Origin of the sequence: Actinacidiphila glaucinigra (assembly GCF_900188405.1) — a bacterium.
Taxonomy (GTDB): domain Bacteria; phylum Actinomycetota; class Actinomycetes; order Streptomycetales; family Streptomycetaceae; genus Actinacidiphila; species Actinacidiphila glaucinigra.
Genome location: NZ_FZOF01000038.1, coordinates 1 through 57,671 on the forward strand (window position 1 = coordinate 1; position 57,671 = coordinate 57,671).

The 57,671-nt window shown below is 72.7% G+C and carries 50 protein-coding genes and 1 pseudogene; 35 read left to right on the forward strand and 16 right to left on the reverse strand.

The window, feature by feature from the left end; all coding sequences use genetic code 11:
* The 4 genes from CHF15_RS39795 to CHF15_RS39810 form a co-directional block, all read left to right on the forward strand.
* Positions 1-300, forward strand: a 300-nt coding sequence (locus CHF15_RS39795) for a flavodoxin-dependent (E)-4-hydroxy-3-methylbut-2-enyl-diphosphate synthase (RefSeq protein ID WP_179280188.1), incomplete at its 5' end; no start/stop codon positions are given.
* Positions 301-432: 132 nt separating this feature from the next.
* Positions 433-1,278: a GNAT family N-acetyltransferase gene (locus tag CHF15_RS39800; RefSeq protein ID WP_089228824.1), complete on the forward strand. Its 846-nt coding sequence runs from the start codon at positions 433-435 to the stop codon at positions 1,276-1,278.
* 14 nt (positions 1,279-1,292) lie between these two features.
* A complete protein-coding gene (locus CHF15_RS39805; RefSeq protein ID WP_089228825.1) occupies positions 1,293-1,826 on the forward strand; it encodes a GNAT family N-acetyltransferase in 534 nt (177 codons plus the stop codon).
* Positions 1,827-1,896: 70 nt separating this feature from the next.
* Entirely contained in the window at positions 1,897-3,585 is a 1,689-nt protein-coding gene (locus CHF15_RS39810; protein WP_245939313.1) for a proline--tRNA ligase, read from the forward strand.
* A 769-nt stretch (positions 3,586-4,354) separates the two neighbouring features.
* On the opposite strand, the gene CHF15_RS39815 is transcribed toward CHF15_RS39810, so the two are convergent.
* Genes CHF15_RS39815 through CHF15_RS39825 form a run of 3 tightly spaced genes read right to left on the reverse strand, consistent with a single transcriptional unit; the run spans position 4,355 to position 6,326 of the window.
* Complete coding sequence (locus tag CHF15_RS39815; protein ID WP_089228826.1) at positions 4,355-5,290, reverse strand: aminoglycoside phosphotransferase family protein; 936 nt, start codon at positions 5,288-5,290, stop codon at positions 4,355-4,357.
* A 23-nt stretch (positions 5,291-5,313) separates the two neighbouring features.
* Positions 5,314-5,760 (reverse strand): ferritin-like domain-containing protein, encoded by a 447-nt coding sequence (locus CHF15_RS39820; RefSeq protein WP_089228827.1) that lies wholly within the window; start codon positions 5,758-5,760, stop codon positions 5,314-5,316.
* 8 nt (positions 5,761-5,768) lie between these two features.
* Positions 5,769-6,326: a hypothetical protein gene (locus CHF15_RS39825; protein ID WP_245939314.1), complete on the reverse strand. Its 558-nt coding sequence runs from the start codon at positions 6,324-6,326 to the stop codon at positions 5,769-5,771.
* 148 nt (positions 6,327-6,474) lie between these two features.
* Here CHF15_RS39825 and rimP point away from each other — a divergent pair, with 148 nt between their 5' ends.
* The 10 genes and pseudogenes from rimP (at position 6,475) to CHF15_RS39875 (ending at position 19,640) form a co-directional block, all read left to right on the forward strand.
* Positions 6,475-6,999 carry a ribosome maturation factor RimP gene (gene rimP, locus CHF15_RS39830; RefSeq protein ID WP_089228829.1) on the forward strand — a complete coding sequence of 175 codons (525 nt, stop codon included), beginning with the start codon at positions 6,475-6,477 and terminating at the stop codon, positions 6,997-6,999.
* A 2-nt stretch (positions 7,000-7,001) separates the two neighbouring features.
* Positions 7,002-7,988 carry a transcription termination factor NusA gene (gene nusA, locus CHF15_RS39835; RefSeq protein ID WP_089228830.1) on the forward strand — a complete coding sequence of 329 codons (987 nt, stop codon included), beginning with the start codon at positions 7,002-7,004 and terminating at the stop codon, positions 7,986-7,988.
* 78 nt (positions 7,989-8,066) lie between these two features.
* Positions 8,067-8,348 (forward strand): YlxR family protein, encoded by a 282-nt coding sequence (locus CHF15_RS39840; protein WP_089228831.1) that lies wholly within the window; start codon positions 8,067-8,069, stop codon positions 8,346-8,348.
* A 154-nt stretch (positions 8,349-8,502) separates the two neighbouring features.
* Entirely contained in the window at positions 8,503-11,646 is a 3,144-nt protein-coding gene (gene infB, locus CHF15_RS39845) for a translation initiation factor IF-2 (RefSeq protein ID WP_089228832.1), read from the forward strand.
* 144 nt (positions 11,647-11,790) lie between these two features.
* The gene (locus CHF15_RS39850; protein WP_089228833.1) at positions 11,791-12,084 is read left to right on the forward strand and encodes a DUF503 domain-containing protein; all 294 of its coding nucleotides are present in this window, start codon (positions 11,791-11,793) and stop codon (positions 12,082-12,084) included.
* Positions 12,085-12,126: 42 nt separating this feature from the next.
* The gene (gene rbfA, locus CHF15_RS39855; RefSeq protein ID WP_089228834.1) at positions 12,127-12,627 is read left to right on the forward strand and encodes a 30S ribosome-binding factor RbfA; all 501 of its coding nucleotides are present in this window, start codon (positions 12,127-12,129) and stop codon (positions 12,625-12,627) included.
* Positions 12,624-13,505, forward strand: coding sequence for a tRNA pseudouridine(55) synthase TruB (gene truB, locus CHF15_RS39860; RefSeq protein ID WP_089228835.1), 882 nt, complete (start codon positions 12,624-12,626; stop codon positions 13,503-13,505). Before rbfA ends, truB begins: the two co-directional genes overlap by 4 nt.
* Positions 13,506-13,677: 172 nt before the next feature.
* Positions 13,678-13,878, forward strand: a pseudogene (locus tag CHF15_RS39865) (galactokinase); the annotation flags it as partial.
* Between the two features lie 1,013 nt (positions 13,879-14,891).
* On the forward strand, positions 14,892-18,527 hold the full coding sequence (locus tag CHF15_RS39870) for a serine protease (RefSeq protein ID WP_089228836.1): 3,636 nt from the start codon (positions 14,892-14,894) through the stop codon (positions 18,525-18,527).
* A 156-nt stretch (positions 18,528-18,683) separates the two neighbouring features.
* Entirely contained in the window at positions 18,684-19,640 is a 957-nt protein-coding gene (locus tag CHF15_RS39875) for a bifunctional riboflavin kinase/FAD synthetase (RefSeq protein WP_089228837.1), read from the forward strand.
* Between the two features lie 77 nt (positions 19,641-19,717).
* Here the strand turns inward: CHF15_RS39875 and CHF15_RS39880 are convergent, their stop codons facing one another.
* From CHF15_RS39880 to eccE, 3 genes are all read right to left on the reverse strand, one after another.
* Entirely contained in the window at positions 19,718-22,237 is a 2,520-nt protein-coding gene (locus CHF15_RS39880; RefSeq protein WP_089228838.1) for an SCO5717 family growth-regulating ATPase, read from the reverse strand.
* Between the two features lie 318 nt (positions 22,238-22,555).
* A complete protein-coding gene (locus CHF15_RS39885) occupies positions 22,556-23,401 on the reverse strand; it encodes a hypothetical protein (RefSeq protein ID WP_089228839.1) in 846 nt (281 codons plus the stop codon).
* Entirely contained in the window at positions 23,401-24,738 is a 1,338-nt protein-coding gene (gene eccE / locus CHF15_RS39890; RefSeq protein ID WP_179280189.1) for a type VII secretion protein EccE, read from the reverse strand. The genes CHF15_RS39885 and eccE overlap by 1 nt, the downstream gene beginning before the upstream one ends.
* A 265-nt stretch (positions 24,739-25,003) precedes the next feature.
* On the opposite strand from eccE, the gene eccB reads away from it, so the two are divergent.
* The 7 genes from eccB (at position 25,004) to CHF15_RS39925 (ending at position 32,162) form a co-directional block, all read left to right on the forward strand.
* The gene (gene eccB / locus CHF15_RS39895) at positions 25,004-26,536 is read left to right on the forward strand and encodes a type VII secretion protein EccB (RefSeq protein ID WP_089228840.1); all 1,533 of its coding nucleotides are present in this window, start codon (positions 25,004-25,006) and stop codon (positions 26,534-26,536) included.
* 229 nt (positions 26,537-26,765) lie between these two features.
* Positions 26,766-27,092 carry a WXG100 family type VII secretion target gene (locus tag CHF15_RS39900; protein WP_026251651.1) on the forward strand — a complete coding sequence of 109 codons (327 nt, stop codon included), beginning with the start codon at positions 26,766-26,768 and terminating at the stop codon, positions 27,090-27,092.
* A gap of 74 nt (positions 27,093-27,166) precedes the next feature.
* A complete protein-coding gene (locus tag CHF15_RS39905) occupies positions 27,167-27,457 on the forward strand; it encodes a WXG100 family type VII secretion target (protein WP_018562629.1) in 291 nt (96 codons plus the stop codon).
* Between the two features lie 130 nt (positions 27,458-27,587).
* Positions 27,588-28,838: a type VII secretion-associated serine protease mycosin gene (gene mycP, locus CHF15_RS39910; protein ID WP_245939315.1), complete on the forward strand. Its 1,251-nt coding sequence runs from the start codon at positions 27,588-27,590 to the stop codon at positions 28,836-28,838.
* Between the two features lie 22 nt (positions 28,839-28,860).
* A complete protein-coding gene (locus CHF15_RS39915; protein WP_089228842.1) occupies positions 28,861-29,181 on the forward strand; it encodes a hypothetical protein in 321 nt (106 codons plus the stop codon).
* 81 nt (positions 29,182-29,262) lie between these two features.
* Complete coding sequence (locus tag CHF15_RS46515; RefSeq protein WP_089228843.1) at positions 29,263-30,726, forward strand: hypothetical protein; 1,464 nt, start codon at positions 29,263-29,265, stop codon at positions 30,724-30,726.
* A gap of 83 nt (positions 30,727-30,809) precedes the next feature.
* Complete coding sequence (locus tag CHF15_RS39925) at positions 30,810-32,162, forward strand: S8 family serine peptidase (RefSeq protein ID WP_089228844.1); 1,353 nt, start codon at positions 30,810-30,812, stop codon at positions 32,160-32,162.
* An 85-nt stretch (positions 32,163-32,247) separates the two neighbouring features.
* Here CHF15_RS39925 and CHF15_RS39930 read toward each other — a convergent pair whose 3' ends face one another.
* From CHF15_RS39930 to CHF15_RS39945, 4 genes are all read right to left on the reverse strand, one after another.
* On the reverse strand, positions 32,248-32,790 hold the full coding sequence (locus CHF15_RS39930; RefSeq protein ID WP_179280190.1) for a hypothetical protein: 543 nt from the start codon (positions 32,788-32,790) through the stop codon (positions 32,248-32,250).
* A 79-nt stretch (positions 32,791-32,869) separates the two neighbouring features.
* Positions 32,870-33,499, reverse strand: coding sequence for a hypothetical protein (locus CHF15_RS39935; RefSeq protein WP_089228845.1), 630 nt, complete (start codon positions 33,497-33,499; stop codon positions 32,870-32,872).
* Between the two features lie 80 nt (positions 33,500-33,579).
* On the reverse strand, positions 33,580-35,844 hold the full coding sequence (locus CHF15_RS39940; RefSeq protein ID WP_089228846.1) for a WXG100 family type VII secretion target: 2,265 nt from the start codon (positions 35,842-35,844) through the stop codon (positions 33,580-33,582).
* Positions 35,845-35,948: 104 nt separating this feature from the next.
* A complete protein-coding gene (locus tag CHF15_RS39945; RefSeq protein WP_089228847.1) occupies positions 35,949-36,386 on the reverse strand; it encodes a hypothetical protein in 438 nt (145 codons plus the stop codon).
* A 334-nt stretch (positions 36,387-36,720) separates the two neighbouring features.
* Between CHF15_RS39945 and CHF15_RS39950 the strand changes: the two genes are divergently transcribed.
* The 5 genes from CHF15_RS39950 to CHF15_RS39970 are packed head-to-tail and all read left to right on the forward strand — an operon-like array spanning position 36,721 to position 40,320.
* A complete protein-coding gene (locus tag CHF15_RS39950; protein ID WP_089228848.1) occupies positions 36,721-37,071 on the forward strand; it encodes a WXG100 family type VII secretion target in 351 nt (116 codons plus the stop codon).
* A complete protein-coding gene (locus tag CHF15_RS39955) occupies positions 37,068-38,501 on the forward strand; it encodes a putative T7SS-secreted protein (RefSeq protein ID WP_089228849.1) in 1,434 nt (477 codons plus the stop codon). The genes CHF15_RS39950 and CHF15_RS39955 overlap by 4 nt, the downstream gene beginning before the upstream one ends.
* Entirely contained in the window at positions 38,501-39,181 is a 681-nt protein-coding gene (locus tag CHF15_RS39960) for a hypothetical protein (RefSeq protein ID WP_089228850.1), read from the forward strand. Before CHF15_RS39955 ends, CHF15_RS39960 begins: the two co-directional genes overlap by 1 nt.
* 21 nt (positions 39,182-39,202) lie before the next feature.
* Positions 39,203-39,829, forward strand: a complete 627-nt coding sequence (locus tag CHF15_RS39965; RefSeq protein WP_089228851.1) for a hypothetical protein — start codon at positions 39,203-39,205, stop codon at positions 39,827-39,829.
* Between the two features lie 44 nt (positions 39,830-39,873).
* The gene (locus CHF15_RS39970) at positions 39,874-40,320 is read left to right on the forward strand and encodes a hypothetical protein (RefSeq protein WP_089228852.1); all 447 of its coding nucleotides are present in this window, start codon (positions 39,874-39,876) and stop codon (positions 40,318-40,320) included.
* Here the strand turns inward: CHF15_RS39970 and CHF15_RS39975 are convergent.
* The gene (locus tag CHF15_RS39975) at positions 40,305-41,000 is read right to left on the reverse strand and encodes an alpha/beta fold hydrolase (protein ID WP_089228853.1); all 696 of its coding nucleotides are present in this window, start codon (positions 40,998-41,000) and stop codon (positions 40,305-40,307) included. The two genes, CHF15_RS39970 and CHF15_RS39975, sit on opposite strands and share 16 nt — an antisense overlap.
* A 17-nt stretch (positions 41,001-41,017) precedes the next feature.
* Entirely contained in the window at positions 41,018-41,422 is a 405-nt protein-coding gene (locus CHF15_RS39980; RefSeq protein ID WP_089228854.1) for an SRPBCC family protein, read from the reverse strand.
* A gap of 134 nt (positions 41,423-41,556) precedes the next feature.
* Here CHF15_RS39980 and CHF15_RS39985 point away from each other — a divergent pair, with 134 nt between their 5' ends.
* The gene (locus CHF15_RS39985) at positions 41,557-42,063 is read left to right on the forward strand and encodes a GNAT family N-acetyltransferase (RefSeq protein WP_089228855.1); all 507 of its coding nucleotides are present in this window, start codon (positions 41,557-41,559) and stop codon (positions 42,061-42,063) included.
* A 165-nt stretch (positions 42,064-42,228) separates the two neighbouring features.
* On the opposite strand, the gene CHF15_RS39990 is transcribed toward CHF15_RS39985, so the two are convergent.
* Complete coding sequence (locus CHF15_RS39990) at positions 42,229-42,738, reverse strand: cupin domain-containing protein (protein WP_089228856.1); 510 nt, start codon at positions 42,736-42,738, stop codon at positions 42,229-42,231.
* Positions 42,739-42,979: 241 nt separating this feature from the next.
* On the opposite strand from CHF15_RS39990, the gene CHF15_RS39995 reads away from it, so the two are divergent.
* The gene (locus CHF15_RS39995; RefSeq protein WP_089228857.1) at positions 42,980-43,411 is read left to right on the forward strand and encodes a hypothetical protein; all 432 of its coding nucleotides are present in this window, start codon (positions 42,980-42,982) and stop codon (positions 43,409-43,411) included.
* Positions 43,412-43,496: 85 nt separating this feature from the next.
* Here CHF15_RS39995 and eccCa read toward each other — a convergent pair whose 3' ends face one another.
* A complete protein-coding gene (eccCa, locus tag CHF15_RS40000; RefSeq protein ID WP_089228858.1) occupies positions 43,497-47,447 on the reverse strand; it encodes a type VII secretion protein EccCa in 3,951 nt (1,316 codons plus the stop codon).
* 294 nt (positions 47,448-47,741) lie between these two features.
* On the opposite strand from eccCa, the gene eccD reads away from it, so the two are divergent.
* The 6 genes from eccD (at position 47,742) to CHF15_RS40030 (ending at position 54,891) form a co-directional block, all read left to right on the forward strand.
* Entirely contained in the window at positions 47,742-49,211 is a 1,470-nt protein-coding gene (gene eccD, locus CHF15_RS40005) for a type VII secretion integral membrane protein EccD (protein ID WP_179280191.1), read from the forward strand.
* Positions 49,212-49,416: 205 nt separating this feature from the next.
* On the forward strand, positions 49,417-49,704 hold the full coding sequence (gene rpsO / locus CHF15_RS40010; protein WP_018562610.1) for a 30S ribosomal protein S15: 288 nt from the start codon (positions 49,417-49,419) through the stop codon (positions 49,702-49,704).
* A gap of 291 nt (positions 49,705-49,995) precedes the next feature.
* The gene (locus CHF15_RS40015; RefSeq protein ID WP_089228860.1) at positions 49,996-52,221 is read left to right on the forward strand and encodes a polyribonucleotide nucleotidyltransferase; all 2,226 of its coding nucleotides are present in this window, start codon (positions 49,996-49,998) and stop codon (positions 52,219-52,221) included.
* Complete coding sequence (locus CHF15_RS40020; RefSeq protein WP_089228861.1) at positions 52,218-53,594, forward strand: M16 family metallopeptidase; 1,377 nt, start codon at positions 52,218-52,220, stop codon at positions 53,592-53,594. The genes CHF15_RS40015 and CHF15_RS40020 overlap by 4 nt, the downstream gene beginning before the upstream one ends.
* 51 nt (positions 53,595-53,645) lie before the next feature.
* Entirely contained in the window at positions 53,646-54,398 is a 753-nt protein-coding gene (gene dapB / locus CHF15_RS40025; RefSeq protein WP_089228862.1) for a 4-hydroxy-tetrahydrodipicolinate reductase, read from the forward strand.
* 40 nt (positions 54,399-54,438) lie between these two features.
* Positions 54,439-54,891, forward strand: coding sequence for a tetratricopeptide repeat protein (locus tag CHF15_RS40030; protein WP_089228863.1), 453 nt, complete (start codon positions 54,439-54,441; stop codon positions 54,889-54,891).
* 18 nt (positions 54,892-54,909) lie between these two features.
* Here the strand turns inward: CHF15_RS40030 and argB are convergent, their stop codons facing one another.
* Positions 54,910-55,794 carry an acetylglutamate kinase gene (argB, locus tag CHF15_RS40035; RefSeq protein ID WP_179280192.1) on the reverse strand — a complete coding sequence of 295 codons (885 nt, stop codon included), beginning with the start codon at positions 55,792-55,794 and terminating at the stop codon, positions 54,910-54,912.
* 274 nt (positions 55,795-56,068) lie between these two features.
* Entirely contained in the window at positions 56,069-56,617 is a 549-nt protein-coding gene (locus CHF15_RS40040) for a hypothetical protein (protein WP_089228864.1), read from the reverse strand.
* Positions 56,618-56,784: 167 nt separating this feature from the next.
* On the opposite strand from CHF15_RS40040, the gene thyX reads away from it, so the two are divergent.
* Positions 56,785-57,522 carry an FAD-dependent thymidylate synthase gene (gene thyX / locus CHF15_RS40045; protein ID WP_089228865.1) on the forward strand — a complete coding sequence of 246 codons (738 nt, stop codon included), beginning with the start codon at positions 56,785-56,787 and terminating at the stop codon, positions 57,520-57,522.
* The last annotated feature ends 149 nt before the right edge of the window (positions 57,523-57,671 follow it).

A 57,671-nucleotide genomic window follows, 5' to 3' on the forward strand; every position in this document is an offset into this window, starting at 1 on the left:
GCGCAGGTGGATGTGTACAAGCTGGCGGACCAGGTGACGGCGGGGCTGGAGGGCATGGAGGTTCCGCTGCGGGTCGCGGTGATGGGCTGTGTCGTCAACGGCCCGGGTGAGGCGCGCGAGGCGGACCTGGGGGTGGCCTCGGGCAACGGCAAGGGGCAGATCTTCGTCAAGGGCGAGGTCATCAAGACCGTGCCGGAGTCGAAGATCGTGGAGACCCTCATCGAGGAAGCCATGAAGCTCGCCGAGCAGATGGAGGCCGACGGCATCACCTCCGGCGAGCCCTCCGTCTCCGTGAGCTGACTCACAGGCCCTCCCCGCGTCCCGGACCCCCGCGGTCCGGGATACGGGCGGGCCCGGGCGGAACACGCGTTCGCGAGGTAAGGTTCGGGGACTTCCCCCGACCGCTGCGGCCCGTACGGTGAGGCGCCCCACGTGTTGACGACCACGACGACCAAGGTCATGGAGCCCGGCGAACTCGACGCCGCCCTCGCGGTGCTCGACCGCGACCCGGTGGCCAACGCGTTCGTGGCGTCCCGGGTCGCCGTCGCCGGACTCGACCCCTGGCGCCTCGGCGGCGAGATGTGGGGCTGGTACTCCGGGGGCCGCCTCGAGGCACTCTGCTACGCCGGCGCCAACCTCGTCCCGATCTGCGCCGGCCCCGAGGCCGTCCGCGCCTTCGCCGAGCGGGCACTGCGCTCCGGGCGCCGCTGCTCCTCCATCGTCGGCCCCTCCGCCGCCACCTCCGCCCTGTGGTCGCTGCTCGAACCCAACTGGGGACCGGCCCGCGAGGTCCGCGCCCACCAGCCGCTGATGGTCACCCGCGCGCTGCCCGCCACGGTCGAACCCGACCCCTGCGTACGGCGGGTCCGCCGCGACGAGATGGACGTGATCATGCCGGCCTGCGTCGCCATGTTCACCGAGGAGGTCGGCGTCTCCCCGCTCGCCGGTGACGGCGGGCTGATCTACCAGGCCCGTGTCGCCGAACTCGTCGGCGCGGGCCGCGCGTTCGCCCGGATCGAGGACGGCAAGGTCGTCTTCAAGGCGGAGATCGGCGCCGTCACCCGGCACGCCTGCCAGATCCAGGGTGTCTGGGTCGCCCCCGAACACCGCGGCCGCCGCCTGTCCGAGACCGGAATGGCCGCCGTCCTGCACTACGCGCTGCGCGACGTGGCCCCCGTGGCCAGCCTCTACGTCAACGACTTCAACGCACCGGCGCGGGCGGCCTACCGCCGCGTCGGCTTCACCGAGGTCGGCGCCTTCATGAGCGTCCTGTTCTAGTAGTGTCGCCGCCCATGGAGGACGTGGCGGTCGAGCCGATCGACCTGGCGGCACGGGTGGACGAGGCACTGGCCGTTCAGGCGGTGGCCTTCGGACTGGGCGCGGAGGAGGTCGCCATCCGGCGGCAGATCGTGCTGCGGCACCTCTGCTTCCCCGGCGTCCGCGCGCTCGGCGCCCTCACCCCCGACGGACGGCTCACCGGGTTCGTCTACGGCATGCCCAACAGCCGCACCCACTGGTGGTCCACGGTCGTCGAGCCCTACCTGCGGCGCACCGGAACCGACGAGTGGCTCGACGACTCCTTCACCATCACCGAGCTGCACGTCCACCCGGACTTCCAGGGCCGCGGCATCGGCCGCGCCCTCATCACCACCATCACCGACGGCGCGGACGAGCCCCGCAGCATCCTGTCCGCCATCGACACCGAGAGCCGGGCCCGGCGGCTCTACCGCGCCCTCGGCTACACCGACCTGGCCCGCCCCGTGCACTTCCCCAGCGCGGCCAGCCCCTACGCGGTCATGGGCGCCCCGCTCCCGCTCGCGCGGTAAACGCGTTTCCGGCAGCGCGCCACGGCTCGATATCCTCGGCGGAACGGTACGAAACCCCCTGGAGAGCCCCATGGTCCTGCGCATGTCCCGGCTGATGCTCAAGACGCTGCGCGACGACCCGGCCGATGCCGAGACCGCGAGCCACAAGCTCCTGGTCCGGGCCGGATACGTCCGCCGCTCCTCGGCGGGGGTGTGGACCTGGCTGCCGCTCGGCAAGCGCGTGCTGGAGAACGTCGCCCGCGTCGTCCGCGAGGAGATGGACGCCATCGGCGGCCAGGAGGTCCTGCTGCCCGCGCTGCTCCCGCGGGAGAACTACGAGGTCACCGGGCGCGCCGGCGAGTACGGAGACCTGCTCTTCCAGCTCCGCGACCGCAAGGGCGCCGACTATGTGCTCGGGCCCACGCACGAGGAGATCTTCACCCAGGTGGTGAAGGACCAGTGCACGTCCTACAAGGACCTGCCGGTGATCCTCTACCAGATCCAGACCAAGTACCGCGACGAGGCCCGGCCCCGGTCCGGCGTGCTGCGCGGCCGCGAGTTCCAGATGAAGGACTCGTACTCCTTCGACACCACCGACGAGGGGCTCGCCGAGGCCTACCGGCTGCACCGCGAGGCCTACATCAAGATCTTCTCGCGGCTCGGCTTCGACTACCGCATCGTCTCCGCCGTCTCCGGCGCGATGGGCGGCTCGGCCTCCGAGGAGTTCCTCGCCCCCGCCGCGGCCGGTGAGGACACCTTCGTGGACTGCCCCGCGTGCGACTACGCGGCCAACACCGAGGCCGTCACCACCGTGGTGCCCCCGGTCGAGGGCGCCGCGCACCCGCCGCTGGAGGAGGTCGACACCCCCGACACCCCCACCATCGAGACCCTCGCGGCCCACCTCGGCGTGCCGGCCTCGGCCACCCTGAAGAACCTGCTCGTCAAGGTCGACGGCGAGATCGTCGCCGTCGGCGTCCCCGGCGACCGCGAGGTCGACCTCGGCAAGCTCGCCGAGCACCTCGCCCCCGCCGAGGTCGAACTCGTCACCGCCGAGGACTTCACCGGCCGCCCCGACCTCGTCCGCGGCTACGTCGGCCCGCAGGGCCTCACCGGGGTCCGCTACCTCGCCGACCCGCGCGTCGCGCTCGGCACGGCCTGGGTCACCGGCGCCAACAAGCCCGACACGCACGCCCGCAACGTCGTCTGCGGCCGCGACTTCGAGGTCGACGAGTACCTCGACGTCGTCACCGTCGAGCCCGGCGACCCCTGCCCGCGCTGCGGCGCCGGGCTCAAGCTGGACCGGGCCATCGAGATCGGCCACATCTTCCAGCTGGGCCGCAAGTACGCCGACGCCTTCGGGCTCGACGTCCTCGGCCAGAACGGCAAGCCGGCCCGGGTCACCATGGGCTCCTACGGCATCGGCGTCTCCCGCGCCGTCGCCGCGCTCGCCGAGCAGACCGCCGACGGCCAGGGCCTGTGCTGGCCGCGCGAGGTCGCCCCGGCGGACGTCCACGTGGTGGCGGCGGGCAAGGCGCTGCAGACGGAGCTGGCCCTCGAGGTCGCGGAGAAGCTGCACGCCGCCGGGGTCCGGGTCATCGTCGACGACCGTGCGGGCGTCTCGCCGGGTGTGAAGTTCACCGACGCGGAACTGCTCGGGGTGCCGACGATCCTCGTCGTGGGGCGGGGTGCGGCGGATGGGGTCGTCGAGGTGAAGGACCGCCGGACCGGGGAGCGGGAGGAGCTTTCGGTGGCGGAGGCGGTTTCCCGCGTTTCCGCGTAGCGGGTGCGGGTGGGTTGTGGTTGCGGCCGGTTGTTGTGTGCGGGTTGTTTGCGCCTGCGGCGGGCGGTTTCCCCGCCCGCCCTCCCGATTGCCCGGCGCGGTCAGTGCGGGCCTGCGCTCCATTCGTTTGTGGGTCGGTGCCGCGCCGGCGCACGTCCTCAACGCTCGCGGTTTACCCCAACATCATTCCGCGCCGGGTGCACCGCTCGTCGTTTCCGGGCGCACCCCGCCACACCCCCTCCGGTTTGTTGGGGCGCATGACGGCCGGAGGGGGGTGATGGGGTGCGCCCCTCCCCACACCGCTGGATGCTGCCCTCAGCGGGGGATGCCCCGGCCGCAGGTCGAGTGAAGGTGCGCGCACCAGTGGCGGGGGGCACTTCCCCCACAGGGGTGCCTGCGTACGGCAAGCGCCGGGATGGTGGGGCGCCCCTGGCCTCCGGCGAGCGGCCGTCCGTAACCGGGTTCGGTCTTGGGACCCCACTGACCGGGCCGGGTGGGGCCGGCCCCCCTCGCCGAAGGCTGAGGGAGGGCGCTAACGCGCACACGGGCGACGGGCTGCTCAGCAGGGCGATCAGCGCCCGCGTGCCCCGATAGCCCCGCCGGTCCGATCCGCTCCGTTCCCTTATGGAGGGCCTGACGGCCGCAGGGGTTCTGTAAGGCGTGTGCGGCAACCCCGGACCGCCCCCCTCCGGTTGTCGGTCGCCCAGCGATACGGAGGGGCGGGGGAGTTGGGGGCACCCCCGGCCGAAGGCAGCGCAGGCCGGTTGAGCTACAGCCAGGTCGCGAACTCCAGGTGGAGTTCGCCCGATTCGCGGTCGCCGACCGCCAGCGCCCACACGCCCGCCTCGACCGCGCGGAACAGGGCCCATCCGCGGACCCGGTCCCGGTCGACGTCGAGGGAGTCGGAGAGCTTCGCGACCCTGCGCCGGGCCGCGGACTGCGACCCGGGCGTGGCGACCAGCGTCTCGAGGCGGTCGCGGACGAGCCACGCCAGGTCGTACGCGGGCTCGCCCGCGACCGGTTTGGGGTCGATGGCCAGCCACGGCACGCGGTCCGCGGCGAGCACGTTGCCGTGGTGGTAGTCGCCGTGCAGCAGCACGGCCTCGCCGGGGGCGGTCGCGCACAGCTCGTCGCGGACCGCTAGGGCCTCGTCGACCAGGGCCCGGGCCTCGTCCGGGACGTACGGCTGCCCGCGCCGCTCCCGCAGTGCCGCCGCCAGGCGCGCCGTGTGCTCGGCGACGGACACGAACGGGTGCCCCTCGCCCGGGGGCACCCAGAGGCGCTGCAGGGTGGCGCACGCCTCGAGCATCGCCTTCTGCTCGGGCAGCGAGCGCAGCGACACGTCGCTGTGCAGGCGTTCCAACAGGAGTGCCCCCGCGTCGGGTTCGGCCCGCAGCAGGCGGACCGCGCCGCGGCCGTCCCAGCGGGCGAGCGCGGCGTGCTCGTGCCGGGTCTCGTCCGTGACGAGGCCGACCTTGAGGGTCGCGGGGGTGTCGTCGGCCTGCCGTACGAGGACGACCATGCTGATCTGGCCGCCGGGGGAGAGCACCCGCTCGGGCCGCAGCTCCCAGCGCGCGAGGAGGTCCGCGACGCGCTCGGGGAGGCCGGCGAGCCAGGCGCGGCCGGCCTCGCCCTCCCAGGCGCTGACCGTGCGGACCAGCCGCTCGGGCGGTTCCAGGTGCTGGGGCTGTGGTGCCGAGGCCATGCGTGGGTACGTCCCTCCGGGTGCTAAACCTTCTCCGCGGCCGTCCGCGTGCGTTCGGCCAGCCCCGGGAAGGCTACGCTCCCCCCGCGCCAGCGCACGGCGCGGACCGCCGCCTCACGCAGCGCGTCGGCCGCCTCGCGGCGCAGATCGGCGTCGGCGGCGCGCACGAGGTCCGCGTAGACCCCGGCGACCCGGTCCTCCAGTTCCGCGGCGAGCCGCACGGCCGCCGGACCGTCCGGCACCTCGAACGGCAAGGCGTACGCGGGCTCGGCGGCGACGGGTTCGCCGCCGAGGTCGCCGACGGTGCGGCGCAGCGCGTCGCGGCGGGCGCGGTGCGCGTCGTACGCCTGCTGGGCCTGCCCGCCCAGTTCGCCGCCGACGCGGGCGCCGACGATGCCGTAGCCGTACACCGCGGCGTGCTCGGCGGAGAGTGCGGCCTGGACGGCCTTGAGCAGCGCTTGCTGTGCCATGGGTCGGGTCAGTGCTCCTTGAGCAGCAGGACGTGCCCGGCGCCGCAGGCGGCCACCGAGGCGAGCAGGCGGGCGAGTTCGGGCGGCGCGTCCAGGAGCGCGGCGGCCCTGGCGTCGGCGAGCGTGCGCTCGGCCGCCGCCAGCGCGGACAGCGCATCCCCGGCCCGCGCGGGGACGGACGGCGGGGCCGACGGCGACGCCGAGAGCGACGGTTGCGACGACGAAGGCGCGGCGGACGGCGACGCGGCCCGTCCGGTCGTGGCGAACGCCTCGGCGTGGCCCGCCACTTCGGCCCGCAGCGGCCGCAGCCGCGTACCCAGGTCCGGGTGCGCCGCGAGCGTGGCGTCGTACCGCGCGAGCAGTGCCGCGCTGTCCCGGGCGGCCCGCCTGCGCAGCGCCACGCTCGCGTCGGCGGACGGCGAGCCCTTCGCGGAGGTCCCCTCCGGCCGTGTCCCGTCGGAGCATCCGCCGAGCAGTCCGGCCGCGGCCGGCAGGACGAGGGCGGCGCGGACCGCGCGCCGGCGGGGAATGTTGCTGAGCGGCACAGTGCCCCTTCCCGTGATCACCTGACGTGAGGGTACCCGCGCGGCGCCCGGCGGCCGTGACGGCGCCCTCCGCGGCGCCGAATCGTCGTTCCGGGACCTGAACCGATAGGCTTTGGCCCGACACGCGACCTTCCATCACAACAGCACACGCGGCCGAGGAGTCACCCGGATGAGCACCACCCAGAGCGAGAGGCTGCGCGCGCTGCTCGAGCCGCTCGTCGTGAAGACGGGGCTCGAACTGGAAGAGGTCAAGGTGACGGCCGCGGGCAGCCGCCGGCAGCTCCAGGTGATCGTGGACTCCGACGAGGGTGCCCCGCTGGACACGATCGCCGAGCTGAGCCGGGAGATCTCGCAGGTACTCGACGACGCCGACGCCATGGGCGGGGCGGCGTACCTGCTGGAGGTCTCCTCGCCGGGCCTGGACCGTCCGCTCACCGAGCCGCGTCACTTCCGGCGCAACGAGGGCCGGCTGGTCAAGTTGACGACGGCCGGCGGCGAGCAGTTGGTCGCGCGGATCCTCGCGGTGGACGAGGAAGGGCTCGACCTGGAGGTCCCGGGTGTCAAGGGACGCAAGCCCAAGCCCGCCCGTGTCGCCTTCGGCGAGATCGCCAAGGCGCGGGTGGAGATCGAATTCAGTCGCAAGGACCCGGCCGGTGCCGATACTGACGGCGACGAGAGCACTGAGGAGGCGTAGCCGTGGACATCGACATGAGTGCCCTGCGGGGTCTGGTCCGGGAGAAGGAGATCTCCTTCGACCTGCTGGTCGAGGCGATCGAGTCGGCGCTCCTCATCGCGTACCACCGCGAGCCGGGGAGCCGCCGCAACGCGCGTGTGCAGCTTGACCGTACGAACGGTCACGTCACCGTGTGGGCCAAGGAGGACCCGTCGGAGACCCCCGAGGGCTCCGAGCCCCGGGAGTTCGACGACACGCCCAGCGGCTTCGGGCGGATCGCCGCGACCACGGCCAAGCAGGTCATCCTGCAGCGGCTGCGGGACGCGGAGGAGGAGATCACCTTCGGCGAGTACGCCGGCCGCGAGGGCGACATCGTCACCGGTGTGGTCCAGCAGGGCAAGGACCCCAAGAACGTGCTGGTGGACATCGGCAAGCTCGAGGCGATCCTGCCCGTGCAGGAGCAGGTGCCGGGCGAGGACTACAAGCACGGCACGCGCCTGCGCTCGTACGTCGTCCGGGTGGCCAAGGGTGTGCGCGGCCCGTCCGTGACGCTCTCGCGCACCCACCCCAACCTGGTGAAGAAGCTCTTCGCGCTGGAGGTCCCGGAGATCGCGGACGGTTCCGTCGAGATCTCCGCGATCGCCCGCGAGGCCGGACACCGCACGAAGATCGCCGTCCGTTCCGGTCGTTCGGGGCTGAACGCCAAGGGCGCCTGCATCGGCCCGATGGGCGCCCGGGTGCGCGCCGTGATGGCCGAGCTGAACGGCGAGAAGATCGACATCGTCGACTGGTCGGACGACCCGGCGGAGATGGTCGCCAACGCCCTGTCACCCGCTCGGGTGAGCAAGGTGGAGATCGTCGACATGGGCGCCCGCTCCGCGCGGGTGACCGTGCCGGACTACCAGCTGTCGCTGGCGATCGGCAAGGAAGGGCAGAACGCCCGCCTGGCCGCACGGCTCACGGGCTGGCGGATCGACATCCGGCCCGACACCGAGCAGGTGGAGCAGTAGCACCCGCGGGTGACCGAGGAACAACCGTGCGTCGAATAACCCGGAGGGGTGAGGTCGGCGCGGGGAGGTAGACTAAGGATGTCTGGCCGGACGCATGGCCCAGCACGCCCGGAGCGCACGTGCATCGGGTGCAGGGAGCGAGCGGCCAAGCGCGATCTGCTGCGTGTGGCGGTGGTCGGGGAGTCATGTGTTCCCGATCTTCGCGGTACGCTGCCCGGTCGGGGTGCCTATGTGCACCCCGACACCGTCTGTCTCGACCTGGCGGTCCGCCGCCGGGCGTTTCCGCGGGCCTTCCGGGCCAGGGAAACGCTGGACACCGCGGATCTTCGCGGTTACGTCGAGCAGGCACACCGTGAGTAGGCAGGAAGACCGTGCGGGCGACCGTGCGGTCAGTACCCCGCGAGTTGGAAGTAGGTCGAGATTGCGATGAGCACTCGATGAGCACGCGATGAGTACGCCCATGAAGTAGCGACGGTCCGGCGGACGACCACCCCGGACCTCATGAAGGAGCGAAGTGGCTAAGGTCCGGGTATACGAACTCGCCAAGGAGTTCGGAGTTGAGAGCAAGGTCGTCATGGCCAAGCTCCAAGAACTTGGTGAATTCGTCCGTTCGGCGTCCTCGACGATCGAGGCGCCGGTTGTTCGCAAGCTGACTGACGCACTGCAGGGTTCCGGCGGCGGTTCCGCCTCGAAGCCCTCGGCTGCCAGGCCCGCGGCGCCGCGCAAGGCTGCGCCCGCAAAGCCGGCCACCCCCACTCCGGGTGCGCCGGCCCGTCCCGCTGCCCCGGCCCCGAAGCCGGCCACGGGATCTGCCCCCACTCCCAAGCCCGCCGGTGGCGCGCCCGCTCCGGGCCCGCGCCCGACCCCGGGTCCCAAGCCGGCCCCGGCCAAGCCCGCGCCGGTCACCCCGGTGCCGCAGGCGGAGTTCTCCGCCCCGCCGGCCCCCGCCCCGGCCCAGGAGCGCCCGGCTCAGGAGCGTCCGGCTCAGGAGCGTCCGGCCCAGGAGCGTCCGGCCCAGGCCGAGCGCCCCGCCGCCGGCCGTCCCGGTGCCCCGGGCCCGCGTCCCGGCGCGCGTCCGGCCGGTCCCGGCCAGCGCGACGGCGGCCGTGGCCAGGGTGGCCCCGGCGGTGCCCCGCGCCCCGGCGGCGAGCGTGCGCCCCGTCCCGGTGGTGACCGCGCGGCCCGTCCGGCCGGTCCCCGTCCGGGCAACAACCCCTTCACCTCCGGTTCCACCGGCATGCCGCGCCCGCAGGCGCCGCGTCCCGCCGGCGGCCCCGGTCAGTCCGGTCCGCGCCCCGGTGGCGCGCCGGGTGCGGCCGGTCCGCGTCCCGGTGGCGCTCCCCGTCCCGGCGGCGGCGCTCCCGGCGGTCCGCGTCCCACTCCGGGCGGCATGCCCCGTCCGCAGGGCGGCGGCCCCCGTCCGAACCCCGGCATGATGCCGCAGCGTCCCGCTGCCGGCGGTGCCCCGGGTCGTCCGGGTGGTCCCGGTCGTCCCGGCGGCGGCCCCGGCGCGCGTCCCGGCGGCGGTGCAGGCCGTCCCGGCGGCGGCGGTGGCTTCGCCGGTCGTCCCGGCGGCGGTGGCGGTGCAGGCCGTCCCGGTGGCGGCGGCGGCTTCGGCGGCCCGCGTCCCGGTGGCGGTGCCGGCGGTGGCGGCGGCGGTGGCTTCGCCGGTCGTCCCGGTGGCGGCGGCTTCGGCGGTCGTCCCGGTGGTCCGGGTGGACGCGGTGGCACACAGGGTGCCTTCGGCCGTGGCCCCGGTGGCCGTCCGGCCCGTGGCCGCAAGTCGAAGCGCGCGAAGCGCCAGGAGTACGAGGCCATGCAGGCCCCGTCCGTGGGCGGCGTGCTGCTGCCCCGCGGCAACGGCGACACCGTGCGCCTCTCCCGTGGCGCCTCGCTGACCGACTTCGCCGAGAAGATCGGCGCCAACCCGGCGTCGCTCGTCCAGGTGATGCTCAACCTCGGCGAGATGGTCACCGCGACCCAGTCCGTCTCCGACGACACGCTGCAGCTGCTCGCCGACGAGATGAACTACACCCTCCAGATCGTCAGCCCGGAGGAGGAGGACCGCGAGCTGCTCGAGTCCTTCGACATCGAGTTCGGCGAGAACGAGGGCGGCGAGGAAGCGCTCGTCGCGCGTCCGCCGGTCGTGACCGTCATGGGTCACGTCGACCACGGCAAGACCCGCCTCCTCGACGCGATCCGCAAGACCAACGTGGTCGCGGGCGAGGCCGGCGGCATCACCCAGCACATCGGTGCCTACCAGGTGGCCACCGAGGTCAACGGCGAGCACCGGGCCATCACCTTCATCGACACCCCCGGTCACGAGGCGTTCACCGCCATGCGTGCCCGTGGTGCCAAGTCCACCGACATCGCGATCCTCGTGGTGGCGGCGAACGACGGCGTCATGCCCCAGACGATCGAGGCGCTGAACCACGCCAAGGCGGCCGACGTGCCGATCGTGGTCGCGGTCAACAAGATCGACGTCGAGGGCGCCGACCCGACGAAGGTGCGCGGTCAGCTGACCGAGTTCGGCCTGGTGGCCGAGGAGTACGGCGGCGAGACGATGTTCGTCGACATCTCCGCCAAGCAGGGCCTGAACATCGACAGCCTCCTGGAGGCCGTCGTCCTGACCGCGGACGCCGCGCTCGACCTGCGCGCCAACCCGGAGCAGGACGCCCAGGGCATCGCGATCGAGGCCCACCTCGACCGCGGCCGCGGCGCCGTGGCGACCGTCCTGGTCCAGCGCGGCACCCTGCGGGTCGGCGACACCATGGTGGTCGGCGACGCGTACGGCCGTGTCCGGGCGATGCTCGACGACACCGGCAACACCGTCGACGAGGCGGGCCCCTCGACCCCGGTCCTGGTGCTCGGTCTGACGAACGTGCCGGGTGCCGGCGACAACTTCCTGGTGGTCGACGAGGACCGTACGGCCCGGCAGATCGCCGAGAAGCGTGCCGCCCGCGAGCGGAACGCGGCCTTCGCCAAGTCCCGCCGCCGGGTCAGCCTGGAGGACCTGGACAAGGTGCTCAAGGCCGGCGAGGTCCAGCAGCTCAACCTCATCATCAAGGGCGACGCGTCCGGTTCGGTCGAGGCCCTGGAGTCCTCGCTGCTCCAGCTCGACGTCGGCGAGGACGTGGACCTGCGCATCCTCCACCGGGGTGTCGGTGCGGTCACCGAGACCGACGTCACCCTGGCGGCGGGCTCCGACGCGATCATCATCGGCTTCAACGTGCGGGCCGAGGGCCGTGCCACGTCGCTGGCCGAGCGTGAGGGCGTCGACGTCCGCTACTACTCGGTGATCTACCAGGTCATCGACGAGATCGAGGCCGCGCTCAAGGGCATGCTCAAGCCCGAGTACGAGGAGGTGGAGCTCGGCACCGCCGAGATCCGCGAGGTCTTCCGCTCCTCCAAGCTCGGCAACATCGCCGGTGTGCTCATCCGCTCCGGCGAGGTCAAGCGCAACACCAAGGCGCGCCTGCTGCGCGACGGCAAGGTCGTCGCGGAGAACCTCAACATCGAGGGTCTGCGGCGCTTCAAGGACGACGTCACCGAGATTCGTGAAGGTTTCGAGGGCGGTATCAACCTCGGCAACTACAACGACATCAAGATCGACGATGTCATCGCGACCTACGAGATGCGCGAGAAGCCTCGCGTCTGATCGAGGTACACGTGACCGGGGCCGGTTGGCGGAGCGTAAATTCCGTCGATCGGCCCCGGCCGTTGCCTTTACTGTGGTGATTGCTGTTCACGGTGTTCGCACCGTTCACGACGAGGCCCCACAGGTCGGCTTGACCTGATGCCCATGTATGTAGGGACGCTGTCCTTCGACCTGCTTCTCGGCGACGTCCGCTCGCTGAAGGAGAAGCGGTCCGTCATCCGGCCGATCGTGGCCGAGCTCCACCGCAAGTTCGCGGTGAGCGTCGCCGAGGTCGACCACCACGACCTCTACCGCAGAGCCGAGATCGGCGTGGCGGTCGTGTCCGGGGACCCCGGGCACATCACGGACGTCCTCGGACGCTGCGAGCGCTGGATGGCCTCGCGTCCCGAGGTGGACCTGCTGTCGGCGCGGCAGCGGGTGCACGGGGACGACGACTGACACTCACGTACCGAAGCGTGATGAGAAGAGAGAAGAGCACGCATGACCGACACCGCGCGGGCGCGCAAGCTGGCGGACCGCATCCGGGTCGTGGTCGCGGAGACGCTCCAGAGGCGGATCAAGGACCCGCGGCTGGGCTATGTGACGATCACGGACACCCGGGTCACCGGTGACCTGCGGGAGGCGACCGTCTTCTACACGGTCTTCGGCGACGACGAGGAGCGGGCCGCCTCGGCGGCGGCGCTGGAGAGCGCCAAGGGCGTCCTCCGCTCGGAGGTCGGACGGCAGACCGGCGTGCGCTTCACGCCCACCCTGACGTTCGTCGCGGACGCGATCCCGGAGAACGCGCGCACGATCGAGGACCTGCTCGCCAAGGCCCGCGCGGCCGACGAGGAGGTCCGCAAGACCGCCACCGACGCCTCCTACGCCGGCGAAGCCGACCCCTACCGCAAGCCTGCGGAGGACGAGGACGAGGACCAGCACGAGGGCGACGACAAGGGCGACGCCGAGGGCGGCACCGAGGCGGAGGACGGCGCCCGATGAAGGACGGGCTTGTCATCGTCGACAAGCCGGGCGGGATGACCTCGCACGACGTCGTGGCCCGGCTGCGCAGGCTGGCCGGGACACGGCGCGTGGGGCACGCCGGCACGCTCGACCCCATGGCCACCGGCGTCCTCGTCATCGGCGTCGAGAAGGCCACCCGGCTGCTCGGGCACCTCGCGCTCACGCGCAAGGAGTACGAGGCGACCATCCGGCTCGGCCAGAGCACGATCACCGACGACGCGGAGGGCGAGGTCACGGCCTCGGTCTCCGCGGACGGGGTCACCCGCGAGGCCATCGACGCTGGCATCGTGCCGCTGACCGGGGACATCATGCAGGTGCCCTCCAAGGTGAGCGCGATCAAGGTCAACGGCGTCCGGTCGTACGCCCGCGTGCGTGGCGGCGAGGACTTCGAGCTTCCGGCGCGGCCGGTGACGGTGTCGGCGTTCGCGGTGCGGGACGTCCGGCACGTGCGGCACGACGGCGGTGACGTGGTCGACGTCGACGTCACCGTCGAGTGCTCCTCCGGCACGTACATCCGGGCTCTCGCCCGGGACCTGGGGGCCGGGCTGGGCGTCGGCGGCCACCTCACCGCGTTGCGGCGCACCCGCGTCGGGCCCTACGGGGCCGACCTCGCGCGCACGCTGGAGCAGCTCACGGAGGCGTTCGCGGTGCTGCCCATCGCGGAGGCCGCGGCGGCGGCGTTCCCCCGGTGGGACGTGGACGACCGCCAGGCGCGGCTGCTCGGCAACGGGGTGCGGCTGGACGCGCCCCCGTCGCTGGGGGCGGTGCCGACGGCGGTGTTCGGGCCGGAGGGGGAGTTTCTGGCGCTGGTGGAGGCGCGGGAGGGGCAGGCGAGGATTCTCGCCAACCTGGGCTGAGCGCGGGGTGCCCCTTGCGGCGCGTTGTTGTGTGCGGGTGCGTTGCGCCTGCGGCGGGCATCCCCCGCCCTCCCTCCCTCCCTCCCCCAGCCTTCGGCTGGGGGGACCCCCATGGGCGCACCCCGCCACACCCCCTCCCCTCGTACAGGCGACTAACGGCCGGAGCGGTCCGGTGTCGGCCGGTGTGGAGGCGGGCGCCCTCGGTGCGCGTATGACGGGCGGCGGCTTCGGTGGTTCGGCGATCGTGCTGGTGGAGGAGTCCGCGGCGGAGAAGACTGCCGAGGCGATCGTCGGCGCCTTCGCCACGGCCGGTCACCGCGAGCCGCGGGTCTTCACCGCGGTGCCGTCGGCGGGAGCCCGCCGGCTGGTGTAGGCGCACGACCGGGTCGACAGGGTGCGGTGCGGGTGTCCGTGTCCGGCTGTAGCGCCGTCTCGCGCCCTGCGGGCGCAAAGGCGCCGGCTGCGGAGGGGGAAGGGTGGGGGCGGGGCTTGCCTGCCGTGTGCGGGTCGTGGGCGGCTCGGTTCAGGCGCCGGAGCGGGTCGCCTTTCCTTTGGGCCTGGGTCTCGTTGCCGTCCGCGGGTGCAGATGGCCGGTTGCCACGCCTACTGCCGGTGGTGGGCGCACCCGCCGTAACCGGCGTCTGCGAGTGCTTCGAGGTGCTGTCGAGCGATCGGAACGACATCGGTGGTTGCCGCACGCGTCACTCGACGCCCACACCATCCGGCTCGATGCCGGCAAGTCGGCCGCGCCACCGGTGCGTGCACTCTTGCTCGGCCTTCGGCCGAAAGACCCCCCGCTGAGGGCAGTTCCCAGCGGTGCGGGGAGGGGAGCCCCCCTCACCACCCTCCGGCCGTTGTCGCCCGACGAAACGGAGGGGGCGGGGTCGTAGGGGTGGGCGTTCTGGACGCTGACGTGTATTTGTTGTGCGGCATCCGGGGCCCGACTTGGGCCGCCCGCCATGCACATAAATATGCGGTACAGAATGCCCAGCCCCGGAGGCCCCGCCCCCGGCCCACTACGCACGCGCGCAGGCCCGCACCAACCATCCGGGGCAATCGGGAGGGCGGGCGGGTGAACCCCCAACCGCAACCACGACGCACCCGCACCCAACAACCGGCCCGCACACACCCACCGGGCCCAACAGAACGCACCCCGGAGGGCTTCGCGGCGCAACCGTGAAGCGCGGGCCCTCCCCCCTGGCGGCCCGCGCTGCACGATCCCCCCTCCCCCCGTCCCTATCCACCCCGCAAGATCGATTCACTCCAACGGGCAGGCGCTCGGAGTGAAGAGAGGGAGCGCTTGGGGGCGCTTTCGACATGGGATCTGTTCTGTCGATCAACGGACGTCTACGGTCGAAACGGGCACTGTGGCGGGGAGGTGCGCAGATGGCGGTGCTGTCCGCCGATGTTGACAGGGCGCTGGTGCGCGTCCGTGACCTGGCCGGACGGCCGCGGGGGACGGGGTTCCTCGTCGAGGCGCGGGACGGGCGCGGGACGCTCGTGACGAGCCACGAGGCCGTGGACGGACTGGTGCGGCTCGTGCTGCACGCGCACGGGGAACAGACGACCCTCGTCGAGGCGCACGCGATCACACCGCTGCCGGAGCTGGGGCTCGCGCTCGTGGCGACGGAGGGGCTGGACGTACCGCCGTTGCCCGTGGCCGGGTTCGCGCGGACCGCGGGGCCCGGGAGGGCGGTGCGGTTGCGGGGCGCGGCCTGGGTGGAGGCCGCGATCGCGGGGACGGCGCCGGTGACGTACACCGCGACGGACCGCTTCCACCTGCTCGACGCGGCGTACGAGCTCGCCGGCGCGCGCGGGGACGACGAGCCGCTGCGCGCGGTCGCCTCGGGGGAGCCGGTGATCGACGCGGAGACCGGTGCCGTGCACGGTGTCGTCGTGACCGCGCTGCACGCGGGGCGTCGCGCGGGCGGATTCGCGGTGCCGCTGCGGGCGCCCGCGGAGGGCGGGGTGCTCGGGGAGGCGCTGGCGCGCAACGCGGCGACAGTGCCCGTGTACGGGCCGCACCTGAACATCGCCGGGGCGCTGCAGCTGACCGCGACCTCCGTCGCTTCCGCGGCCCGGCCGCGGGCCTGGCGAGAGGCCGTCGTACGCCCCGACACGGAGGCGGAGCTGGCGCGCTTCACGGGGGAGGGGTGCGCCTCCGTGCTCGGGCTGGTGGGCGCCCCCGGCAGTGGCCGTACGACCGAGCTGGAGGCGCTGGCCGCCCGGCGTGCCGCGGGCCCGGACCCGGCGCCCACGGTGTGGCTGAGGGGGGCCGAACTCCGCGCGGGGGACGCGGGGTTGAGGGAGGCCGTGGAGCGGGCGCTGGCCGCCGCGGGGCGCGTCGTGCACGCCGGGACGGCGCCGGATCGCGCACCGGCCGACGCGTCGCCCGATGCCGTCGCCCGCCTGGCGCGCGCCGTGGGGCGACCGCTGCTCGTCGTGCTGGACGCTCCCGAGGAGATGCCGCCGCTGCTCGCCCACGCGCTGCCCGAGTGGACGGCGCAGACGGCGCGTTGGCTGCGGTCGGCCGGGGTGCGGCTGATCGTGGCGTGCCGTCCCGAGTACTGGGAGCAGGCCGGCGTGCTCTTCCCGCCCGGTCTGCTCCACGACGCCGGCACCCCACCGGGCGCGCGGGCGCTGCCCGCGTGCCTCCGCCTCGGCGCCCTGCCGGAGGAGCCCGCGCGGCTCGTCCGGGAGCGTCACGGACTGCCCGCCGGCGCCCTCGCCGAGCAGGACGCGGCGCATCCGCTGGCGCTGCGGCTGCTGGCGGATGTCCGGGACGCCGGCGGCGGCCTCATGGGACGGCCTGGCCGGGCGGAGGTCTTCTCCGCCCACCTGGACCTGCTGTGTCTGCGGATCGCGGGCCGCATCGCGGCCGCCACGGCCCCCGCGCGGCCGACGGAGGTACGGCGGCTGGCCGCCCGGGTCGCGGGGCAGGCGCACGAGGCGGCCCGGCGCTGCCTGGGCCCCGGGCAGGGCGAACTGGACCGGGCGTCCTTCGAGGAGCTGTTCCCGTGGCGCGCCGGCTGGGCGGCGGCGGTGCTCACGGAGGGGCTCGTGGTGCCGGCCGGTGCCGGGTACCGCTTCGCGCACGAGGAGTTCGGGGACTGGCTGCAGGGCTGCCAACTCGACCTGGACGGGGCGCTGTACGCCCTCGTCCACCGCTGGTCGACCGGTGACCGGGACGGCTGTGCCGACGCCCCCGTACGGCTGCCCGCCCGGGCCGCGGCGCAGCCGCGGCACTGCGCCGTGCCGCCGGTGCCGCCCGCGCCGCCGCTCGCCCCGCCCTCCGCGCCGCGCTGCCTTCCCGTGCCGCGGCACCGCATCGGCCCCGTCGTGCAGGCGCTGCTGCTCACCGCGCGGCGCTCCGGGCCGGAGACCCTCGCGCGGCGGCTGCGGCAGCTGGTCCTCGTGCTCGACCGCGACGCCGCCGCGACCGTCCTGCTGGACGGGGTGCCCCGGCCGCGCGGTGAGGGCGACGGTGCGGGGCGGGCGGCCGCACGGCGCGCGGACGCGGTGTGGTGGGCGGCGCACCTGCTGGGCGAGACCCTGCTCGGGGTGCCGGACGCGACGCCGTACCGGGAGGTGCTGCGGCTGCTGGCGGAACGCGTCACCGCCCGCTCGATCGAGGCCGGGGGCTTCCACGAGGGCGCGGGGCTGGGGGAGTTCGGGCCGTGGTTCTGGCGGCGGCTGCGGCTCCCTCCGGAGGAGCGCCTGGCACTGCTGCGGCTCCTGCTGCCCGCCGACGGCCCGCCGCGCGCCGCGGACGGCACGCGGGAGCGGTTCCTGACGGCGGCCGGCGAGGTGCTGACCGGGGCGCCGCGGCCGTCGCTGCCCGCGCTGTGCGACTGGTTCACCGACGAACGGCTGCTGCAGTGCGGGCCCCGCGACCCCCGGCCGACGGTCGCCACCGCGGCGCAGGCCCTGCTCCACACCCACCGGCGGCAGGCCGTGGACGACCTCGCCGAGGCGCTGGCCGCCACGGACCACGCCCGCGCCCGGGAACTGCTGGCGGCCCTCGCCGAGGACGAACCGTCCGCCGTGTGCCGCGCCGTCGACCGCTGGGCCCACGACGACCGGCCGGAGCGGCACACCGCTGCGGCCACCTACGGTCTGCTGGCCGCCCCGCACGCCGTGCTCGCCGCCGACCGCGAGCTGCTGCGCTACGCGGCCCTGGCGATCCTGGCCAGACCGGCCGACCGCGCCCTGCACGGAGCCGCGCTCGGCCTCCTGGTGCGGGATCCGGCGACCCGTTCGCTCCATCTGCGCGCCGCCCTGGACGGCTTCGCGGCGGGCGATCCGCTGCTGCCGGCCGCGGCGCTCGCCGCGGCCCTGCCCACCCACCCGGAGCAGGTGCTCGCCGCCTTCCACTCCCGACTGCGCGAACCCGGCCCGGGTGTCGCGGAGGTCCTGCGCGAGCTGGCCGAGGTGTCCACCCCGGCGCTGTCCCGCCGGGCCGCCGCCCTGGTGTGGGACCACCTCGGCCACCGCCCGGAGGACGCCCCGCACGCGGCGGCCTACCTTGACCGCCGCCTGGAGCACGGTCCGGCCGCCCGCGCGGTGCTCCTCCCCCTGGTCACGGGCCTGCTGCGGGAGCATCCCCCGCAGGTGCGCAGGGTGCTGGCGCCCGTGCTGGCCGCTCCGGGCGGCCATGCCTCGCGCCCGCTGCGCCAAGAGCTGCTGGACGTACTGCTGGACCAGGAGCGCGACCCGGCCGTGCTGGACGCCCTCCTCACCGCGGCCGCCGACGGATGCGCCCGGCGGCCGGCCCCGGCGACCCGCGACCTGGTGCACCGGGTCGGCCTCCTGCTCTGCCGTACACCCGAGGGCGCGGCCCTCTTCGACCGGCGGCTGGTGCAGCTGGTGAGCGGCTCGCCCGGATTCGGCCGGCAGGTACGCGGGTGGCTGGCCGCCGACGGCCTCGACGTCGCAGGCCCCGGAGCGTGGGACGCGGTCATCGGCCCCAGCGCCCGGCGCATGTGCGACCAGCTCGCCCCCGCGGAAGCGGTGGGCCTGTGACCGGCGGCCCGCCGTCGCGGGCGATACGCCGCCGGAAGGGGCCGTGCGGGATCCGGAACGGCCCCGTCACCGGGGGCGCCGCGCCGGTGGGCTTCCCGGCATGGCAGGCTTGGACCTGCACATCGAAGAACCATCGGCGGTCGAGGAGCGGTCACTGTGCAGCGCTGGCGAGGCTTGGAGGACGTCCCCGAGGACTGGGGACGCAGCGTCGTCACCATCGGCTCGTACGACGGCGTCCACCGTGGGCACCAGCTGATCATCGGCAGGGCCGTGGAGCGCGCCCGCGAGCTGGGCGCCGCATCCGTCGTCGTCACCTTCGACCCGCACCCCAGCGAGGTCGTCCGCCCCGGCAGCCACCCGCCGCTGCTGGCGGCCCACCACCGCCGCGCCGAGCTGATGGCGGAGCTGGGCGTGGACGCCCTGCTGATCCTGCCGTTCACGACCGAGTTCTCGCAGCTCTCGCCGGGCGACTTCATCCGCACCGTGCTCGTCGACGCGCTCCACGCGCGGGCCGTCATCGAGGGCCCGAACTTCCGCTTCGGGCACAAGGCCGCCGGTGACGTGGAGTTCCTGTCCGCGATGGGACTCAAGTACGACTACGAGGTGGACGTCGTCGACCTCTACCTGACGGGCGAGGCGGGCGGCGGCCAGCCGTTCTCCTCCTCCATGACCCGCCGCCTGATCGCCGAGGGCGACGTGGCGGGCGCGCGCGAGATCCTCGGCCGGCCGCACCGGGTCGAGGGCGTGGTCGTCCGCGGGGCCCAGCGCGGGCGTGACCTCGGCTATCCGACGGCGAACGTCGAGACGCTGCCGCACACCGCGATCCCCGCCGACGGGGTCTACGCCGGCTGGCTGCACGTGGAGGGCGAGGCCATGCCCGCCGCGATCTCCGTCGGCACCAACCCCACCTTCGACGGGACCGCCCGCACCGTCGAGGCGTACGCCATCGACCGGGTCGGGCTGGACCTGTACGGGCTGCACGTCGCCGTCGACTTCCTCGCCTACCTGCGCGGCATGGAGAAGTTCGACACGATCGACGCGCTCCTGGAGCGGATGGCCGACGACGTCAAGCGCGCCCGGGAGCTCGTCGACGCCCACGACGCCACCGGCTGAGCCCGCACGGCCCGAGCGCCGCCGGCCGACCGGCGAAAGGGCCCGTCCCGCCACGATGGCGGGGCGGGCCCTTTCCGTCACTGCTGCTGGGTCCAGCCGGGCGGGACCTGCCCCGGCGCCTGGGGCTGCTGCCCGGGCTGCGCCTCCTGCGGGGGCGGCGGCTGCTGGGTCCAGCCCTGCGGCATGCCGCCCTGCGGCGGCGGGGGCGGCGGCGCCGGCTGCCCGTACGGCGGCTGCTGCGGCGGGTAGCCGCCCTGCTGCGGGGGCATCGGCTGCTGGGGCGGGTAAGGCTGCTGCCCCTGCTGCTGCGGGTAGCCGCCCTGCTGCTGCGGCATCTGCTGCTGGGGCGGGTAGACGCCCTGCGCCTGCTGGGCGCGGACGAAGTCCTCGGCGACCAGCGACGCCAGGTGGAAGTACGCCTCCCGGGTCTTCGGCCGCATCATGTCGAGGTCGACCTCGGCGCCCGCGGCCAGGTGCTCGTCGAAGGGCACGACGAGCACGCCGCGGCAGCGGGTCTCGAAGTGCGCGACGATGTCGTCCACCTTGATCATCTTCCCGGTCTCGCGGACCCCCGAGATCACCGTGAGGCTGCGCTGCACGAGGTCGGCGTAGCCGTGCGCACCGAGCCAGTCCAGGGTCGTGCTGGCGCTGCTGGCACCGTCCACCGACGGAGTCGAGACGATGATCAGCTGGTCGGCCAGGTCGAGCACGCCGCGCATGGCGCTGTAGAGCAGACCGGTGCCGGAGTCGGTGAGGATGATCGGGTACTGCTGGCCGAGCAGGGCCACCGCACGGCGGTAGTCCTCGTCGTTGAAGGTGGTGGAGACGGCCGGGTCCACGTCGTTGGCGATGATCTCCAGACCGGAGGGCGCCTGCGAGGTGAAGCGGCGGATGTCCATGTAGCTGTTGAGCTGCGGCAGCGCCTGGACGAGGTCCCGGATCGTCGCGCCGGTCTCCCTGCGCACGCGGCGGCCGAGGGTGCCGGCGTCCGGGTTGGCGTCGATGGCCAGGATCTTGTCCTGGCGCTCGGACGCGAGCGTGGCCCCCAGGGCGGTGGTGGTCGTCGTCTTGCCGACGCCGCCCTTGAGGCTGATCACCGCGATCCGGTAGCAGGAGAGCACCGGGGTGCGGATCAGCTCCAGCTTGCGCTGGCGCTCCTGCTCCTCCTTCTTGGCGCCGATCTTGAACCGCGAGGGCTGGTTGTTGTTCTTGCGCGCCTTCGGCTGCTGGCGCAGCAGCCGGTCCGAGGACAGCTCCACGGCCGCGTTGTAGCCGAGCGGGGCGCCGTGCATGACGCGCTGCTGCTGCTCCGGACCGGGGCCGCCCCAGCCGGCGGCCGTGCGCGGGTCCACCGGCGGGGTGGGCTGCTGCTGTTGCTGGGGCGGGACCGGCGGCTGGTGGTGGGGCTGAGGTTGCGGCTGCACCGGCGGCTGCGGCTGGGGCTGGGGCGGCTGGGGCTGGGCGTACGGGCCGGGCCCGGGCTGCGGGTAGCCGTAACCGTGCGGCGGGGCCGGGGGGTTCGCACCGTCGGCGTACGGCGGCATCGGCTGCTGCCCCTGCTGCGGGTAAGGACCGGGCGCGGGAGCCGGGGGCTGGTGCGGGCCCGGCTGCCCGTACGGCGGCATGGGCGGCTGGGGCTGGGGCTGCGGCGGTTGCGGCTGGGCGTGCGGGCCGGGTCCGGGCTGCGGGTAGCCGTATCCCTGCTGCGGGTACGGCGGTTGGGGCTGCGGCTGGGGAGGCTGCTGCGCGTTGGGGTCGCCCCAGGGTGCGCCCTGGTGCGGCGGCTGGGGGTAGCCGTAACCGTGCGGCGGCGGGGCCTGCTGGGGGTAGCCGTAACCGTACGGCTGCTGCGGTGCGGGCGTGCTGGGGTCGCCCCACGGCGCGCCCTGGTGCGGCGGCTGCGGGTAGCCGTACCCCTGCTGCGGCGCCTCCTGCGGGGTGGCCGGCTGGTACTCCGGCGGCAGCGGCGGCACCTGGGACTGCGGTGCCGGGGCGGGCGGTGCCGGGGTGGGCGGTGCCGGGGTGACGGGCGGCTGGGCCTGGGCCTGCTGCTCAGGGCCGGCCGCGGCCTCCACCTCGGGCGTCGGCTCGGGTCGGGGCGCGGGGTCCGGCTCCGCGGGAGCGGGCGTCGCCTCGGCCGCGACCGGGGCGGGCTCCTGCGCCGACTGCGCTTCCTGCGGCCGCGGTTCCTCGGTCCGGGCGGGCCCGGGGTCGGCGAAGACCGCCGCCGCGGCGGCCTCACGGGCGGTGTCGGGGACCACCGGCGCCGGCTGCGGTTCCGCGGGTGCCGGCGTGGGCGCGGGTGCGGGCGGCTGCTCGGGGTGCTGCGGCTCCTGCGGCGACGCCGCTTCGGCCGCGACCACCACCGGAGGCGCCACCGGCGGTTCGACCGGCGGGCCCACCGGGGGACCGACGGGCGGCGGCGGGCTCACCGGAGGGCCCGGGGCAGGGGGAGGCGGCGTGCTCCCTCCCGCTTGCTGCGTGTACCAGGACGGCGGCGCGTAGTCGATCTGGAACTCGCCCGTGAGGTCCGCGTCGGACTGATCCCCGTCCGGGACGGCCCCGCCCGTGCGGATGTCGTCCTGATCGCTGCTCACTGTGCCTCCTGGTCAACTGATGTACGCGCCCGGTCCGTCGGAGCGGACGCGATTCCCCCGTCTCCGAGTTCCCACGGCACGGCCGCGGCAACTCCGGAAGAGCCTAATCACCCGGCCCGCGGGTAGGGCAAGCGCCGCGGGCATCACGGCAGGCACGCCGTCGTCATGCCCCATTTGCCCCCTACGAGGGCGGCACCGTCGGCGAGTTGACGCGACCGCTGCGGATCCAGGGACCCCTGTGCCCCATGCCCCGTGCCGCGGCCCGGAAACCGCCGCGGCACGAGAGCGTCCCGAACGTCCCGACCATTCGCCCCGGGATCAGTCCACGCGCCGGGCCGGGCCGAGCAGGCCGGACTCCGCGTCGGTGGGCTGCGTCATGACGAACTGCCGGTGCCTGCGCGTGCACCACATCGTCACGTTGTCGCCGAGCGTCGGCAGCGCGGTCACGTCGGCCTCCGAGAGCCCCATGATCTGGCCGATGACCTCGGCCTCCTGGGGCGAGACCCGCTGCAGCCCGACCACGTCGGCGCCGGCGAGCAACCGCGGGGCCGACGGCCCGAGGTACGGCAGCAGCGTCATGACCGACTGCCAGGACTGCGCCGCCACCCGGCTGCGCGGCGGACGGGCGCCGCAGTCACGGACGATGACGACGGGGCTGTGCACCGAGGGGCCCTGCGGGGCGATCCGCCCCACCTCGTGCACCGTCACGCACTGCTGGCCGCCGCCCGCCGCCTGCGCCATCGGCGCCCACGACTGGGGACGGGCGGTCTCCACCGCGACCCGTGCGCCGGTCGCGGCCGCGCGCAGCGACAGCACCTGCGCCAGCCACATGCTGCCGACCAGCACCACGTCGAGCCGGGCCGGGCGGCTCAGCGCCAGCACGGCGGGCCCGCCGGCGGCGTCGATCCCGATGACGACACCGTCGTCACCGATCGGCAGGGACAGCCCGGCGAGTTGTCCGGGAGCCAGGGTGTGGCGCTCGCGGCGCGGCCCGAGCAGCCCGAACGCGGCACGCAGCGTGCGCCGTCCGGCGCCGGCGAGCGAGGAGCCGCGCGGGTCGGAGCCCTGCGGCAGGTGGGAGGGGCGCGGTTCGGCGCCGGCGGGGAAGCCGGAGCCCGCACCGGGGCGCTGGCCGCCGAAGGCGGGAACGGTCGGAGCCGACATCAGCGGGTACCTCCCAGGGGCAGCGTGGCGAGGACGCCGGGTATCTGCTCGCGGTCCAGCCGCACCAGGCTCAGCCGGGACGCGTGCGCGTTGTCCTCCAACTGACGTCGCGCCTCGACCAGTTCGTTCTCACTGCGGCCGGTCAGCCGTACGTACCCCGACAGCAGCGTGGCCCGGCTGCCGCCCGGTGCCAGGACCAGCGAGAAGGTGCTGGCCAGCGCGGGGGAGGAGGTCAGCAGGCCGACCAGGTCGGGCAGCGCGGTGGCGCCGGAGCCCAACTGCGGCCAGCGGCCGACCCAGTAGGTGGAGTGCCAGCGGTCGTCGCACCGCCACGCCCGCGCGCTCTCCGAGGTGCGGCGCGCCTGGCGGCTGCCGTCGAGGGCGGCACCGCCCGTCGTGGCGAGCGGGTTCACACAACTCGACGTCGCCACGGCGGCGACGATCTCGGGCTCGGACAGCACCCGGGCCTCGAGGCCGGTGCCCACCAGCCGGCTCACCAGGTGGTCGGCGGCCCTCAGCAGGGCGCGCCGCGCCCCGGCCATGCCGCCGCCGCGCGCCTGGACCGCCTCCGGGCACAGTTCGGGGTCGAGCTTGATCGCGATCCAGGTGAGCCGCAGCCCCGGCGTCCGGCTCTGCGCCTGCAGCGGCGCGTAGGAGCGCGCGGCCACCGCCTGCGGGGGCAGGTGCGGGGCGGGTGCGGGCTGGGTGTGCTGGACGACCTGGACCGACGCGAGCCGGATGTCGTCCACCGTCAGCAGGCCGTTCAGCAGGTCCAGGGGGAGCGAGCGGACGCCGCGGGCCGGCCGCAGCGGCTCGTCGACCGCCTGCACCTGGACGACCGCGGTCAGGAAGGTGCCGTCGCCGATCATGCCGATCTCGCGCTGCTCGCGCTCGTCGGTGTACCCGTAGGTGCGAAGTGCCGGATCGCACTCCACGGCCGGCACAAAACCGGGGTCGGTCCCCTGCGGGACGCCGACGGCGTTGCGCCGCTGACGGGCCTTCAGCGCGCGGGCGGCGGACATCCACTCCGGCATCGGGCGGCCGCGCCGGCGCAGCAGGCCGAACAGCACGAGCGGCAGTGCGATGACCGCGGCCACGACCGGCCCGGCCACCTCGTGGATCAGCCAGCCGCCCAGCAGCAGTGCGAGTGCCAGCTCGATCAGTACGAGCTGCTGCACCCGCACCGGGCCTATGCTCCCCGGCCTGCGGGTCATCACCGGCGCCGCGGCCCCGGCCCGCGCCGCGGGGGCGCCGCCCGGGGCGTCCCCGGGGGGCCCGTTGTGCTGCTGCGCTGGTTCGTCGCCCGGACTGCGCCGGGACCTGGTCGCCGTGGTCATCCCCCGTACAACCCTTCTGCTCCTGCCGGTACCTGTGCCGCGTGGGCGGCGTCCCGCGCCGACCGGCGCTCGCTGGCGTCCGCTCGCCCGGCCGGCGCGGGACGCTCAGGGTGCCGCTGGCGGGCCGATCGCGCTACCCCGTACCGTACGGTGCGATCGTCACACGGCATAGTAGGGGTCCCCCTCGCCACAGCCGCCACGCAGCGGACGGACGGGTCCGGGGAGCGCCGTAACAAGCATCGACATACGGGGAGTTGACGCAGGGATGGCGACACGTAGGGATGAGCTGAACGCCTACTCGTTCGCGCGCAGGCGCACGGTGGCCGCGTTCCTCCAGCCCTCCCCGCACGGTTCGGAGGAGGCCGCGCCGCGTCCGCTCAAGACCGTCGCCCCGAGCCTCGTCGTGGGCCTGCTGGTCGTCGTGGGCTTCGGATTCTGGGGCATATTGAAGCCTGCCGCGCCCAAGGGCTGGGACACCCCCGCCCAGAAGGTCATCGTCGGCGACGAGTCCACCACGCGGTACGTCGTGCTGAGGACCAACGGCGAGGCCCAGCTGCACCCCGTGCTCAACCTCGCCTCCGCCCGACTGCTGCTCGACCCCGAGAAGTTCGAGGTCATCAAGGTCAAGGAGTCGGTGCTCGACAACAGCGGCATGACGCTGGGCACCACCATCGGCATCCCCTACGCCCCGGACCGGCTGCCCGGTCAGGCCGACGCGGGCAAGCCCAAGACGTGGGCGCTGTGCGAGACCCCGGGCGGCGGCACGGACCGTTCGGCGCAGCGCGCGGTCCTCGTCGTCAACCAGCAGAAGCCCAAGGAGGCGGCCCTCGTCGGCGGCGGGAACCGGCTCCGCGACGACGAGGCCATGTACATCGAGGTGCCGGGCGGCGCCCAGTACCTGGTGACGGACCGGGGCTTCACCTACCTGCTCGGCGGCCCCGGCTGGAAGCAGCAGCCGGACGTGGTCAACACCCTGCGCCAGGTCATCTTCGGCGCCTCCGCCCAGCCGCAGAAGGTCGACGCCGACTTCCTGTCGACCCTCAACAACGTGCCGGGCGCCGGCATCTCCTTCCCGACGGTCGACGGCATGGGCGAGGCGTCCACCGCCCCGGGGCTGAGCCCCGAGCACGCCAAGGTCGGCCTGGTGCTGAAGGCCAACAACGACCAGTACGTGGTGCAGCGGGACCGGGTCGTCCGCGTCACCGACTTCATGGCGAAGCTGCTGCTGAACAGCCCTCAGGCGAGCTCCCTGTACGACGGGTCGCCGGAGGCCGTCTCCGTCAACGTGGGCGAAGTCACCTCGGCCCGGGCGAGCGAGACCTTCATGGACGAGCTCGGCTGGCCCGAGAAGGCGGTCACGCAGGCCAACACCCAGGACGAGAAGGACGGCCGCAGGGTCGCCTGCAGCGTGTACAGCGGTGTCGACGACAAGCTCACCAAGATGCCGGCGATGACCATGTGGGCAGGGAGGAAGTTCCCCCGGGACGTGGCGCAGAGCGGTACGAACACCTACGTCTCGCCAGGTAGCGGCATCTTCTACAAGGCGTACGACGGTACCGACAAGCGCATCGGGTCCATCTTCCTGGTCACCGACACCGGCCTGCGCTACTCGGTGCCGACGACCGGCGACAGCGACAGCGGCGGCGCCGCGAAGCAGGACGACGAGGTCGGCGTCGTGCAGACCAAGCTCGGCTACGCGAAGAACTCCCCGGTGCCGGTACCGCGGATCTGGTCGGACCTCCTCGCGAGCGGGCCGACGCTCGACGTGAACGCGGCGAAGCAGGCTCAGGGCTCCTGAACTGGCATTTCGGCGGACGTTCACGGGTATTGATTGACTATTGGACAATCCATTGGCCAAGCCATCAACACCCGTGGCACCGTGAGGGTTTGGTGATGAAGGTCAGGATCCCGATACGGAACCGGGTATCTGTTCGCCTTGTCACTGCTATTGGCTAGAGTTGAAGAGCGGCGACATCTTCCGATGTACGTCGAATCCGATCTTCTACGTCTCATGGGGGACGCGACACATGGCTGGACAGCAGTTCACCATGACCGAGGAGGAGATGGTTGCGTTCAGCAACCGCATCTCCACGGTCAACTCCTCGATCCAGGGCGAGATCCGCCGCCTCCAGACCGTGATCGACACGATTACCTCCGGGTGGAAGGGCTCCGCCGCGACGGCGTACAACAACCTGCAGTCGCAGGTGAACCAGGACGCCAACAAGATCAACCAGATCCTGGGCGACATCAAGGAAGCCGTGGACGCGAGCACCAAGAACTACTCCGCCTCGGAAGAGGAGCAGCGCGCGTCCATCCAGGGCATCTCGGCGCAGGGTGGCAACCCGTTCGGATGACCGTCCCCGCGCGGTGACCTGACGCCGCGCCGGCCGGATCACGCGTCCGAATCCAACATCTGAGGAGACATCACATGTCCGGGCAGATCCTGGTCAACTTCCAGACCATCTCCCAGGCCGCGACCGACGTGCGGACGACGGCCAACAACATCAAGCGCCAGCTGGACGACCTCGAGGCCGGCGTGAAGAAGATCGCGACGACGTGGGAAGGCTCCGCGCAGGAGGCCTACCGCGCCAAGCAGACCGAGTGGGACCAGCGCGCCGCGTCCATGCACCAGACGCTGGAGGCCATCGCCCGTGCCCTCGACACGGCCGCGCAGAACTACCAGGCCACCGAGAACAAGAACCGGCAGATCTGGGGCTGACTGCGCGCCTGGCCGCGTAGTACGTGATGAGGGCGGGCGTGTACGGAAGACGTACGTGCTCGCCCTCGTCGGCGGTTTGACCACGAACCGCACACAACGGGAGGACGGAACACCAGTGGGATCGCACGCCGTGAGGCGCTCCGCCGCAATCGCCGCAGCAGCGGCGCTCGCCGCCCTCGGCCTGCCGGCCTCCGGTGCCGCCCATGCACCGGCCGTCGGTGACGTACGCACGGTCCTCGCCGACGACGGCGACTCCGAGCGCTTCCAGATCGACGACACCCAGTGCTCCTTCCCGTCCGACGTGATCAAGGGCAGGCCCTGGTCGCTGCAGCGCATCGTCCTGGACCAGTTGTGGAAGGACACCCAGGGCCTCGGGGTGGTCGTCGCTGTCATCGACACGGGCGTCGACAAGGGCAACAGGCAGCTCGCCACCGCCATCAAGTTCGGCGGCGGCGAGGACCTGATCGACGACAAGGGCGACGGCACCAAGGACCCGGTCGGCCACGGCACCAAGGTCGCCGGCATCATCGCCGCCCGGCCCGCCAAGGACACCGGCTTCGTCGGCATCGCCCCGCGCGCCTCGATCCTCGCCATCCGCCAGAACGACAACCAGGGCGGCGGCACGGTCAGGACCATGGTCAAGGCGATCAGGCACGCCGCGGACCAGGGCGCCAAGGTCATCAACATCTCGCAGGACACCGCCACCGCGATGCCGCCCGACTCGGCACTGGAGCAGGCCGTCGAGTACGCCAAGGAGCGCGACGCCCTGATCGTCGCCTCCGCGGGCAACGACGGCGCGAGCGGCGAGGTCAAGCTGACCTACCCCGCCTCCTACGACGGCGTCCTCGCGGTCGGCGCCTCCGACCGCGACAACGCCCGCGCCAACTTCTCGCAGCCCGGCCCGTTCGTGGGCGTCGCCGCTCCCGGCGTCGACATGGTCTCCACCGTCCCCTTCGGCGGCCACTGCATCGACCAGGGCACCAGTTTCTCCGCGCCGTACGTCGCCGGCGTCGCGGCCCTCATCCGGGCCAAGCACCCCGACTGGACGTACCGCCAGGTCATCACCCAGATCGAGCAGACCGCGGACCGCGGCAAGCCGGGCCGCGACGACTTCGTCGGCTGGGGCGTCATCGATCCCGTGGCCGCCGTCAACGACGACGCCACCACCCCGAAGGACGCCCCGACGCCGGACCCCGTGGTCAACGCCGGGGCCCGCGAGAAGATCGAGGCGGCGACCGTCATTCTCGGCGAGAGCCCCAAGGAACGCACCGAGCGCTACGCGGTCTACACGGTCGGCGGCGCCGCGGGCGGTGTCGCGCTGCTGGTGGGCGGCGGCGTGGTGCTGGGCGACTGGCGTCGCAAGCGAGGGATCAACACATGAGTAGGAACGGGGAAGCGACACGATGAGTGACCAGTACAAGGTCGATCTGAGTGAGCTAGAGGACACGATCACCAAGCTCAACGGCGTCATCAGCCAACTGGGTGTGGCCAACGTCTGTGCCAAGAACGACACCTACCTCCCTCCCGGAGCGCTCGGCGCCGGATTCGAAGAGGCAGAGCAACTGACGCGTGCGCACGAGGGCATGAAGACGCACATCGAGGCGGTCGTCGCCTACATCCACGATGTCATGAACGATTTCGGCGGCAAGACGAAGAAGGTCCACGGACACTATTCGGACGCCGAATACGACGCGCAGGGCGGCATGTCCGGATCAGGTCAGTGAACGGGACCATGGGCGTGGACGGGACCGCAGCAGTGAGGGCAGTGAGGAACGTCGTGCCGGTCGCCAAGGGGGTAACGCATCATGACTGACAACGAGGGGACGTACTACGAGTACAACGCCCCGACCCAGTGCTACGCCGGTGAGCACACCACCGACTTCGCCGGCGGCAAGAACATGGACCAGATGAAGGGCATGCTCGCCAACGCCGACCATGCCGAGGTCGAGTCCTGCGCCAAGGGCTGGATGCAGGTGCACGATCAGCTGGTCGTGGGTTCGGGCAGTGCCAAGTCGGTGTTCGACGCGGCGGTCGAGCACATCACCCAGCACTGGGACGGTGCGGCGGCCGAGGGCTTCAAGGCCCAGGCCAAGGTCATCACCAAGATGATCAGCGATTGCTCGACGTACGCGCGGTACACGTCGCAGGCGATGACCAACGCGGCGTCTGTCCTGAAGACGATCAAGCCGCAGGTCGACGCGATGGAGAAGCCGGGCACCATGTCCAGCTTCGGAGACGCCCTCGGCGACGGGTTCGACCGCAGCGACGCGCAGCTTCACTCCGACCTCGGCAACGGGATGGGCACGCAGTCCGCGCTCGACAAGAACCGCGGCTCGCTGTCGGCGGGCAAGGAAGCACAGCTCGAGATGGCTGTGAAGATGGAGCAGCTCGGCGCGGGCTACAACGCGCAGTCCATGTCGATGGGGTCGTGGACGAAGAAGCCGATGCCCAAGCGATACGACGAGGGGGACGACTACCCGGGAGACCCGGGCGGCGTCGCGCCCGTACCCATGCCGATCCCCTCCGAGGTCGGCAGCCCCCGGCCCGGTGACCCCGGCCGAGGCAGGACGGGGGGCACCACCGGCACCCTCACACCGTCGCGCGAGGTGAAGTCGCCCCGTGAATCCGGCATCACCGGCGGTGTACAGAAGCCGGTGGCCAGTACCAAGCCGCAGGTGGGTACGGCGATCGACGGCATCGCCGGAGGCACGACCGGCGCCGGCGGGTACGCCGGCGGGACCGCGGGCGCCGGAGGCGGAGTCGGCGGAGCCGGTGGCGTGGGTGCCGGTGGCTCGGCCGGCGCGGGCGCGGGCGCGGGTGTTCCGGGTGCCCTGGGCGGTCTCGGCGGACGTGGCGGCATGGCGGGTGGTGCGGGAGCGGCGGGAGCCGGTCGCGGTGGCGCTGCGGGCCGCGGCGGTATGCCCGGCGCCGGTGGCGCCGGCGCGGGTGCGGGCGGCAGGGGCGGCGCGGCCGCCGGTCGAGGCGGCAGCCTCGCCCGCCGTGGCGGCGGCGTCGTCGGTGCGGCCAAGGGCACCGGTTCGGGCACCCGCGGTACGCCGGGGGGTTCGGGCCTGCACAGGAGCCGTGGCGCGGCGGGTGCCGGCAGCGGCGGCAACGCCGGCAGGGGCGCGAACCGCATGATGGGTCGCGGCCAGACCGACCGTACGGAAGAGGAAGAGCGGCGCGAGGGCGAGCGTCCCGACTACCTGGTCGAGGACGAGGAGACCTGGACGCCCGAGCGCAACAACGCTCCTCGGGTCATCGAGTAGCGGCAACCCGGGAGCATGTAGAACAGTGTGGGGGCTCGGCCGGCGAAGCCGTGGCCCCCACAGTGCCTGAGAGAGGACAAAGGATGGCCTTCACACGGACGCTGCGCTCAGCGGGCGGCGTTGTGCTCGCGGGTGCGCTGGTCTTCGCCGCCGCACCGGCCGCTTCGGCGGACCAGACGAGAGAAGACCAGTGGCCGCTGGAGGCCTTCGACGCCGCATCCATCTGGAAGATCTCCAAGGGCAAGGGCGTCACCGTCGCCGTCATCGACTCCGGTGTCAACGCCGGTCACGTCGACCTCAAGGGCAACGTGGTCGAAGGCAAGGACTTCATCGACGGTGGCTCCACCGCTCCTGAGGCCGGCGACGACCACGGCACCGCGATGGCCTCGATCATCGCGGCCCATGGCCACGGACCGGGAGGGGCCGACGGCGTCATGGGACTCGCTCCGGATGCCAAGATCCTCGACATCCGCGACGACGGACACCACGACGACGGATTCGCCGAGTCGATCCGGTATGCCGTTGACCACGGGGCCTCCGTCATCAACGTCTCGTCCGGAGGAGCGGTCAAGGTCGACGCGGAGGCGGAAGCCGTCGCCTACGCGCTCAAGAAGAACGTCGTCGTGGTTGCGGCCTCGGGCAACGAGGGTTCCGAGGTGCGCTATCCGGCGGGACACCCGGGGGCCATCGCGGTGGGGGCGGTGAAGAACAACACCGAAATCTGGGAGGGGTCCAACCACGGTCCCCAGTTGCTGCTCTCGGGCCCTGGAACATTCATCGTGAGCGCCGGGGGCAAGGACAACGCGGCCTATCGCTCCGGCACCGGGACTTCGGACGCGAGCGCGTTCGTGGCCGCTGCGGCGGCCCTCCTGCGGGCCAAGTTCCCGGACCTGACCGCGGGACAGATCGTCAACCGCCTGACCAAGTCCGCCGGTCTCCCCTCGTCGGAGAAGGGTGCCTCCCTCCCGGACGAGCACTATGGCTACGGCTTCATCCAGCCGCTGGCCGCCCTCACCCGGGACATCTCCGCCGGGCCCACCTACGGACCCCTCAAGGTTCCTGAGTCGCTGCAGGCCGGGCAGAGCGACGACGGCCAGGGCACCACGGACGACCCCTCCGCCTCCGCCCCCGACGCCACCGCCGGCGGTATGAGCGACGACGAGCAGGCCGCCGCCGACCGCAAGCAGGTCATCGCGCTCGGCGTGATCGGCGTGGTGGGTCTGCTGGTGCTCGCGCTCGTCGTCTTCCTGATCGTGAAGCTGGCGCGCCGCAACAAGGGCAACCGTGGCGGCCCGGGCGGGCCCGGGGGGCCTTCCGGCTGGGGCGGTGACGGGCAGCCGCAGTACGGGCGGACGCCGCACCAGCCGCAGTACCAGCAGGGCGGCAACCCCTATCAGCAGCAGTCGCAGGCGCCGGGGCGGTGGCCGAACCAGTAGTCGACGTGGGGGCCGGACGGCGCGGACTGCCGACCGGCCCCCACTCCGCTGAACCGCGTTCCGTGCGAACGGACCCCCACGGCCGTCAGGAGAGCTTCGCCGGGGTGCCGCACCCGTGGCGGGCGGCCGACCGCTCGGCGAAGCGCCGCAGATCGGCCCGCTCGGACGCCGTGAGCGGGGCCTTGGCGAAGTCCCGGTTGCTCCCGTCGACGGCCGACGCCTGGTAGTAGCCGATACCGAGGGCCCCTGGCAGTCGGCCGATGTCCACGGGCCTGTCGTGGCCTCCGTACCTTCCTGCGGCGACGGCTTGCGAGTTGTCGTTGAAGGGACCGTACGCCGCTCCCAGTTGCAGGTGTCCGGCGAGCACGCACTCCTCCACCGGTGCGGCCTCGGCGGGTGTCTCGCGCACCTCGGTCGCGGAGATCAGCCCCTTGCAGGTGCCCGGCACGGTGGTGGCGGCGGCCTCCGGGGCGGTCAGCCTGTCCGCGTCCCCCGGCTTCGCCGCGCACCCGGTGCTCTCCGCGGCGCGTTGTGCCGTCGCCGTCACGGCGCGGGCGAGGGCGAGGCGCGACGTGGTGTGCCGCGGCCCGCCCTCATCCGCTGCGCGGCGCGGATCCGACCTGATCACTCAGCCGTCGACGCTCGCAGACCAGGGGCCCTCGGGACCGCGGAAGCCGGCTTCCGCCGCCACCCGGAGGCGCCGGTCCTCACGACCCGCCGCCCTGCTTGCCGGTCCCCGTGCAGCCGAGTACGTCCTGCGCGGCGTGGCGCGCCGCGGCGATCGTGAGGTCGCGGAATCCGTCCCGCTGCGAGCCGGCGACGTCGTCGTCGGCCTGTACGTAGCCCGCGGTCACCCAGGCGATGGCGTCCTTGTCGCCGTCGTGCGGGCACGGCGCGAACAGCGCCCCGCTGCGGTCCCCGACGTACCCTTCGGCCCCGTCCGCCGACAGCGGGGACCGCCCCTTGGCATGGGCCTGCTTCTCGATGGTCGCCCGGGTGAATGTGCCGCCCGCGCTGAGGTCGAACTTGACCTGCACGGAAACGCCGCCGGCCCGCAGGAAGCAGTAGCCGGACTCCGCACCCGGCCTGCTGAATTCCCGGACCTCCTCCGTGTAGGCGGCGCCCTCGGAAGGGAGCACCGCCGCGGCCAGGGACCCCGGGAGCGAACCGTCGCACACCGTGGACGGCACCGCCACGGTGCCCTGCTCGGTGCCGCGGACCGCCCACCAGCCGATCCCCGCGGCCAGGAGTGCGACGGCCGCGGCCGCCGCCCACCACCGTCCGCGACGACCGGAAGCGCGGTCCACGGCCGCGGTGCCGTCCAGCGTGTCAGTCATGGTGTGAACCTCTGCATCTCTCGACCCGGGGCCGCGGTCGCGTCCCGGGAAGTGGCGGAAGACAGGATCGAAGACAGGACCTACAGGCCCCTCGCGCGGTTCCGGCCGTCGCCGTAGTCCAGGTTGGCCTGGTGGTACACCGCGTCGCCGAGATCGGTGATCTGCCCTTCCGTGAGGCCGGCCTCCCGGCCGGCGGTCGCGGTCGCGTCCTTGATCGCCTGGGCTCCGGTCTCGCGCTTGGACTCCAGTTCGTGGCGCGCCTCGTCGCCCGCCTCGTCGCCGGAGTCGCGCGTGTAGTGCTCGACGACCGCCGCCTGGATGTCCTCCACCACCCAGCCGACCGCGTCCCCCGCGACGGGGATCTTGCTCGTGCCCATCCCCACGACCCGGCCGACCCACTTGTCCCCGGTCTCCAGGCCCTTGTTGAACTCCTCGTCGGAGGCGATCCTGTCGTCGTAGACCGCCTGGGAGCGTGATTCCTCCATGATCCCGCTGATCAGGGCGCCGGGAGCCACCAGGTCCTTGACCTTGTCGGTCGGGACCTCGCCACCGGTGCGGCCGTCGAGTGCGCCGGTCACCACTTGCGTGGTGACCGCCTGCTGGGCGTTGCCGATGGCTCCGTAGGCGTCGGGGTCCTTCGACACCGCGCCGATGAACGTGGACAGCGGCCCGTCGTTGAGGTCCTGCAGACCGGCGTCCTTGCCGTAGGTGGTGAAGTTGTCGCTGTCCCCTGCCATCGCCTTCTGGACGTCCCACATGTACTCGGCCGTCATGTTCCCGAGGCTGTCGGTCATCGGGGACAGCGCGCCGCCGTCCTTGAGGCTGATCAGGCCGGGGTCGTTGCCGAACCTGTCGACCACGTCGTGCATGAGTTCCGCCTGGCCCTCGGAGTGCTTCACCGGCGGCCCGTCGAGGTCGTCGTAGGCACGTCCGGAGACCGCCGCCTCCAGGGCGTGGCCGAGCGCGTCGGGGCCGTACCGGGTGGCCTTGGCGCTCTCCTCCAGGTCGCGGGAGGCCGTGTCGGGCACCCAGTCGCGGTCGGGGTCGGTGAAGTAGTCCAGGTAGGAGTCGACGTCCTTCCTCCCGTCACCATGGTCCACCCTGACGTCGCCGCCCGGGTCGACGGTGCCGTCGCGGTGGTAGGCGATCACGTCGCCGGTGAAGAAGTCCTCGGCGGCGTCGGGGCTGTGGCCGAGGCCCTCCAGGATGCCGGTCATGGGGTCGAAGCCGTCGCCGCCCCTGCCGGAGGGGTTGGACGTGATGTCCTCGTTCAGCGAACCGCGCGGCGAGTTCTCGATCCAGATGTCGGGGTTCTCGGCCTCCAGGGAGACCGCGTGCCGCGCGATGGGCGTCAGGAAGTGCGAGTCGTACTCGCCGTAGCGCAGGATGCCGCCCAGGACCTGGTATCCGTACGGCTGGTACGGGTAGCCGGGGTTGTCGCTGACGGTGAACTTCTGGGCGCCCTGGGCGCGCAGTTCCGCGTTCCACGCGTCGGACAGATGGGGCTGCTTGTCCGGGTCGGTGGCGGTGGCCAGGGAGTGGCCGAGGTTCTTCTGGAGTTCCTGGACCTCCTTGAAGCGCCGGGAGTCCGGTTCCTCGTCGGCCTGGGCGGTGAGGTTCGCGTAGAAGTCCAGCGTCTTGTGCGGACCGAGCTTGTCGTAGAAGCCGGTGGTGAAATCGGAATCCTCGCTGTTGGCGTGGAGGATCCGGTTCAGCTGGTCGAGTTCGGCGTCCGTCGCCCGGTCGCCCTTGGCGGCGATGGCGGTGGCCTGGTCGATCTCGACGGCGTCGAGACTGGTGTACACGCTGGTGTTGAACGACCGGCTGTCGCCGTTGGCGTCGCGCTCCAGGGCGGCGCTCGCGGCCTCGTCAGCGGCGGTGGCCAGTTCGAGCACGCGCGTCAGGCGTGAGGAGAGCGAGTCCAGCTTGCCCTTGCGCTCGGTGGCGAAGCCCGGGGAGGCGGAGGCGGTCGGGCTGTCCCAGCGGGAGTCGACGTCCTTGATCGCGCCGTCCTCGGAGACGTGGAAGCTGTCGGCCCGTGCCTCGTCGAGCAGTGCCTGGAGCTGCTTCTGGAACGCGGCGAACTCGGTGTGGGCGTCCCCCAGCAGCTTGGCGATGCGGCCGGCCTCGGTGGCGGCGTTCGCGTACTCCGTGCGGGCGCTTTCCATGGTGGCGAAGGCCGCGGTGGCGGCGTCGCCCTCCCAGTGGCCCTTGAGGTGGTTGATCACACGCTGCTCGAACTCGCGCTGCAGCGCCTCGTACTTGGCCGGCAGCGCGCCCCACGAGGCGGCGGCGTCGGCGAGCGGGCCGAGGTCGGCCTTGTCGAGGTAGGGGATGGACACCATGGGTACGTCAGCTCCTGTCCGTCCGTCGGGGGACGGTCGTCCGGTCCGGGCGGGTCTTCCTGCCGGGGCGATCCTCCGTGTCGTCCGGGGCCCCGCGTCCCCGCTCAGCCGAAGGGGGTGTGGATCGAGGCCTGGCGGGCCTGTTCCTCCTGCTCGGCGCGGGTGTAGTGGCCGGAGCTGGTGTGGAGCTTGTCACTGATGTCCTGCAGCATGCGCTTGAGGTTGACGACCTGGTCGCCCCAGCGGAGGTCCATCGTCATCAGGGAGCCCGCGGTGGCCCACGAGCCCCCTTCGGGCGGTCCCGGAGCGGTGTGCCTGTTGAGGCCCGTGACGGCGCCGAGGGTGTCCTCGTCGGCCTTGTTGTCGACGTTCTCGGTGTCACCGCGCAGTTCGACCAGCGCGTTGGCCGCTCCGTCCAGGCGCTGCGTGTCGACCTTGGCCGTTCCGGCGGACGTCCCGCCACCGCCCGGGTCGGCGGGCACGGAGTTCAGCCTCATCCGTGCGGCCCCGCCGTCCTGCGAACCGTCGAAGGGAGTGCTCATCCCTTTGTCCCATCCCCGTTGACTGCGATCCCGGCACGTCCGTCGTGACGCGGCCCGCGCGGCCTCCGGAGCCCGGCCCCGGTACCGCGCGACCATCCCAGCGAGGACATGTCAATGGCACACGAACATACCGGATCGCCTCCAGGGCTCACCCCGCCCCCTCGTCCGCGATGGCGCCCGCGCACCGCGCCCGCGGCGGGGGACGTAGAGATCCTGGGGGAAGCCCTTCGGCGGGGGTGAAGCGGCACATGGGGAGCGGTAGCCTCGGTGGGTCGGCTGAAACCACCGCCCCTGGTGCTGAGGTACGGCGGGCGGTCCACGCGGGGGACACACATTGGGTGACCACTTCAAGGTCGAGGTCCAGGATCTCGACCGGCTGCTGAAGCAGCTGCACGACAGCCAGGACGACATGCGCAAGGCGCTGGGCGCGCTGAAGGACGTGGGTCCGAAGAGCACGGGCAGCGAGGCGCTGGACAACGCCTGCGACGAGTTCCACGACAGCTGGGACAATGCCATCGGGAAGATAGCCGACGGCACGGCGCAGATCGAGGAGAAGCTCAAGGCCACCAAGAACAACTACGAGGCCACCGAGCAGGCGATCCGCGATGCCATGACGCAGGGCGCGGCTCCGAAGCCCACCCCGTCCCCGGCCCCGCAGGAGCGGCCCACGGCGGGTGCGCGATGACGGCGGCGGAATACCCCTCCATAGGCTTCGACCCGGCACCGGGGAAGCTGGAGAGCGTCGAGGACCTCAACTCCAAGCTGTCACGGGCCGCGACGGGCCTGGACAACGCCTACACCACGCTCACCGGGATCACCAAGGGCGGCAAGACCTGGGAGGGCGAGGCGGCGAGCGCCTTCGCCGAGAAGGTCGGCGACCTGCCGCGCTACGTGGGCGACAGCCGGGACGCGCTGCGCGAGGCCTCGCTCCAACTGTCCTCGTGGCGCTCGAAACTGGCGGACTACCAGCAGAAGGCCCGGGAGTACGAGGCGCAGGCCAAGGCGGCCAAGGAGCGGGAGAAGACCGGGCAGGGCGCCTACGACCGGGCGGCGTCCGCCTACAACCAGGCGGCCGCGGACCCGGCGCTGCGCCTGGCCGGCCAGTACTACGCGACGCAGAGCGAACTCGCCGACGCCCAGGCGAGGATCGACGCGGCGTCGAACAGGCTGAACCAGGCCGGCACGGACCTCGACTCCGCGGGCAAGCAGCTGGAGAGGGCGCAGCAGGAGCTCGAGGACATCATCAAGCGGGCCGAGGAACTGCTGGAGCACCACCAGTCCGACGCCCGGGGCATCGCGGACCGGCTGCGCAAGGCGAACGACAAGGCGCCCGACGCGGGCTTCTTCGAGGGGCTGGCCGACTTCTTCACCAAGGTCGGCCACGACATCCAGAACTGGTGCGTGAAGCACGCGGACCTGCTCAAGCAGATCGGTGACTGGCTCAGCATCGCCTCGACGGTGATGGGCGTCCTCTCCCTGCTCACGCTCTGGTGCCCGCCCCTTGCGGGCGCCTTCGCCCTCGCCGGCGGCGCGCTGTCGCTGGGCGCGCTCGCCACGCACGGGGCGGCGAAACTCGGCGGCGCCGACGTCAGCGCGATGGACCTGATCGGTGACGGTCTGGGCGTCATCCCCATCGGCAAGCTGGGCAAGGTCGCCATGAAGGGCGTCAAGATCCCGATGAAGCTCTACAAGGTGAACGGCAGGACCATCGCCTCCATCGAGCACGTGACCAAGATCCGGGCGCTGAAGAACGCCGGCTACACCGTCGAGAAGCTGGAGGGCAAGGTCGGTCTGCTGCGGCGGGAGGCACTGCCGGGCAGCAAGATGGTCAGCGCCGAGGGCTTCGGCAACCGTATGAAGATGGCCTGGGACAACCACGTCCTGGACACCGTCGGATCCTCCGCCAAGGAGAAGGCGCTGAGCTGGGCGGTGGACAAATTCGCCCCGCAGAGCGTGAAGAACTCCCTCGGCGCCGCCATCCGGGCCGACGGCACACTCGACCCCATGTCGTGGTGGGCCAAGGGACCGCAGGTGGCGCAGCAGGCTCCCGGTATCGTGACCGGCGTCTACAACATGTTCAACAATTCGGACACGCCTGCGGCCGGGAGGCTTTGATGAGCACGTCGCTCCATGAGGCGCCGGGCGTGCTCGTCGAGTTCGAATCCCCGGACGTGTTCCACGAGATCCCCCTCCACCTGCCGCCCGACGCCCTCGACGCGCAGGTGTCCGAACTGGCCGCGCGCATCTGGCCCGGCGGCACCGACTTCCAGCGGGAGGCCACCGCCGCGGTGTACCGCGAGGTCGCCGGGTCCCTGGACGCCGACGGGGTACTGCACGCGGCCCTCGGCCTGTTCGCCACCGAGGACGACCGGATCAGCACGGCCAACCTCCTGGTGCGCATCGAGGAGACCGAGCCGGGCGACCCGGGGATCGCGGCGGCGGCGCTGCACGAGTTGCTCTCGCTGGAGCCGCACCGGGACGTCCACAAGGTGGACCTGGAGTGCGGTCCCGCCGTGGTGTCGTTCCACGCGACGGAGGTCGACGGCGAACAGGTCGCCGCCCCCTTCGCGTTCCTGCACATCGAGCTCTACGTGCCGTCGCCCTTCGGCGGCTACCTCGTCGTCTTCTCGCTCAGCACCCCGAGCCTGGCGGACCTGCCGGTGTACGTGTCGCTGATGTCCGAGATCGGGGAGAGCGTGCACTTCGCACGCGACCGCGGCGCTTCCGGCGGCGTCCCCGAGGGGTCACCGGAGCAGCCCAGCGCGGGCGGAGACGCCCGCTCCGTCTTCGGGTGACACAGGACAGGACGTGATCGGATGAGTGTCGTTTCGTTCCAGGTGCGGCCGCCCTCCGAGCAGGAGCGCAGACAGGCCGGTTTCAAGCTGCAGAAGGTCATCCGCCCCCGGCGGGGCGGCGAGACCGTGTACGTCGGGCACGGCGCTCCCGCCGGCGGCTCCGGGGCCGGCGCGAAGCCGCGGTTCGCGATGTACCGGGACCTGGCCGGACGGGAGACGCTCGGCTTCGTCGTACGGCCGGTGGGCGGGCAGTCGTCCGGCGGGCGGCTGTCGGTGCTCGGACCCGCCGGCGAGGAACTGGGGGAGCTGGGGACCCCCGCCAAGAGCGCGCGGTGGCGGCCGCGGTGGGAGATCAGGCTGCCGGGCGACCGGGTGCTCGCGGGGCACGGCGGCACCCTGACCTCGTGGGTGGTGTTCCTGCTGCTGTCACCGCTGTGGCTGGTCCTCAACCTGTTCTGGGCGGTCGGCGGCACCGGGGACTCCGCCTGGTCGCTGCCCGTCCGCACGGCCTGGCGGCAGGGGGTCGGTTCGCCGGCGGCGCTGAAGTACCACGGGATGTCCGAGCGGTACAAGGTCCGGACGGACCGGCTGGACGTACGGCTGGCCTACGCGCAGGCGGTCGTCCACCGGTCGCAGGGCACGGCGTGACGGCCCCGCCGCGTCTCGCGGCCCCGCGCAGGAACAGGCCAGGGTTGCTCGCGCAGTTCGTCCTGCAGTGGTTCTGGCTGCCGGTGTGGGCCGCGGTCGCGCTCGCCCTGGGCCTGCTCGTGGCGCTCGCGTCCGCGGGGTTCAACCCCCCGCTCGCCTGGCTCAACCCCTGGCGCGCCGTCCTCACCTGGCCCCGGTTCCGGCTTGAGTGGGCCGGTGACCCCGCCCGGTGGGACGCGTACGCGACCGAGCGGATCCGCGCCCGGATCGCCGACGCCGAGCGACGGCCCGCGGCCCACCGGGCGCACGGCGCCGACGGCGCGGCCGTGCTCGCCGTCACCGTCCCGGCCCGGCTCTTCCGCGGCGTGGGCCCGGACCGCGCCGCCGCTGTCGCGGAGGGCTGGACGGCGGAGGTACGCGGCACCGGGCGGGACCGGTGGAGTCCCGGTGCCCTGTCCCTGCGCCGGCCGCTGCCTCAGCCCGGGAGGTAGCCCACCAGCAGGTCCGCCAGTCCGTTCGGGTCGGAGAGCGCCACCAGGTGCCCGCCCGGCAGGACGTCGGCGTCGACGCCGAGCCGCTCCCGGGCCACGCGCCGCTGGAAGGCGGCGGGGAACAGCCGGTCGTCGCGGCCCACGACGACCCGGGTGGGCACGTCCGGCCAGGCGGGCAGCGGGAAGGGCAGGCCGAAGGGAGTGTCCGACTGCGGGTTCCCCCGGGCCAGGGCCTCTTCCGCCACATGCCCCGGGAGGTCGTGGAAGAACGTCACAAGGGGGTCGAACTCCCCGTCCACCGGCCGCCCCTCGGCGAGGTCGAGGGCGCGCCGGGCCTCCGGCTGGCCTGTGGCGGCCCACCACTCCCCGGCGGTCTCGCCGGGAGCCGGGACCATCGCGTTGACCAGGACAAGCAGCACGAGCCGGTCCCCGAGCCGTTCGCAGGCGAGGGGCGCGCTGAAGCCGGCCATCGACTGGGCGACCAGCACCAGCGGCGCGCGGTCGCCCGCGGCGGCGACGACCGCGTCGGCGTACTCCCGCAGCCCCGCGTGGTCGTCCCCGGTGGGGAGGTCCACCGCGACCGCGGCGTGGCCGCGGCGGCGTAGCTCCGGCTCGAGCAGGTGCCAGTACCAGGTGCCGCCCCCCGCGCCCGGGACCAGGACGAAGGTCGTTTCCGTCACGTTCGCCCGTCCTCCCGTCAGGACTTCGCCAGGACGGAGGTGAAGCTGTCCAGGATGTGGTTGGCTCCGGCCTCGGCCGTGGCGCAGTGCTCCTCCGGGACGCCGGGCTGGTGGTAGACGACCTCGGTCCGGTCACCGCGGTCGGTGAAGGCGGCGTCCATGACGACCTCCGGCGCACCCGGGACCTCCATCGTCCACACCAGCCGCTTGTGCAGCTCCACCTCGCGGTACACCCCGCTCAGCGGCATCTCGCCCTGCGGCGTGGTGATGGTGGCGCGCCAGGCCCCGCCGGGGCGGACGTCGCTGGCGACGGTGGGCAGCGGGGCGCCGAACCACTGGGCGAAGTACTCCGGCTCGGTCCACACCTTCCACACCTTGGCGAGCGGCGCGTCGAAGACCCGGGTAATGGTGATGTCGTTCATGGTGCTGCCTTCCTGTTCGAGCCGGCCACCGCGGAACGGCTCCGGTGATAGGACCGGGCGGCCCGGCGAAACTCATCGGTGGCGGTGTCCGACCCGTGTGGTGTGATCGGCGGGAGCGACGAAGGGAGCGGAAGATGGGCGCGCAGGTACGGATCGAGCCGTGGGCGGAGGGCGACCTCGAGCTGCTCCGGCGGGCGAACGCGCCCGCGATGATGCGGCACCTCGGCGGCCCCGAGACCGAGGAGCAGCTGCTCGTCCGCCACGAGCGGTATCTGGCGAGCGGGAGCGAGGGCGGCGGGATGTTCAGCATCGTGCTGCTGCCCGAGGGTGTGCCGGCCGGGAGCATCGGCTACTGGGAGAAGTCCTGGCGAGGCGGCACGGTGTACGAGACCGGCTGGGGCGTCCTGCCCGAGTTCCAGGGGCTCGGCGTCGCCGCGGCCGCCGGGGAGGCCGTCATCGCCCGGGCGGCGGCCGAGAAGGGCCCGCGCTTCCTGCACGCCTTCCCCAAGGTCGACAACCACCCCTCGAACGCGATCTGCCGCAAGCTCGGCTTCACGCTGGTGGAGGAGTGCGACTTCGAGTACCCGCCGGGGCACCCCATCCGCTGCAACGACTGGCGCCTGGAGCTCTACGTGCCGTGACGCCGATCCGGACCCCGGCGGGCCCGTTCCCGCACGACGGCGGCCGGCGCGCGGCGGCCTCCGGGGCGCTGCCCTCGGAACCGGCACGACCCCGTCCTGGCCGACACCGGGGGCAACCGCTTCCGCGTCGTCGGCAAGGGCTCCGGCCGGCCGCCGGCCCGTCCGTCACAGCGGCTCCGGCCCCACCTGCGGCGGCTCCACGAAGAAGCTGTCGTGGCGCAGCAGGAACTCCCGGAACTCCGCACCCCCGCGCTGCGCCATCTCGCCGGCCCTCTCGAAGTACTCCTCCCGGGGCGCGCCGGGAGCGAAGAGCAGCAGCATCGACGCCGGCTCGTCGGAGTCGTTCTGGAAGGCGTGCAGCCCCCCGGCCGGCACATGGAGGAAGTCCCCTGGGCGGGCGGTGATCCAGCGCTCACCGTCGAAGAGCTGCACCGCCCCGGACAGGACGAAGAAGGACTCCGAGATCGACCGGTGGAAGTGGGTGCTGGGGCCGGGGGAGCCCGGGCCCATGTCGATCCGGTAGAGGCCGAAGTCGCCGCCCGTCGACGTGTGCGTGGCCAGGTAGTGGGTGCGGTTGCCCGAGGGAGCGAGCACGTCCGCACCGGTGCCGGCGGCGCGGAACAGCGCGCTGACCTCGCCCTGTTCTCCGAGGTAACGGGGCTCGGGGTAGGACATGATCGCTCGTCGTCTCCTTCGGCATCGGTCAGACAGACCGTGCCACATCCGATCCGGGAACTCCGGCCAGCGCTCCGGGAAGTACGGCCGAAAGGTTGACGAAGCGTGTCCGTACCGCCGGAGCCGCCCGCCCGTGACCGTGCCCATGTCCATGCCCGTGCCCGTGGCCGGGGCGTCCGGCTGATGGCACGATGGCACGCAAACATTCGCCACGACACTCTCGACCGGGGGAACGGAGCCGATGAGCAAGGAGATCAGCGACAGGGACCTGATGGACGTCGCCGACGACCCCGCACAGGCCCGCCGACTGCACAAGGCGCTCAGGACACTCGCCGACAATCCCCAAGTCGACGGCACGCTCAAGGAGATGGCGCGGGAGGTGCTCTCCGGCCGCCTCGGCATGCGGGAGGCACTGGGCTCCGGGGCCTACCTCGGCGCCCTCGGCGACCGCATGGCCGAGCTGAGGCGCGCCGACGAGCGGCTGACGCCCGAGGAGCGGGCGGCACAGGAGGAGCGCGCCCGGCGCTGGTTCGAGCAGCAGTCCGACGAGCAGGCGCAGGAGGCGCAGGAGGACCGGGAGGACGGGACGCCCGGCGGCGACCGCCCGGCCGCCGTGCGGCGCGACCCCCGCGACGTTCCGCCCGCCTACCGGCCGCCGTCCCCGCGGGACTGAGGCAGCCGGGGCCGCGAGCACGGCGGGGGCGGGCCGGACGGCCCGCCCCCGCTCGCGTGTCCCGGCGCCGCGCGCCGGGACGGGATCAGCTCTCCGGCAGGAAGCCGGTCTGGATCAGCTGGTTGCCGCGGCGCCGCGTGATGAACTGCGCACGGCCCGGAGGCAGCCTGGACGCCTTGACGTTGCCGAAGATCGGGCCCTCGGCCGGGTCGCCGGACAGCAGCACCCCGGTCGCGCCCAGCTCCTTGACGCGGGTCAGGAACGGCTCGAAGGACGACCGCGAAGCGCCCGAGGTGCTGCGCGACAGCACGATGCGCAGGCCCAGGTCACGGGCGAACGGCAGGTACTCCATCAGCACCTGCATCGGGTTGCCCATCGAGGTGGCGACCAGGTCGTAGTCGTCCACGAAGACCCAGGCGTCCGGCTCGCTGTACCAGCTGCGGCTGCGCAGCTGCTCCGGCGTGACGTCCGGGCCGGGCATCCGGCGGCTCATGGAACCGGCCAGCGACTCCATGACCTCCTGCAGCTGCGGACCGGAGGCGCAGTACTTGTACATGTGGCTCTCCGGTACCTGGCCGAGCAGCGCCCGGCGGAAGTCGGCGACCACGAACAGCGCCTTGCCGGGCTCGTAGCGCTCGCTGGCCTGCCTGGCGAGGAGCCGCAGCAGCGAGGACTTCCCGGACTCGCTCTCGCCGTAGATGACGAACAGCGGGTCGGTCTCGAAGTCCACGAACACCGGCGACAGGGTGAGCTCGTCCACACCGATCGCGATGCCGCGGCCGGAGAAGTCGCCGCCCCCGGGCAGCTCGGTCGACGGCAGCATCGTCGGCAGCATCCGCACCTTCGGCGCGGTGGGGCCCGACCAGTTGGCGTTGACCGATGCCACGAACTGCGCCATGCCGTCGGAGAGGTCCTCCACGCCGGAGGAGGCGTCGACGCGGGGCAGCGCCGCCAGGTAGTCCAGCTTGTCGGGGGACAGCCCGCGGCCCGGCTTGCCGACCGGCACGTTCTCGGCGCGCCTGCGGTCGAACTCGGACTCCATCGGGTCGCCGAGCCGCAGCTCCAGCCGGCTGAGGACCTGGTCGCGCAGCGCGGGCCGGATCTCGGTGTAGCGGGTGGCGGTGATCACCAGGTGGATGCCGAAGCCCAGACCGCGGGTGGCGATGTCGTTGATGACCGGGTCGAGCATCTCGTAGTCGGTCTTGAAGGTGCTCCAGCCGTCGATGACCAGGAACACGTCGCCCCACGGCTGGTCGGGGAAGTGCCCCGAGGCCCGGCGGGAGCGGAAGGTGCCCATCGAGTCGATGACGTTGGTGCGGAAGAACTCCTCGCGGGCGTTCAGGATGCCGTGCACCTCGGCCACCGTACGGCGGACCTTCTCCGCGTCCAGGCGCGAGGCGACCCCGCCGACGTGGGCCAGCCCGTCCAGGGCCAGCATGCCGCCGCCGCCGAAGTCCAGTGCGTAGAACTGCACTTCCTTCGGGGTGTGGGTGAGCGCGAAGGACGCGATCAGGGTGCGGACCAGCGTCGACTTGCCGGACTGCGGGCCGCCGACGATCAGGGCGTGACCGCCGGAGCTCGACAGGTCCGCGTACATGACGTCACGGCGCTGCTCGAAGGGCTTGTCGACCAGACCGACCGGCACCTGCAGCTTGCCGGTGGCGGTGTAGCCCTCCGCGTGCAGACCCCGCTCGGCGCTCACCGTCAGCGGCGGCAGCACCTGGTCGACGCTGAACGGCTCGTCCAGCGGCGGCAGCCACACCTGGTGGGCGGGCGGCCCCTGGCCCTCCAGCCGGCCGACGACGACGTCGAGCACGGTGTCGGCCAGCGCGTCGTCCACCTGCCCGCTCCGCTGCTGCGGCTCCGGCGCGGTGACGATGCGCACGGGCACGGGCGAGGCCGTGAACAGCACGGGGGAGCGGTCGATGCGCGCCCCGCTCGCCGTGCGGGTGCCCGGCGCCCGGTAGGTGCCGGACACGTACGCGGCCTTGAACTGCACCATCGTGTCGGTGCCGTACTTCAGGATGCCCGCGCCGGGCACGTTGGGCAGGTGGTACGCGTCGGGCACGCCGATCGCGGTGCGGGACTCGGCGGCGGAGAAGGTCCGCAGGCCGATGCGGTACGACAGGAAGGTGTCCAGGCCGCGCAGCTTGCCCTCCTCCAGGCGCTGCGAGGCCAGCAGCATGTGCACGCCCAGCGACCGGCCGATGCGGCCGATCTGGATGAACATCTCGATGAAGTCCGGCTTGGCGGCGAGCAGTTCGGAGAACTCGTCGATGATCAGGACCAGCGAGGGCAGCGGGTCGAGCGCCGCGCCCGCCGCGCGGGCCTTCTCGTAGTCGGTGATGTTGGCGTAGTTGCCGGCCTGCCGCAGCAGCTCCTGGCGGCGGGTCAGCTCACCGGTGATGGAGTCGCGCATGCGGTCCACCAGGGTGAGTTCGTCGGCCAGGTTGGTGATGACCGCCGACACGTGCGGCATCGTGCCCATGCCGGTGAAGGTCGCGCCGCCCTTGAAGTCGGCGAGCACGAAGTTGAGGGTCTCCGAGGAGTGCGTCACGGCCAGGCCCAGCACCAGCGTGCGCAGCAGCTCGGACTTGCCGGAACCGGTGGCGCCGACGCAGAGGCCGTGCGGGCCCATGCCCTCCTGCGAGGCCTCCTTGACGTCCAGCATGACCGGCTCACCGGTCTCGCCCAGGCCGATGGGCACCCGCAGCCGCTCGTGGAGGGTCCGCGGCCGCCAGGTCCGCGCCACGTCCACCGACGCAGCGTCGCCGATGCCCATCAGGTCGGTGAAGTCCAGGTTCGCCAGCAGCGGTTCGTCGGCGTCCGCGGCACCCAGCCGCAGGGGCGCGAGCTGCCGCGCCAGCGACTCCGCCTGCACCGGGGACAGCACGTCGGGTACGCCGGTGAAGGTGCCGGCCCCGGCCTCCAGGTACAGCTGGTCGCGCCACACCTGGATCGACAGCGAGCCGCGCGCCTCGTCCAGCTCGCCGGGGACGACCTCCAGGATCGTGACGCCCTGCAGGCCCTCGGCGGACGCGATCACCGAGTCCGCCGGCACGCCGCCGCCGTCCAGCACGATCACCACGTGCGGCTGGTCCAGCACCGGCTGGCCCTCGCGGTTGAAGCGCGGCCGGCCCTCCAGCTCGTCCGCCAGCAGATCCTCGACCTCGCCCAGGTCGCCGCATATCAGACGGCGCGAGCCCGCGCCGTCGTGCTCCTTGTGCTGCGCGTGCGGCAGCCACTTGACCCACTCCCACTCCGGCTGGGCGCCGGGTGCCGCCACGATGGCGACGACCAGGTCCTCCGGCGAGTGCAGGGAGCACAGCTGGCCCACGATGGAGCGGGTCTGCCCGTAGACGGTGTCCGGGTCCCCGGAGACGGTCACGTGGTAGAAGGAACGCAGTCCCACCGCCAGCGGCAGGTTGTCCAGCGAGCCGTGCGCCGCGATGAACTGCTGCATCGAGTGCGCGGTCAGCGGCTCCAGTTCGTCCACCGGGGCGGTCTCCGGCGCCACCAGCGGCGTCGACAGCTGCTGCGGGCCGAGGCCCACCCGCACCTGCGCGAAGTCCGGGTCGGTGAAACGGCGTTCCCACACCCGCGAGGACTCGGCGACCAGCGCCCACAGCTGTTCGGGCGCGGGATGCAGGTAATACTGTGCGTCGCGCTGCTTGCGGGCGGTCTTGCGCACCCCGCGGCGCACCTGCGCCAGGTATTTCAGGTAGTCCCGGCGGGCCTCCGCCATCTGCCCCGACGGCCCCTTGCGGGCGCGCACGATCTGGGCCACCACCATCGCCACGGTGGAGCCCAGCATGAGCACGCCCATGACCTTCATGAACCCGCCGGAGGTCCCCGACCCCGTGGGCAGGAAGAAGAACGCCGCCGAGGAACCCATGCCGAGCATCGGCAGCAGGTTCATCAGCAGGCCCTGGTCCTCGCCGCGCGGCAGTTCGGGCGGGGCTTCGAGCCGTACCTCCTCATTCGGCACCTCCGGCGGGTAAACCCGCGGCGGGCGCTTGATGACGACCACGCTCACCGATGCACCAGTCCTTCACGCGAATCGCAGTTTCGGGCCGCCCCCGTGGTGACGGTCCCCCGTATGACACGTCCCGGTCGCGCTGCGCCCCGCGCGGGGCGGGCATCGGACCACAGGCAGGTGGCGATCCTACTGGGCATGACAGTTCAAAGGCACTGGGACGGGTGAGGGACAAGGGACTTGGGGTACCCGGTAGGGTGACGGATCGCGAGGCGCGGACGGGGGTCCGACCCTGGACGGCCGCGCGGACCCCACCCCAACACACCCATCACCGGACGAGGGGGACCACTCCAGGTGAGCACGATCTCAGCGACGGGATTCTGCAGAGTCACGGTGGCGGCGCCGAACAGCCGGATCGATGTGGCACTCCCGGAGGACGTACCGCTCTCCGACATCCATCCGGAGATACTGCGCCTGTCGGGCCAGACGCCCGACGAAGCCGCCCCCACCGGCTACAACTTGGTCCGCCGGGACGGACGTGTCCTCGACGGCACCCTGTCCCTGGCCGAACAGCGCGTGCACGACGGTGAGTTGCTGCTGCTGCGCCCGTTCGCGGACTCACTGCCGCCCGCCGTGTTCGACGACGTCGTCGACGCCGTCGCCGCCGCGGTCGAGACCGACCGGCGCAGCTGGAACGACGGCCTCATGCGTGGCGTGGGCCTGACCGCGGGCGTCATCCTGCTCGCCCTGATGGCCTTCGTGCTCTGGTTCTCCGAGCCGGTCAAGCACGACATGCACGGCCTGTCCGGCATCCTCGCCGGCGCCGCGGGCCTGGTGCTGGTGGCGCTCGCCTCGGTGCGCGCCCGCGTGTACGACGACCGCCACTCGGCCGTCGCCCTCGGCCTCGCCTCCCTGCCGCTGCTGCTCGTGGCCGGCTCCGGGATCATGGGCGTCGACGGGAACGAGGGACCGGGCCGGCTGCACTTCCTCATCGGCTGCGTCGTCGTGCTCATCGCCGCGGTGCTCCTCGTGCTGATGCTGCCCCAGGGGGACGCGCCGTTCGTCGCGGCCTCCTTCACCGCCGGCGTCGGCACCGTGGCCACCTTCGTGGCGATCCTCACCGACGCCGCGCCGCGCGAGGCCGCCGCCGTCACCGCCGTCGTCATGATCGCGGTCGTCGGCTTCCTGCCCGGCTGGTCCGCCCGCTTCGCCCGGCTGCCCATCGGCTTCCGCTCGCCCGACCAGGTCCAGGCCCGGCACCGCGGCGACGGCGACCGGCAGGGCGAGGAGGAGCCGGTCGACTTCGACCGGATCACCAACCAGGCCCGTCGCGGCCACGAGCTGCTGCTCGGCCTGGTCGGCGGCTGCGCCGCCGCGATCGTCGGCTCCGCCGGCGTCGTGCTCGGTTTCTCCGACAGCTCCTGGGCGCAGCTGCTCGCCCTCGCCATGGGTCTGGCGACCCTGATGCGCGCCCGGCTGTTCCGCTACACGTCGCAGGTCGTGACGCTGATGGTGGCCGGTGTGATCACCGTCGGGCTGCTGATCATCGGTCTCGCCCTCAACCTGCCGACCGACGTCCTCACCGACCTGCTGCGCGGCAACCACTCCTCGCTCGACATCCGCACCGTGTGGCTGTCCGCGGCGGTCGCCCTGGGCGCGGCCCTCCTGGTCGCGATCGCCCTCGTCGTCCCGAGCAAGGGCGTCACCCCCTTCTGGGGCCGCATGCTCGACCTCGCCGAGGCGACCGTGCTGCTCTCCCTCATCCCGCTCGCCCTCGCGGTCCTCGACCTGTACGCCGAGGCCCGCGGCATGACCAGCGGCTGAACGACGGGCGGCCGGGCCGGAGGGCCCGCGGCCGCCGGCGGCTCCCGCCACCCCGGCCCCGGACATCGCACCGGGCCCGGGGTGGTACTCTGTGTAACCGATGCGTCCGCCCATGCGCGGCGCGTCATGCCTTCCGGGTCAACGAAGCTTCTCCTGTGACGCAGACCAGGGGCGCTCGGAGGCACCGACACCACAAGGAGACCGTATGTCGCTCGACGTCGCGACGAAGAAGCAGATCATCGCCGAGTTCGGCACCAAGGAGGGCGACACCGGCTCCCCCGAGGTCCAGGTCGCGCTGCTCTCGCGCCGCATCTCGGACCTGACCGAGCACCTCAAGACCCACAAGCACGACCACCACTCCCGTCGTGGTCTGCTGATCCTGGTCGGCCAGCGCCGCCGCCTGCTGCAGTACCTGGCCAAGAAGGACATCCAGCGCTTCCGTGCGCTGGTCGACCGCCTCGGCATCCGCCGCGGTGCGGCCGGCGCCCGCTGAGACACCGTAGAGGGAGCGGTTCCCAGCCGGGGGCCGCTCCCTTTGCGTACGTACGGGGCCGCGCTGGGCGCGAGACCGGGGCCGAGACTTTGTAGTCTGGTCCCATACACAACGCCATAGAGCATGCGGAGGGAGCGTCCTCCTAGCGCCACCAGAGCCGGTCCTCGGTAGTGGCCCCCGGGCAGCACGTACGTCCCGGTGGCTTCGATCGAAGACCGGCCCGGCGGGACGCCCCTCCACCGACGGTCCCCGGGAAGACGCCCGGGGGCACGAAAGAGGAGAATTCCCATAGTGGAGAACGAGACCCACTACGCCGAGGCCGTGATCGACAACGGCAGCTTCGGCACCCGCACGATCCGCTTCGAGACGGGCCGCCTGGCCCGTCAGGCCGCCGGCTCGGCCGTGGCCTACCTGGACGACGACACCATGGTGCTGTCGGCCACCACCGCCTCGAAGCACCCGAAGGACCAGCTCGACTTCTTCCCGCTGACGGTGGACGTCGAGGAGCGCATGTACGCGGCCGGGCGGATCCCCGGCTCCTTCTTCCGCCGCGAGGGCCGCCCCTCCGAGGACGCGATCCTCACCTGCCGCCTGATCGACCGCCCGCTGCGCCCGTCCTTCAAGAAGGGCCTGCGCAACGAGATCCAGGTCGTGGCGACGGTCATGGCGCTCAACCCCGACCACCTCTACGACGTGGTCGCCATCAACGCCGCCTCCTGCTCCACGCAGCTCGCCGGCCTGCCCTTCTCCGGCCCGGTCGGCGGCGTGCGCGTCGCGCTGATCCGCGGCCAGTGGGTCGCCTTCCCGACCCACAGCGAGCTGGAGGAGGCCGTCTTCGACATGGTCGTGGCCGGCCGCACCCTCGAGGACGGCGACGTCGCGATCATGATGGTCGAGGCCGAGGCCACCGACAAGACGATCAAGCTCGTCGAGGGCGGCGCCGAGGCGCCGACCGAGGAGATCGTCGCGGCGGGCCTGGAGGCCTCCAAGCCCTTCATCAAGGTGCTGTGCAAGGCGCAGGCCGACCTCGCCGCGAAGGCCGCCAAGGAGACCGCCGAGTTCCCGATCTTCCTGGACTACCAGGACGACGTGTTCGAGGCGCTGGAGTCCTCGGTCGCCGACGAGCTGAAGCAGGCGCTGACCATCGCCGGCAAGCAGGCCCGCGAGGCCGAGCTGGACCGGGTGAAGGCGCTCGCCGCCGAGAAGCTGCTGCCGCAGTTCGAGGGCCGCGAGAAGGAGATCTCCGCCGCCTACCGCTCGCTGACCAAGAAGCTGGTCCGTGAGCGCGTCATCAAGGACAAGGTCCGCATCGACGGCCGCGGCGTCACCGACATCCGCACCCTGGCCGCCGAGGTCGAGGCGATCCCGCGGGTGCACGGCTCGGCGCTGTTCGAGCGCGGCGAGACCCAGATCCTGGGTGTCACCACGCTGAACATGCTGCGCATGGAGCAGCAGCTGGACACGCTGGCGCCCGAGACGCGCAAGCGGTACATGCACAACTACAACTTCCCGCCGTACTCCGTCGGCGAGACCGGCCGCGTGGGCTCGCCCAAGCGCCGTGAGATCGGCCACGGCGCGCTGGCCGAGCGGGCGATCCTCCCGGTCCTGCCGGCCCGCGAGGACTTCCCGTACGCCATCCGCCAGGTCTCCGAGGCGCTGGGCTCCAACGGCTCCACCTCCATGGGCTCGGTCTGCGCCTCCACCATGTCGCTGCTGAACGCCGGTGTGCCGCTGAAGGCCCCCGTCGCCGGCATCGCCATGGGCCTGATCTCCCAGGAGATCGACGGCGAGACGCACTACGTCACCCTCACCGACATCCTCGGTGCGGAGGACGCCTTCGGCGACATGGACTTCAAGGTCGCCGGCACCAAGCAGTTCGTCACCGCGCTGCAGCTGGACACCAAGCTCGACGGCATCCCGGCGTCGGTCCTGGCCGCGGCCCTCAAGCAGGCCCGCGACGCCCGTCTGCACATCCTCGACGTGATGATGGAGGCGATCGACACTCCGGACGAGATGTCGCCGAACGCCCCGCGCATCATCACCGTCAAGATCCCGGTGGACAAGATCGGTGAGGTCATCGGCCCCAAGGGCAAGATGATCAACCAGATCCAGGAGGACACCGGCGCCGAGATCACCATCGAGGACGACGGCACCATCTACATCGGTGCCGCCGACGGCCCGTCCGCCGAGGCGGCCCGCGCCACCATCAACGGCATCGCCAACCCGACGATGCCCGAGGTCGGCGAGCGCTACCTGGGCACGGTCGTGAAGACCACCACCTTCGGTGCCTTCGTCTCCCTGCTCCCGGGCAAGGACGGCCTGCTGCACATCTCGCAGATCCGCAAGCTGGCCGGCGGCAAGCGCGTCGAGAACGTCGAGGACGTCCTCGCCGTGGGCTCCAAGGTCCAGGTCGAGATCGCCGAGATCGACCAGCGCGGCAAGCTCTCGCTGATCCCGGTCATCGAGGGCGAAGACGCCGCGGCCGACGACAAGGCCGAGGACGCGTCCGAGAAGTGACCACCCGCTCCACTCGTGTGACGGCCCGCCCCACCACCAAGGGGCGGGCCGTCCGCACGCAGACCCTGCTTCCCGGCACCGACGGCATCGGCACGGTGCGGCGCAGCGTGCTCCCCGGCGGCCTGCGCGTGGTCACCGAGACCCTGCCGACGGTGCGTTCCGCGACCTTCGGCATCTGGGTCGGCGTCGGCTCACGCGACGAGACCCCGGCGCTCAACGGCGCCACGCACTACCTGGAGCACCTGCTCTTCAAGGGCACCGCGCGGCGCAGCGCGCTGGAGATCTCCTCGGCCATCGACGCCGTCGGCGGCGAGATGAACGCCTTCACGGCCAAGGAGTACACGTGCTACTACGCGCGTGTCCTCGACAACGACCTGCCGCTCGCCATCGACGTGGTCAGCGACATGCTGACCGGCTCCCTGATCCGCCAGGAGGACATCGACGCCGAACGCGGTGTCGTCCTGGAGGAGATCGCGATGACCGAGGACGACCCCGGTGACCAGGTCCACGACCTGTTCGCCACCGCCATGCTGGGCGACTCCCCGCTCGGCCGCCCCGTCCTCGGCACCGTCGACACCATCAACGCCCTCACCCGCGACCAGGTCGCCCGCTTCTACCGGAAGCACTACGACCCGACGCGGCTGGTCGTCGCGGCCGCGGGCAACATCGACCACGCCACCGTCGTCCGCCAGGTCCGCAAGGCCTTCGAGGACGCGGGCGCCCTCCGCGACGCGGACGCCGTGCCCCGCCCGCCGCGCGCCGGCGCCCGCACGATACGCGGCCAGGGCCGGGTGGAGCTCCTGGAGCGCCGCACCGAGCAGGCCCACGTCGTGCTCGGCATGCCGGGGCTGTCCCGGCACGACGACCGGCGCTGGGCACTGGGCGTGCTCAACACCGCCCTCGGCGGCGGGATGAGCTCCCGGCTGTTCCAGGAGGTCCGCGAGAAGCGCGGACTCGCCTACAGCGTCTACTCGTACACCTCGTCCTTCGCGGACTCCGGCCTGTTCGGCGTGTACGCCGGCTGCCAGCCGCGCCGCGTCCACGAGGTCCTCAAGATCTGCCGCGAGGAACTGGACCAGGTCGCCGAGCACGGGCTGAGCGACGAGGAACTGCACCGCGCCATCGGCCAGTTCTCCGGCTCGACCGTGCTCAGCCTGGAGGACACCGGCGCGCTGATGAACCGGATCGGCAAGAGCGAGCTCTGCTGGGGCGAGCAGATGTCGGTGGACGCCACACTGGAGAGGATCGCGGCGGTCACGCCCGACGAGGTGCGCGCGGTCGCCCGCGACGTCCTGGGACAGCGTCCCTCGCTGGCCGTCATAGGCCCGCTCAAGGACCGGCAGGCCGCCCGGCTGCACGAGTCCGTCGCCTGAGCCCTGAGCCGTACCGACCGTCTCGAACGTCTGGACCGGAGGACTGGAACGATGAGCAAGATCCGCGTGGGTGTGATCGGGGCCCGTGGCCGCATGGGCGCCGAGGCGGTCAAGGCCGTCGAGGCCGCGGACGGCCTGGAGCTGGTGGCGGCGATCGGCCGCGAGGACAAGCTGGAGTCCCTCGCCGAGAACGGGGCCCAGGTCGCCGTCGAACTGACCACCCCGGGCTCGGTGATGGGCAACCTCGACTTCTGCCTGCGGCACGGCATCCACGCCGTCGTCGGCACCACCGGCTGGACCGACGAACGCCTGGACACCCTGCGCGGCTGGCTCGGCCAGGCCCCGGGCACCGGTGTGCTCATCGCGCCGAACTTCGGCATCGGGGCGGTCCTGGCCATGCGCTTCGCCCGCCAGGCGGCCCGCTTCTTCGAGTCCGCGGAGATCGTCGAACTCCACCACCCGGACAAGGTCGACGCGCCCAGCGGCACCGCAGTCCGCACCGCGCAGCTCATCGCCGACGCCCGCCGCGAGGCCGGCCTCGGCGAGCAGCCGGACGCCACGGCGACCGCCCTGGACGGGGCGCGTGGCGCCGACGTCGAGGGCGTGCCCGTGCACGCGGTGCGGCTGCGCGGTCTCGTCGCCCACCAGGAGGTGCTCTTCGGCGACGTCGGCGAGGTCCTCACCATCCGTCACGACTCCATGAACCGCGCCTCTTTCATGCCGGGCGTGCTGCTCGGCGTGCGCAGGGTCGTCTCCACGCCGGGGCTCACCTTCGGCCTGGAGCACTTCATGGACCTCGACTGACCGACCCAGAGACAGAAACTGAGAGCCGGGTCCGCCCATCATGCGCGCAAAGATCACCTACTTCGTCCTCGCGGCCGTCCTGGCCGTCTACTTCGTGCTGGCCGGCGCCCGCGGCGTCTGGCTGATCCAGGACGGCCGCCCGGTCACCGTGGTGTTCGGCGTGGCCGTGCTCGTGCTGCCCCTGGTCGGCGTCTGGTTCCTGGTCCGTACGACGCAGTTCGCGCGCAACGCGGACCGCCTCGCCCGGGAACTGGAGGCCGAGGGCGGCCTCCCGGAGGACGAGCTGGTGCGCACCCCGAGCGGGCGCGTCGACCGGGACTCCGCCGACGCGGTCTTCGCCCGGCGCAAGGCCGAGACGGAGGCCGCGCCGGAGGACTGGCGGACCTGGTTCCGGCTCGCGGTCGCCTACCACGACGCCCGTGACACCCCGCGGGCGCGCAAGGCCATGCAGCGGGCCATCGCCCTGCGCGGGAAGGCGCCGCTGACCCCCTGAGCGGGGTCCGGTGCGGCGTCAGCCCGGCAGGACGGCCGTCCCGGCGCCGGCCTCGCCGGGGGCGCCGGTCAGCGCGCGCAGCAGGGCGTGCGGGGCGCGGCCGTCCAGTACCCGAGCGGTGCGGACCCCGGCGCGGACCGCACGCAGGCAGCTCTCCATCTTCGGCACCATGCCGCCCCCGAGGGACGGCAGCACCAGTTCCAGCTCGCTTGCGGTGAGCCGGTCCAGCACCCGCTCCCGGCGCGGCCAGTCCGCGTACACCCCGGGCACGTCGGTCAGCACCACCAGGACCTCCGCGCGCAGCGCGGCGGCCAGCGCGCCGGCGGCCGCGTCCGCGTTGACGTTGTAGACCTCGCCGTCCGTGCCGCGGCCGAGCGGCGAGACCACGGGGACGTGACCGTGGTCCAGCAGCACGTCCAGGGCCGCGGTGTTGACCTCCGTGACGTCCCCGACCAGGCCGATGTCCATCAGTTCCCCGCCGACCTCGGCGTACCGGCGCACCGCGGTGAGGGTGTGCGCGTCCTCGCCGGTGAGCCCGACGGCGTACGGGCCGTGCTCGTTGAGCAACCGCACCAGCTCCCGCTGCACCTTGCCGGCGAGCACCATCCGCACCACGTCCAGCGTCTCCGGCGTGGTGACGCGCTGACCGCCCAGGAACTGTGCCGGCACGCCCAGCCGGTCGAGCTGCGCGCTGATCTGCGGACCGCCCCCGTGCACCACCACGGCCCGCACTCCGGTCTGCCGCAGCCGCACGACGTCCTCGGCGAAGGAGCGCAGCAGCGTCCCGTCGGTCATGGCGTGCCCGCCGAACTTCACGACGACGGTGCGGCCCCGCAGCGGTTCCAGCGCGGGCAGCGGCCCGGGGCGGCTGAGGAGCGTGCTCGGGTGGGGCGGTGCGAACAACTGTCGCTCCAGGTCCTCGACGGGCCAAGTCGGCCGGACGCTAACAGCCGCAGGCAAACGCCCGATGACGCCCGTCTGTCGCCCGCGGGGCTCCTGCGGCGCGGCGCCACGTATGCCTCGATTGCCTCGAACGCCTCGAAGCGGACCGGCCCGCGATCGGGCGGCCGTGACGGGGCGAGGACGCCGGCTCCGCCGGCCTGAAGCCCGGTCCGGCGTCGCCGCGTGCGCCGGGCCCCGCAGGCGCCCTGAGGGCCCGGAGCGGCCCTGGTGGGCCCTACCGGCCCAGCTCGGCGGCCCAGCCCTCTATGGCGTCCGCAGCCTGGTCGAAGGCCTCCGTACGGCCCAGGAAGTCCGCGTTGTGGTCGGTGAGCAGCGGCCGCAGCAGCTGGCCGTTCGACCGCGTGACGACCAGCGCCTGGCCCTGCACGGTCCGGGGCAGCCCCAGCCACTTCACCGGCTGCTGGGCCGTACGGACGGATCCGACCCGGTCCCAGGGCAGCGTCGTGGTGTACAGGAACCCCACCTGCCGCAGGCCGCGCGTGCTCACCCAGAAGCCCACGCGCAGCAGACGCAGCGCGAAGCCGATCGCCAGCACCGCGGCGCCGATCGTCGTGACCACGCCGGGCCCGTTGCCCGAAAGTCCCATGATCACCGCTGCGAAGAGCAGGTACGAGGCGAGCATGAGCAGCATCGCCGCCGCGGCGACCCGCCAGGGCCCGGGGCGGTAGGGACGGACCCACCCGTCCTGGACCCGGTGCGGAAGGGCGGCGTCCGCGGCGTACTCGTCGTGGCCGCTGTCGGCGGCGAGGAAGGGCAGAGACACATCGGTGAGGCTAGCGGGCCCCGCCGGGACCGGCCAGCAGTGGTCCGCCGGTCGTCTGCCTTGCTCCGCTTTGCGGGGAGTGGGGGCGGTGTCGACGGGTGTCGGGCGATGTCAGAGCGGGCGAATAGGCTGGGCGCCGCCCCAAGCTCCGTGAGGAAGGACGCCCGGTGACCGACACCTCCGCCGACGATTCCGTGCAGTTCCGCGACGACGTGACCGTCGAGCTCATCAAGCACAGCGCCGCCGATTCCGACGTGCTCTGGGCCGCCCGGGTCTCCACGGCCGGCGAGCAGTCGCTGGCGGAGCTGACCAAGGACCCGGAGCGCTCCAAGGGCCTGATCAACTTCCTCATGCGGGACCGCCACGGCAGCCCCTTCGAGCACAATTCGATGACCTTCTTCGTCAGCGCCCCGATCTTCGTCTTCCGCGAGTTCATGCGCCACCGCGTCGGATGGTCCTACAACGAGGAGTCCGGCAGGTACCGCGAGCTGGAGCCGGTCTTCTACGTGCCGTCCACCGAGCGCAAGCTGGTGCAGCAGGGCCGCCCCGGGAAGTACGAGTTCGTGCACGGGTCCCCGGAGCAGCACCAGTCCGTCGTGGACGCCATGGAAGCCTCCTACCGGCAGTCCTACGACGCGTACCAGAAGATGCTGGCGGCCGGCGTCGCCCGTGAGGTCGCCCGGGCCACGCTGCCCGTCGGCCTGTTCTCGTCGATGTACGCCACCTGCAACGCGCGCTCGCTGATGCACTTCCTCGGCCTGCGCACCCAGCACGAACTCGCCAAGGTGCCGTCCTTCCCGCAGCGGGAGATCGAGATGGTCGGGGAGCGGATGGAAGCCGAATGGGCGAAGCTCATGCCGCTCACCCACGCCGCCTTCAACGGCAACGGCCGGATCGCTCCGTAGCAGGTCACCACTCATCCGGAATCTTCCGATTGCCGGGTTTCGTGCAATTCGTCTAGTCTTCAGAAACGGATTCCGGTGCTGCTTGAACCCCCGAGCAGGCAGCGCCGGAGTCCTCATCGCAGGTCCCGAGGGGGTATCCCGGCACCGGC

Coding starts and splice junctions, on each gene's coding strand:
- CHF15_RS39870 (WP_089228836.1), top strand. CDS start 14,892: ATGGCGGTGCTGTCCGCCGATGTTGACAGGGCGCTGGTGCGCGTCCGT.
- CHF15_RS39990 (WP_089228856.1), bottom strand. CDS start 42,738: ATGTCCTACCCCGAGCCCCGTTACCTCGGAGAACAGGGCGAGGTCAGC.
- CHF15_RS39815 (WP_089228826.1), bottom strand. CDS start 5,290: ATGGCCTCGGCACCACAGCCCCAGCACCTGGAACCGCCCGAGCGGCTG.
- dapB (WP_089228862.1), top strand. CDS start 53,646: ATGAGCAAGATCCGCGTGGGTGTGATCGGGGCCCGTGGCCGCATGGGC.
- CHF15_RS39805 (WP_089228825.1), top strand. CDS start 1,293: ATGGAGGACGTGGCGGTCGAGCCGATCGACCTGGCGGCACGGGTGGAC.
- truB (WP_089228835.1), top strand. CDS start 12,624: ATGAAGGACGGGCTTGTCATCGTCGACAAGCCGGGCGGGATGACCTCG.
- CHF15_RS39850 (WP_089228833.1), top strand. CDS start 11,791: ATGTATGTAGGGACGCTGTCCTTCGACCTGCTTCTCGGCGACGTCCGC.
- CHF15_RS39925 (WP_089228844.1), top strand. CDS start 30,810: ATGGCCTTCACACGGACGCTGCGCTCAGCGGGCGGCGTTGTGCTCGCG.
- CHF15_RS39940 (WP_089228846.1), bottom strand. CDS start 35,844: ATGGTGTCCATCCCCTACCTCGACAAGGCCGACCTCGGCCCGCTCGCC.
- CHF15_RS39985 (WP_089228855.1), top strand. CDS start 41,557: ATGGGCGCGCAGGTACGGATCGAGCCGTGGGCGGAGGGCGACCTCGAG.
- CHF15_RS39945 (WP_089228847.1), bottom strand. CDS start 36,386: ATGAGCACTCCCTTCGACGGTTCGCAGGACGGCGGGGCCGCACGGATG.
- CHF15_RS39905 (WP_018562629.1), top strand. CDS start 27,167: ATGTCCGGGCAGATCCTGGTCAACTTCCAGACCATCTCCCAGGCCGCG.
- eccB (WP_089228840.1), top strand. CDS start 25,004: ATGGCGACACGTAGGGATGAGCTGAACGCCTACTCGTTCGCGCGCAGG.
- CHF15_RS39900 (WP_026251651.1), top strand. CDS start 26,766: ATGGCTGGACAGCAGTTCACCATGACCGAGGAGGAGATGGTTGCGTTC.
- CHF15_RS39935 (WP_089228845.1), bottom strand. CDS start 33,499: ATGACTGACACGCTGGACGGCACCGCGGCCGTGGACCGCGCTTCCGGT.
- CHF15_RS46515 (WP_089228843.1), top strand. CDS start 29,263: ATGACTGACAACGAGGGGACGTACTACGAGTACAACGCCCCGACCCAG.
- CHF15_RS39995 (WP_089228857.1), top strand. CDS start 42,980: ATGAGCAAGGAGATCAGCGACAGGGACCTGATGGACGTCGCCGACGAC.
- eccE (WP_179280189.1), bottom strand. CDS start 24,738: ATGACCACGGCGACCAGGTCCCGGCGCAGTCCGGGCGACGAACCAGCG.
- CHF15_RS40030 (WP_089228863.1), top strand. CDS start 54,439: ATGCGCGCAAAGATCACCTACTTCGTCCTCGCGGCCGTCCTGGCCGTC.
- CHF15_RS39820 (WP_089228827.1), bottom strand. CDS start 5,760: ATGGCACAGCAAGCGCTGCTCAAGGCCGTCCAGGCCGCACTCTCCGCC.
- CHF15_RS39840 (WP_089228831.1), top strand. CDS start 8,067: ATGTCTGGCCGGACGCATGGCCCAGCACGCCCGGAGCGCACGTGCATC.
- CHF15_RS39965 (WP_089228851.1), top strand. CDS start 39,203: ATGAGTGTCGTTTCGTTCCAGGTGCGGCCGCCCTCCGAGCAGGAGCGC.
- CHF15_RS39915 (WP_089228842.1), top strand. CDS start 28,861: ATGAGTGACCAGTACAAGGTCGATCTGAGTGAGCTAGAGGACACGATC.
- CHF15_RS39960 (WP_089228850.1), top strand. CDS start 38,501: ATGAGCACGTCGCTCCATGAGGCGCCGGGCGTGCTCGTCGAGTTCGAA.
- rpsO (WP_018562610.1), top strand. CDS start 49,417: ATGTCGCTCGACGTCGCGACGAAGAAGCAGATCATCGCCGAGTTCGGC.
- rimP (WP_089228829.1), top strand. CDS start 6,475: ATGAGCACCACCCAGAGCGAGAGGCTGCGCGCGCTGCTCGAGCCGCTC.
- rbfA (WP_089228834.1), top strand. CDS start 12,127: ATGACCGACACCGCGCGGGCGCGCAAGCTGGCGGACCGCATCCGGGTC.
- CHF15_RS39980 (WP_089228854.1), bottom strand. CDS start 41,422: ATGAACGACATCACCATTACCCGGGTCTTCGACGCGCCGCTCGCCAAG.
- CHF15_RS39885 (WP_089228839.1), bottom strand. CDS start 23,401: ATGTCGGCTCCGACCGTTCCCGCCTTCGGCGGCCAGCGCCCCGGTGCG.
- CHF15_RS39810 (WP_245939313.1), top strand. CDS start 1,897: ATGGTCCTGCGCATGTCCCGGCTGATGCTCAAGACGCTGCGCGACGAC.
- CHF15_RS39955 (WP_089228849.1), top strand. CDS start 37,068: ATGACGGCGGCGGAATACCCCTCCATAGGCTTCGACCCGGCACCGGGG.